The following is a 57,090-nucleotide window of genomic DNA, read 5'->3' on the forward strand; positions in this document are numbered from 1 at the left end:
CGTGGGGCTACAGGGCGAGGCCCGTGCGCGCTTCCAGGAGATCGAGCGCGAGCTGGCCGAGCTGTCCACCCGCTTCGCCAACAACGTCATCGACGCCACCAAGGCCTGGTCCATGACGCTCACCAGGCCCGAGGAGGTGGAGGGCCTGCCGCCCAGCGCGCTCGCCGCCGCCGCCCAGGCGGCGAAGCAGGGACTGGCCGAGGGAGCCCCCGAGCCCACCCCCGAGAAGGGGCCCTGGCGCATCACCCTGGAGGCACCCAGCTACGTGCCCTTCCTCGAGCACTCGCGCCGGCCGGAGCTGCGCGAGAAGCTCTACCGGGCCTTCGTCACCCGCGCCTCCTCGGGAGACACGGACAACGGCCCGCTCATCGAGCGCGTCCTCACCCTGCGCCGCGAGAAGGCCCGCCTGCTCGGCCACGGCTCGTTCGCCGAGGTGAGCCTGGCGGCGAAGATGGCGCCCGGCGTCCAGGCCGTCGAGCAGCTGCTCGGCGAGCTGCGCAAGGCCGCCCGTGTTCGCGCCCGCGACGAGAACGCCGAGCTCACCGAGTACGCGCGCCGCAAGACGGGCAACACCTCGCTCGAGCTGAAGCTGTGGGACGTGCCCTTCTGGGCCGAGCGTCTGCGCGAGGAGCGCTACGCCTATACCGACGAGGAGCTCCGGCCGTACTTCGCGATGCCGCGCGTGCTGGAGGGCCTGTTCGACACGGCCAGGCGCCTCTTCGGCGTCACGGTGCGTGCCGCCGACGGTGAAGTTCCCGTGTGGGACCCCAGCGTCCGCTTCTTCCGCGTGGCGGACGAGTCGGGCAAGGACATCGCCGCCTTCTACCTGGACCCCTACAGCCGCCCGGCCACCAAGCGCGGTGGAGCGTGGATGAACGGCGCCGTCGACCGCAAGCGCAAGCCCGACGGGAGCCTGCGCCTGCCGGTGGCCTACCTCGTCTGCAATGCCACGCCTCCAGTGGGCAACAAGCCCGCGCTCCTCACCTTCCGCGAAGTGGAGACGCTCTTCCACGAGTTCGGCCATGGCCTGCAGCACATGCTCACCCGGGTGGACTACCCCGAGGCCGCCGGCATCAACAACGTGGAGTGGGACGCGGTGGAGCTGCCCAGCCAGTTCATGGAGAACTGGTGCTTCCACGAGGAGACGCTCTCCCGGCTCGCGCGCCACGTGGACACGGGCGAGCCGTTGCCCAAGGCCCTCCAGGAGAAGCTCCGCGCCGGGCGCATCTACCGTGCCGCCTCGCAGACGCTGCGGCAGGTGTACTTCGCCACGCTGGACCTGGAGCTGCACCACCGATACCCCGCGGGGGACGATGACGCGCCGAGCGTCCTCGACATGCAGACGCGCATCGCCGCGGACAACACGGTCCTCAAGCCGCTCCCGGAGGACCGCTTCCTGTGCAGCTTCACCCACATCTTCGCGGGCGGGTACGCCGCCGGCTACTACAGCTACAAGTGGGCCGAGGTCCTCTCCGCGGATGCCTTCTCCGCCTTCGAGGAGGCGGGGCTGTCCGATGCCCAGGCCGTCGCCAACACCGGGCGGCGCTTCCGGGACACGGTGCTCGCGCTCGGCGGTAGCCGCCACCCGCTCGAGGTCTTCCAGTCCTTCCGGGGCCGCGCTCCCAGCACCCACCCGCTGCTCAAGCAGACGGGATTGTTGGAGACGCAGGAGCTCGAGACGACGGCGCCGATGATGTAGCGCGCGCCGCCGTCAGGGCCCCTGGCTGGCCTGGGTGAGCCCCGCCTCCTGGAGGCGCTCGGCCGCCCAGGCCTCCGCTTCCTCCGGCCGGGCGAAGATGGCGACGGGGTTGGGCAGGGGCTTGAAGTACGTGATGGCGCTGAGCGCCAGCCGGATGACGGGCGAGGTGATGACGAGGGCGGAGCCGAGCACCTGCTCGCGCAAGCGCTGGTCGTACTGCTCGAACCATTCGACCTGGCGCCAGCGCTGCTCGATCGGCACCATCCCGACCCGGCTCAGGTCGATGTAGAGGAGGAGCTTCTCGGAGCGCAGCAGGTAGTCGGCGAAGGTACCGAGGAAGCTCTCGTACTCCGTCGCGGAAAGCACCCTCGGGAACCGGATGCGCAGCAGGGGCCAGCGCGAGTCGTCGAAGATGGGCGGGGCCGCGTTCTTCATAAAGAGGGGAGGGGCGCATTCTGACAGCGCCGGGGAAACGTGCTATGCCGCGCGCGCCCCGGATGCCAGGAACATCCGTTCGTCGTGGAGCAGAAGCACATGGAGCAGCGTCGAGTCGAGGGATTCATCTACCTGTTGGGCTTCTGTGCCTCGATTCCACTCTCCAACTGGATGATCGGCCACGTGGGGGTGGTGTGCCCGGACAACGGCCCCTGCCTGCTCCCCGTGGGCCCTGGCATCCTGGCCCCCAGCGGCGTCCTCATCGTCGGCATCGCCCTGGTGCTGCGTGACCTGGTGCAGCGCCGGCTGGGCAAGAACTGGACCCTGCTGGCCATCGCGGTGGGCGCGCTGCTGTCGGCGGTGCTCGCTCCGCCTCCGCTCGTCGTCGCCTCCGGGTGCGCCTTCGCCATCTCCGAGCTGGCCGACTTCGCCGTCTACACGCCGCTGCAACGGCGCGGGCTGGTGCTCGCCGTGTTCGTCAGCAGCCTCGTGGGCCTCGTCGTCGACAGCGTCCTCTTCCTCCAGCTCGCCTTTGGCGGTCTCGAATTTCTGATGGGGCAGGTGCTGGGAAAAGTGTGGATGGTGCTGCTGTCGCTGCCGCTGGTCGCCTGGCTCCGACGGAGAGACGAGCGGCTCGGCATCCAGCCGGCCTGAATCCGGCGGTGCACGCGCCTTGCATCGTCCTCGTTCCACGACCCGTATTCACGGGCGGAGAACGAAGAGGAGGGGCGATATGCCTCGTTGGAACATGTTCCTTGGCAGTGTGGCGCTCGGGCTGATGGCCTGTGGCGCGCCCGTGGTGGGCGACGCGGTCCTGAAGACGGACCGGGGCTTGTACGTGACCGGCTCGGAGCTGTCGCTGCGGCTGAGCAACGAGTCGCTTCAGCCACTCGGCTACAATCTCTGCTTCTCCACGCTGCAGCGTCACGTGGGAGAGGCCTGGGAGACGGTGCCGCTCATCGACAACGAGGTCTGCGCGGCCATCCAGAAGCGGCTGGGTCCGGGTGAGGAGTCCTCCGAGCGCCGCGTCCTCCGGGAGTCCCTGGCGGAGGGCGAGTACCGCTACCTCACGGACGTGGAGTGGGATGGGGAGCGGCAGGAGGTGACGTCCGCCCCCTTCCGCGTGGTGCGCCCGGGCACGCCCTGAGCCGCCCTCAGGAGGCGCTCTCGTCCGGGTAGCTCCGGCGGAAGTCCTCCTTCACCGCCGCCAGGGCGATGGAGCTCGCGGCCTGGCGGGCCTCGTCGGAGGAGGGCGCGGATCCGCTCGTGAAGCCCACCAGGACCGTGTCCAGCGCCCGCTCCAGGCGCTGGGTCCGGCGGATGCCCTGGGACTCCAACAGCCAGCCGAGGGCCTGGTGGGTGTAGCGGGACCAGCCCTCCTCGCAGCGGGTCGCCTCGACGGTGAAGTCGATGACCCGCCGCACCGCGTCCGACAGCACCGCCGCGCGGTCCGCCTCGTCCAGGGGCAGGGCCAGGGAGCGGAAGTACGTGTCGAGCGTGCACAGCCACGCATGGGCGGCGCCGAGCGCGGAGAGGATGCGCTGGATGTTGCTCTCCACGCCGACGTCGGGGGGCTCGCCCTGGTTGAAGAAGCCGTGACACCGGCAGTAGTCACCCAGCACTTCATTGCCGAGCGGGACGTGGGCCTCCGTGTACCAGGCCCCGGCGTGCTCGGCGAGCAGCTCGCCGACACCCTCGAGCAGGGCCGAGCGCGTCCGCTCGTCGAGGTGCTTCGCTCCCTGGGGGATGCGGGGGACCAGGTACTCGCGCAGCCGCGCCGCGAGCTGCGCGGGGTGGAAGTCATCCAGACTCTCGCGGATGGAAGTCCAGGTGCCGTCGTCCCGTTGCTTCTTCTTCCTCATGGTTCCTCCCTTCCGGAGCGGGTGACGGTCACGAGCTCAGGGCAGCGGGGTGGTGTCATGGTGCTCACCAAACGGGCTCCATGCACGCCAGTCGTGTTGTGGCGTCACGCATCCACCATGTGTCTTCCCGTTCTCCCGGAGCACGCTGGAAAACCAATGCCTCTCCAAGCGCATCTTTCCAAGATTGCCGTGCTCTGACCGGCGCCGACGTTTGTCTCGCACGTGTCGCTCTATTCCGGGTCGCTCCCATGGGTACAATCCTGGAGTCATGCCCGCTCCATCCAATCCAGAACTCGAGGCGTTCACCCGGCCGCTGATGACGCGAGCGGCGGTGGGCAGCCTCAAGTTGCCGCCGGTGGCGACCTGGCTGGTGCGGGTGAGGCACCCCGAGCACGGTGATGAGCTCAACGGCAGGGCGCTCTGCGATGAGATCCGCCAGGCGTTGAAGCACCAGCCGGGCACCTTCTGCTTCTTCTACGACGGCATGGGGATGGTGAACGCGAGGATCGGCTACGCGAACGTGTTCAAGGAGCTGGATCGCGAGCTGTCGGACCGGGTGACGGAGGTGGTGTGCGCCATCCCCGGTCCCATCCCCCGGATGATGGCCTATACGGTCGCGACGTTGTCGAGGAGCTCCTGGACCATCTTCCGCACGCTCGCGGAAGCCGAGACGCACCTGCGGATGCGCGGCTATATCGGCCCCGACCTCACCCAGCCCCTCGAGGGCGGCGTGAATGTCCGGGTGTTGCGCCGCGCCTGAGCTATCGTGGGGCTCCGAAGTTCCTGGGGGGCCCATGGAATCACACGGAGTCGTCATCGTTGGCGGAGGTATTGGCGGGCTGTGCGCCGCCATCGCGCTCCGCCAGGCTGGATTGGATGTCGCGGTGTACGAGCGGGCCGGGGTCTGGCGGCACGCCGGGGCCGGGTTGTCGCTCTGGCCCAATGCGATGCGGGCGCTCGATGCGCTGGGACTGGCGCGAGAGGTGGGCGCCCTGGGCGCTCCCTGGCGGGAGACGGTGATCCACCGCTGGGATGGCAAGGTGCTCTCCCGCCTCCCCGTCGAGGTGCTGTGCCGCGAGCTGGGACAGCCGACCCTGGTGCTGCACCGCGCGGAGCTCATGCGGGTGCTGCTGAAGGCGCTCGGGCCGGAGGGGGTGCGCCTGGGCGCCGCCTGCACGGGCTTCCTCCGCGAGGACGACGGCGTGCGGATCGACTTCGCCGATGGCGGGCAGGTGCGTGGCCAGTGCCTCATCGGCGCGGATGGATTGCACTCGGCCGTGCGTCAGCAGCTGTTCCCGGACGTGCGAGTCCGGTACGGCGGCCGGACGTCCTGGCGCGGCATCGTGGACGTCACCTCCACCCCGGTGCCCGAAGGGGAGCAGTTCGAGATCTACGGTCCGGGAGCGCGCTTCGGCATCTGTCACATCGGCCCGGGGGCGTCGGGCTCGAAGCGGATGTATTGGTTCCTGCTGGCGGCCGCTCCCGAGGGAGGCAAGGACCCCGAGGGAGGGCACAAGGAGGCGGTGCTGAGCCGCGTCCGCGGATGGATGGCGCCCGTGGAGTCCCTGGTCCACGCCACGCCCGAGGCGGAGATCCTCCGCACGGACATCCACTACCTGGCGCCGCTGCCGAGCTGGGGTGAGGGGCCGGTCTCGCTGCTGGGAGACGCGGCGCACGCGATGGTCACCGACATGGCCCAGGGTGCGTGCCAGGCCATCGAGGACGCGCTGGTGCTGGCGAAGCGGCTGCGCAAGGACACCGACAAGGTCCGAGCGCTGCGGGCCTACGAGGCGAGACGTCAACCCCGCACGGCCTACGTGGCCGGGCTGAGCCTTCGCGTGGGGTCCACCCGGTACCTGCGCAACCCGCTGGGGCGTTGGGCGAGGGATCTGCTGATGCGGACCCTTCCGCCCGCTGTCGCACTGAACCAGCTCCGGCCCGTGGTGGCTCACGACTTCATGAGTTAGGAGCCATCCATGGCCACCTACCCCGCGTCGCCCCGGGAAGCGTTCCAGCAGCTGCGCACCCTGTCCGAGCAGCTCGCGGTGCCCGAGAGCCGCCCGCGTGCCCTCGCGGAGCTGCGGGAGCTGGCCGGGCTCGCCCGGGACAAGCCCGAGGGCGCGCCCCTGCGGCTCGGCTCGGTGGTGGTGGCGGTGGGCTCCTCCCAGGAGCGGCTGGAGTTGCTGCTGCTGCCCTCCATCTTCTCGCCCGAGGCCTGGGCCCACACCTTCCTGGAGGGACTGTTGAAGGTCCCCCTCGATGAGTACGCCGGCAAGCGGCTGGTGGAGGTGGGCGCGGGCTCGGGGTGGGTGTGCATCGCGCTGGCCCGCTTCACCCGGCTGGCGCACATCCTCGGGGTGGACCTCAATCCCCACTCGGCGCCCGTGGCGTGGTGCAACGCCTGGCTCAACGGGGACGAGGCGCTGGTGTCGCGGCTCTCCTTCGGGGAGAGCGACCTGCTGCGCCAGGTGGCCGGGCCGGAGCCGTGGGACTTCGTGGTGGGCTGCATTCCGCAGGTGCTGCGCGGCGAGGGGTTGCCGGCGGAGGTATCCCAGGCCGACGAGCAGGCCCTGTACGACCTGTCCAACTACTGCGCCATCCAGAACGTTTACGAGGACCACTTCGGGCTGGGGCTCATCGCGCGGCTGCTGGACGAGGTGCCCGAGCGCCTGGCGCCGGACGGGCGGCTGCTGCTCAACCTCGCGGGGCGGCCCGGGCGGGCCATCATCGAGCGCATGTTCACCCGGCGCGGCTTCACCACCCGGGTGCGCGTGGCGCGGCGGGTGATGCAGGCGGCGGACACGGACATCCGCCCCCTGGTGGCGCTGGAGCAGCGCACGCAGCGCGAGTTCGAATTCTTCATGGAGGCGCACAGCCCCGAGCCCCTGCGCGCCGCCACCGCGCTCGGGTGGCTGGCCGCGGGTCATCCCATCTGGCACGAGGTGGCGGTATGGGAGGCGAGGCTCGCCCTGCCGCGCGAGACGCTCGCGTTGCGCGCCGCCCTGCGCGCCCTGGGCCTGCCCCGGTTGCAGGAGGCGCTGGACCTGGCGGCCTCCCCGCCCGAGCAGCTCGGCTTCGTGGCCGGGCTGGCTGAGCGTCTGGCCCGCTCGCCCTTCCTTCCGTACGCGCACGAGTCCGGGGACCTCAGCCTGCGCCAGCTCGTGGCGCGCTACCTGGGACGCTTCTTCGAGCTGCGGCTCGCGGAGGAGGAACTCTTCGTGGCGCCCGAGCGCGAGCAGGCGGTGTACTCGCTGCTGCTGGCCACCTGCGACGAGGGCGACGGAGTGCTCGTGTCGCACAACCTGCACGGCGTGTACGCGCCGGTGCTGGCCAAGGCGGGCGTGCACGTCACCGTCACGCACAACACGCTGGGGGAGATCCGCCGGCTGTTGGGGGCGTTCGACGTGAAGGTGGTGCTGCTGTCGGTGGAGCCCGGGGAGCGCGCCAACATGGCGGAGCTGCGGGACATCCTCGCCGAGGCGGAGCGGCGGGGCATCCTGGTGGTGCTCGACGAGAGCCCCTTCTTCAACATCACCGCCGAGGTGGAGCCGCGCACGCTCTTCGAGTTCCTGGCCCGCGAGCCGCACACCTCGCACCTGGTGGTGCTGTACGGGCTCATCAAGAACGCCGTCTTCCCGGACTGGGAGCTGACGCTGCTGCTGCCGGTGCCGGAGCGCCTGCGAGAGGACCTGGAGGTGGCGGCGGAGGTGACGTACTCGCGCATCAGCACGCTGGTGCAGTGGTTCTACGAGCGCACCTTCGCGGAGCTGCTCACCTTCCGCATCGCCTTCGCGGAGCCGCGGCCCCCGCCCGCGCGCCCGGTGCCGGAGGTGCCCCTGCCGCGCTCCAAGCGCATCGCCCGGCTGGCGGGCTTCCCGGCCTTCGCGCCCAAGGTGTTCCGCGTCGACGACCCGGAGCTCATCCGCCTGGACTACGGGGAGAACGAGTACCCCCTGCCGCAACCGTTGATGGAGGGGCTGGTGGCGGCGTGCGCGGCGCCGCGCGACTCGGGGACGCAGCACGGGTTGGCGGAGTCGGTGGCGGCCTTCCTGCTGGAGACGCGGGGCGTGCGCTACACGCCCGAGGAGATATTGCTCGCGCCCGGGGTGTGGCCGCTGGTGCACCACCTGGGCGTGGCGCTGCGGCGGATGTTGGGACGTGCTCCGCGCGTGTTCGTGGCCACCCCCTGCTACGGCGTGTTGCCACCCGCGTGGGTGGCCGCCGGGGCCGAGGTGGACCTGGCGCCCCTGTCCGCCCTTCAGGCGCGGCGGGGGCCGGGCGCTCCGGACGTGGTGGTCATCTCGCAGCCCTCCAACCCCGCCGGGTACTACCTGTCCCACGAGGAGCTGGTGGGCCTGGCCGCGTACGTGGTGGAGCAGCGCTGCCTGCTCGTCTCGGATGAAATCTTCGGGTTGGTGAACCTCTCCAACCCGACGGCGGAGACGGTGCACGGCCCGGTGGGACTGGAGGCGACGGTGCCGGGCATCGGCGCGCGGACGGTGGTGCTCGGGGGCCTGTCCAAGGAGTTCGCGGCGGGTGGCCTGCGCGTGGGGTGGATGGCGACACGGGACCGGGCGCTGGCGGCGGCGGTGCGGGAGAGCGCGCCGGGCGTGTTGCACCTGGCCACGGCGCGGGCGGCTTCGCGTCTCTACGCGGCCTATGCGCGCAGCCCGGAGGGGAAGCTGCTCTACCCGGAGCGGCACCGGGCCCTGCGCGAGTTCCTCGCGCGCATGCGGAGGGATCTCGCGGAGAAGCGGGAGCTCATCGCCGAGGCTCTGCCCGAGGACGGAAGGGCCGAGACGGTGGAGGCCGGAGGCCTCTTCCTGGCGCCGAGGGTGACCTCCTGGCTGGGACGCGAGGTGGACGGGGAGCGGCTCACCGTGGAGAACCTGCCCGCGGTGGTGTACGCGCGCACGCACGTGGTGCTGAACGGAGGGGACTGGTGTGGAGACCCGGCGCGGATGCGCGTGGTCTTCTCCATTCCCCGCGAGACGTTGCTGAAGGCACGGGAGCGGTTGCTGGCCTTCGCGGCCGACCTGCGCTGAAAGCCTGTCGCGGCGCGTCAGTGTTCATCCCCGAAAACTCCCCGCGTCCGTGATGTGACGGCGGGGCCGCCCACCCTTCCCGGCTCCGTGCATTCCAGGTATCCCGGGGTTCCGGTCTGATAGGGACCGGGAATCCGGCGCCACGCGCCGTGGGGGGATGTCATGGCGAACCTGAGGAATCTGCCTCGTCAGGCTTTGGGGGATCTGCAATTCAAGCTGCGCCACCTGCCCCTGGTGGGGACGCTGCGAAACATGCTCGTGAGCGCGCCACCGGAGCTGTCGAGCCCGGTGCCCCGGGACTCGGGCCTGGTGGATGCGGAGCGGGTGGAGACGTACCGGCGCGCCATCGAGCGCTACGTGAAGCCGGGCCACGTGGTGGTGGACGTGGGCACGGGCAATGGCCTGCGGGCCTTCCTCGCGGCGAAGCACGGTCCCCGGAAGCTGTACGCGGTGGATGCCTCGCGCAATCTGGACACGGCCCGCTGGGTGGCCCGCCGCAACGGGCTCTCGGACATCGAGTTCGTGCGCGTGGACAGCTCGCGCTTCCAGCCCCCGGAGAAGGCGGACGTCCTGCTGCATGACCAGGTGGGGGACGCGCTCTTCGACACGGGGCTGGTGCCCCGGCTGTTGAACCTGCGCGACCGGGTGCTGGCGCGCGGCGGCCGCATCCTGCCCAACCGCTTCGAGGTCTTCTTCGAGCCGGTGCAGCTGCGCGAGGAGGCGCGCCTGCCCTTCATCTGGAACCAGCGTCTGCCCAGCGTGGACTTCAGCTGCCTGCAGGTGCTGCGGGACACGATGGACCCCGCGTACTTCACCCGCTTCATCCGGCCCCAGGACGTGGAGCGGTTGCTGTGCGACCCCGAGCCCGCCTTCGCCCTCGACCTGGAGACGCTGCGGGCCGGCGCGCTGCCGCAGCGCCTGCGCCTGTCCCGGCCGGTGGTGCGCGAGGGCCGCATGGACGGCCTGTGCCTCTTCTACCGGTCCCGCTTCGACTCGGAGCTGTCCTTCGACACCTTCCCCGAGCGCCAGCGGGCTTGTACTCCAGTGCTACTGCTGCGGACGGATCCGCGGGACTTTGCCCGCTACGAGACGGTTCACGTGGAACTGTCGTTGCCGGAGCTGCCGGACATCACCACATGGCGGTGGAGCTTCCAGTGAGGGTAACCACCTGCGTGTCTCCAGCTTCGTTCCGCTCCTCCTGTTGCTGAGCCTGCCCGCCGGGGCGCAGTCCCCCGCGGGCCAACCGGCCGCCAGCAAGCCGCGCACCCTGGCCGGCCGCTGCGGCTCGGCCAACTGGGTCTGCGTGTCCCGCTGCATCGACGTGACGTGCGTGGACCGCTGCCTGGCCAAGGGGTGCGAGGAGGCGCTGAAGTCGCTCGGGGACTGCGCCGCGAAGTCCGGCTGCGGTGCGGATGATTCGGCCTGCGTGGCCCGTACCTGCGGGCCGCAGTGCGGACGCACCTTCGAGCCCGCGCCGCCCAGCCCCGAGAAGGAGACCACGGACCCGTGCGCGGATGCCTCGATGGGCTCTGGAAAGGTGCCCGAGGAGGTGGTGGGCCGTTGGACCCTGGAGGCGGCGAGCCTGCGGCCCAACGAAAGGGCCCGCGTCGTCGGTGGCGAGGGCACGGAGGACGCGAAGCCACGGCCGGATTACGAGCGCTGGCTGGAGGTGACGCCCCAGGGCTGCTTCGTCCTGAGCACGAAGCTGGAGGACGCCACGCTGGGCAAGGGCAACGAGCTGCAGGTCCGCTCCTGGGGCGCCTTCCAGGTGGACGAGAAGAAGGACACGGTGGACCTGAAGACGAAGTCCGGACAGGCGGTGGGGACGGTGTGCGGCAAGCCGCGCGTCATCGGTCTGTCGAAAGAGCGCTTCGAGCCGGGCCGTCCCTACAAATACGATGTGGAGGGGGACACGCTCACGCTCACGGCGCAGACGCCCTCCAAGCAGACGTTCCAGTTCCGCCGGCAGAAGCCGGAAGAGACGAAGTAGGAAGAATGTCCGAGCGGATGACGCACGTGGACGCGGCGTGGCTCCAGATGGAGGAGCCCACGAGCCTGATGGTCATCACGGCGGTGCTCTGGTTCGATGAGCCCGTGGACCCGGAGCGGCTGGCGGAGGTGGTGCGCGAGCGGCTGGTGGAGCGCTACCCGCGCTTCCGGCAGCGCGTGGTGACGGGCGGGGTGCTGGGGGCGCCCCGCTGGGAGGAGGACCCGGGCTTCCGGTTGGAGGCGCACCTGCGGCACACGGAGCTGCCAGCGCCCGGAGACCGCGCCGGGCTGGAAGCGCTGGTGGGCGCGTCCATGAGCACGCCCCTGGATTTCTCGCGACCGCTCTGGGAGCTGCACCTCATCCAGGGATACGAGGCGGGGGGCGCGCTGCTGATGCGCGTGCACCACTGCATCTCGGACGGCATCTCGCTGGCGAGGGTGCTGCTGTCGCTGACGGATGATGGCGCGGGGGGTGGCCGGGCGTCCGTGGGCATCGAGGAGGAGGCGGAGACGCCAGGGGCGCTGGCGCGCCTGCTGCGGGGCGCGCGCACGGTGGTGGGCTCGACACGGTCGGCGTGGAAGCGGGGCTCGGAGCTGCTGGCCGAGCCCATCCAGCTCATGGACCTGGCGGTGGAGGGCGCGCGAGGGGCCTCGGCGCTGAGCAGACTGCTGACGCTGACACAGGACCCACCGTCTCCCCTCAAGGGCCAGCTCGGAACGGAGAAGCGGGTGGCCTGGTCGCGGCCGGTTCCGGTGGGGAGGATGAGGGAGATCGGCCACGGCACCGGGAGCACGGTGAACGACGTGGTGATGGCGGTGGTGGCGGGCACGCTGCGCCGCTACGTGGAGTCGCGCGGGCAATCGCCGGAGGACCTGCGGGCGGTGGTGCCGGTGAACCTGCGGCCGTTGAACGAGCCCATTCCTCGTGAGCTGGGCAACCGGTTCGGCGTGGTGTTCCTGCCCCTGCCGCTCGGGGTGGAGGATCCGGTGGAGCGGCTCTGGGAGCTGAAGCGGCGGATGGACGGGCTGAAGCGCTCGCCGGAAGCGGCGGTGATGTTCGGGATGCTGACGGCGGCGGGGATGGCGCCGGCGCCGGTGGAGCGGGCGGCGGTGGAGGTGATGCGGAAGAAGGCCTCGCTGGTGATGACGAACGTGCCGGGGCCCAGGCGGCCGGTGTACCTGGCGGGGGCGAGGCTGGCGGGCGTGATGTTCTGGGTGCCCATGGCCGCGCGGCTGGGCGTGGGCCTGAGCATCTTCAGCTACGCGGGCCATGTGACGCTGGGCGTGGCGGCGGACGCGGGCCTGGTGCCCGAGCCGCGGGAGCTCATCGCGGACTTCGAGGAGGAGCTCGACTCCCTGGCCGAGGCGGTGAGAGCGGTGGGACATTCCCGTTCCCTTCATTGAGCCCTCTTCTCCCGAGAGGGCGAGCGGAGGAAACACCTCGCTCACAAACGCCGGTCTTCGCGTCTTTCCTTATGGAAGACCCTCCTGATGAAGGCCGATGGTCATGCAATCCCAGCAAGACAGAGCTGATGCGGGTCGTCGCTACGGATGGATGTTCGACGACCTGTTCGGTGTCGTAGGCGGCGCGAGAGGGATGTTCCTCGCGCTCGCCTGCTCCGGCATCGCCCAGGCCCACCACCGTTGCCGTTGAGCTCACGGCCGGGTGGCTGGCAGCTCTCCCTCGTCTCCCATTCCCATTTCGGGGCAGTGCCCGGCTGATTTCAGCCCAGGGCTCACGTTCCTGATCTGCTCTCCCCTCGGGGTGGAGCATGGGCATCGGTACGTGTGCGTGGACCTGGGGCGGTGCGGAGACGCACCCACGACCTCCCCCCACTTCTTCTACGCACGGAGGGTGTCATGCCCTATGTCCATGCTCAGCTCATCAAGGCCCTCGCGTCCCGCTGGGTGAGAACCTCCGCGGTGGCACTGCTGGTCGCCGGCTCGCTCGTCGTCAACGCGGCGCCTCCCGAGCGCTTCCAGACGGCGGTCATCGGTGGCTCGACCGGTTTCTCACTCCTGTTCGCCTGGCTGTTCTTCCACAGGGGGATTCCCCAGCTTCCGTGCAAGCAGCGGGGTCCGTTCATCCTCGTGGTGCTGGTGATGCTCTCCCTGCTGCTGGTCGTCCAGGCGCGGGCCGTCCTGTCCCTGGCGACCGAGGCGTTCCGGAGTCAGACGCTGTACGCCCGGAGCGAGCCATGACAGGACACTGTCGGAAGGTGAGCGCCTCCATCACGAGGCGGCGTTCACCTTCCACGCTTCTTCTGGGCTTCAGTGGAAGAGCGCGGGGGGCGCTTCGTCTGCGCGTCACGCTGGCGCTCCTGGCGGCTCACCTCCTGGGAGAGCTTGTGGAAGCTCTCCAGGCGCTCCGGGGCGAGCCTTCCGTCACGCACGGCCTCCCGGACGGCGCAGCCGGGCTCCTTCTCGTGGCGGCAGTCGCTGAAGCGGCACCCGGCCGCCAGCTCCTCGATGTCCACGAAGGTGGTGCGCACGCCCTCCTCGCTCTCCATCAGCCCGAGCTCGCGCATGCCCGGCGTGTCGATGACGAGGCCTCCCTGGGGCAGCAGGAACAGCTCGCGGTGGGTGGTGGTGTGCCGGCCCTTGTCGTCCTCGCGCACCTCGGCCACCACCTGGCGTGTGGAGCCCAGCAGACGGTTGATGAGCGTGGACTTGCCCACGCCGGACGAGCCGATGAGCGCCACCGTCCGGTTGCCGCCGATGTACCGCCAGAGCACGTCCAACCCCTCACCGGTGACGCTGCTGACGACGTGCAGGGGCACGTCCGGGGCCAGGGTGGCGATGTTCTCGCGCGCCGCGGCCACGTCCTCGCAGAGGTCCGCCTTGGTGAGGACCAGCACGGGCGCGGCCCCGCTGTCCCCGGCGAGCGCCAGGTAGCGCTCGAGCCGCCGCGGATTGAGGTCGCGCGTCAGCGCCGAGACGATGAAGACCACGTCCACGTTGGCCGCCACCACCTGCTCCTCGTCGGTCCGGCCAGCGGCCTTGCGAGCGAGCTGGGTGCGCCGGGGAAGCACGGCCTGGATGATGGAGGTGCCCTCCTGGAGGCGGGGCTCGAAGGCCACCCAGTCCCCGACGACCGGGCGCACGGACTCCCCCTTGCGGATGGCCATGCGGAGCCGGCCGGGCACGGTGGCGCGCAGGTCCCCCCGCGCCGAGAACAGCACGTACTCCACCCCATAGTCGGCGCCGATGCGCGCCGGCTCCTCGCCCTCGATCGCCCGGGAGCGCCAGGCCTCCTGGTAGGAGGGTCCCCAGCCGAGCTTCTCCAAGACCTGCTCATCCATGCTCATTCGGTGCCCAGACTATGCCCATCCCGGTGGGGTTGGGGTAGGGCGCGCTCATGTCAGGTGCGATTGGACGCGGCGTCCGTCGCCCGGGCATCCTCCTTGACGACCCATGAACCTCTCCGACCTCCGCAGTGAGCTCTCCGCCTCCCACCACGATGGCCGCGTGAAGCGCATGGTCGAGCTGGGCCGGCGCGCGCGGGATGACGCCCGCGTGCGCGCCCAGCTCGACGAGATGGCCCGAGGCGACACCTTCGAGCGGCGGCTGGCCCTGGTGGCCCAGTACTCCTGGCGGGAGGGAGGTCGGGTCCTGCACGCGACCTCCGACGAGTCCCGCCTCGTTCGCTCCCTGGCGTTCCGGCTGGTGGCCCTGGCCTGTGATGACGTGCAGGCCCTCGAAGCCCTGCGGATGGCCTACGCCATGCGCCGTGACGATGTGCTGCTGCGCTCCCTGGTCCAGGAGGGGCGCCACGCCGTCATCGACTCGTACCTCGACTGGCTGGCCACCCGCCCCGGCGTCCACTCCTTCGCGGACGTGGTCCCCCTGGCCTCTCCGGAGGGACTCCGCCGCTACCTCGCCCGCGCGCTGGAGAAGCCGAGTGTGCGCTTCTGGTCGCGTCTGGCCCGCTACGCCCCCGATACGCTCGGGGCGGTGCTCGCCGAGCGCCTGCGCGCCGTGCCCGGCGAGGCGGACCCGGTGACGCGGCAACTGGTGGACTGGAGCCTCGATCGCATCGCGGAGTTCGTACCCGACCGGGCCCTGGAGCTCTTCGAACTGCTCCTGTCGCGGCGCATCCACCCCGACCCGGGCGCCTGGCGGTACCTGGTGAAGCAGCGGCCGTCGGAGGTGATGGCGCTGCTCCAGCGCCATGGCCTCGATGTTCCTCCGGAGCTGTTCTCCCGCGTCGCGCACCGGCTCGATGCGGAGTCGCTCGGGTGGCTCGTCCGGCGCAAGCCCCTCGCGTTGGGGGATGCCGGCAAGCTGCTCGAGAAGCTGTCCGAGTCCCAACGTCAGGCCGTCACCGAGGCCTGGTGCGCGGCCGTGGATGCCGGGCCCGCCTGGGGCACCGCGCTGCTCGAGCGCATCTCCGAGCCCGCCACGCGTGACCGCGTCTTCACCCGGTGGAGCATCGCCCAGCGCAACGCGAACGGCGTCATCGAGATTCACGTACTGGCGAAGCTGCCGGCGGAGCTCCAGGAGCGCGAGGCGCGGCGGCACCTGCACGAGGTGGTGGCGCTGGGCACCCGCCCGGCGGAGCGCATGCCCTACGCGCGCTTCCTGCCCTGGGACGAGGCGCTCTCCGCGTTGCAGGGCTACATCGGCCACCCCGAGGGCGGGATGCGGGGCGCGGCGCTCGCCACGGTGCTGGCCATCCCGGGCTTCCGGCCCGCGGAGACGGCGCTGGTGGACAAGGCCCTCGCCCTGGTGCTCGCGCGCAAGAACGAGCAGGACCCCGTGCGCATGGCGATGTTGCAGGCGCTCACCCGGTGGCCCCGCCGCGTCTGGCGCCGCGAGCACACCGAGGCCATCGGCCGGATGCTGCGCGATGCGCTCGACGCCGCCGACCTGTCGTACGCCACCGCGGCTGCGGCCGAGACCCTGCTGCTGCGCACCTTCCGCCTCGACCCGGAGTGGGGGGCGAAGTGGCTCGGGACGCTGCTCAAGGAGCGCGGCTCCATCCAAAACGCCCGGCTTGGCGTCCACCTGTCGGATGACGACGTCCGCGCGGCGGCGCCCCACCTGCTCGCGGTGGCTCGCATCTGGGCGGAGCGCGAGCGCGGGCGGCCCCTGCTGGAGCTCGCGCAGAGCCTGGGCGAGCGGGCGAAGCTGGTGCCGGGGATGTGCGAGCTGTTCGCGGCCGTGCGTGACGAGACTCCGTGGTCGGGCTTGTCCCTGGCCCTCACCCAGTGGGCCTCCCTCAACGACCGGGAGCGGTTCGAGTCCTCGCTCGGCGGGGTGCTCCGGCGCTGGTACGACCGCGGGTGGTTCAACGAGATCCTCGCGCTGGTCGCCTCGGAGAAGGCGGACGTCCCTCTTCACCCGGAGCTCCTCGCCGCGTTGGAGCGGGTGGTGGTGCGGTGCCTGCAACTCAACAACAACCTTCTGCGCTGGGCCCTGGAGCTGCTCCAGCACCGGTCCATCCGGGACTTCGACCGGCTGCTGCCCGAGCTGCTGGCTCGGGACGAGAGCATCGTGTGCCTGCCGGTGGTGCACCTCCACCTGCACCGGCGGCGGCAGGACCTGCTCGGGCCCTTCCTGGGAAACCGGGTCATCACCGGGCACTACGCGACGGGCCGGACGCGCTGGCTGCTGCCCTTCCATGACGGCTTCTTCCGGTGGACGCCCGAGCAGAACACGACGTACTCGCGCTCGCTCGCGTCCCTGTGCGCGGACACCGACCGGGATACCCCCACCGTGCTCTGGGCGGTGGCCCTGCTCGCGGCGCTCGACTACGCGCCCATGGACTACCTGTGCTCGCTGGCGGAGGACCCGCGTGCCGCCGTGCAGGAGAAGGCCCTGCGCGTGATGGCCCGCTGCGACCAGGGCCAGGGCGTCCCGACGTTGTTGGGCTGCCTGGGGGATGCCCGCGCGCGCATCGCCATCTACGGCCTGCGCCGCGCGTTCGCCGGCATGCCTCCGGCGCGGGTGGCCGCCCTGCTCGCGGAAGCGCCGATGACGAAGGTCACCGTGGCCAAGGAGATCGTCCGGCTGCTGGGAGAGCTGCGCTCGGACGCCGCCTACGAGCGGTTGATCGCCCTGGATGCCACGCCGCTGCACCGGGACGTGCGCATCGCCATGCTGCGCGCGCTGTGGGACCACCTGGACCGCGAGCCGACGTGGGGTGTCTTCGAGCGCGCCGTGAGTGGCACGGACCATGTCATGGCCTCGCGGGTGGGCGACATCCCCGCGGACCGGCTCACCGACGCGACGGACCGGAAGCTGTCGGCGCTGCTGGGCCGGGTGCTCCAGCGGCCGGAGCCCGAGGCCCGCATCGACCTGCTCAAGCGCGCGGCGTGGCTGTCCGTGCAGGATGTGGAGCGGACGTTCCTGTCGGCCTGTGGCGCGCGGCTGGGCTCCCGGTACGACGACGAGGTGCGCGCGGCGATGGCGGCCCTGCTGCACCGCTCGGACGAGCACGACATGGATCGGCTGGAGGGGATGCTCGCGGCCGTGGTGGGGGACCGCCGCGCGCTGAGCGTGGCGCTGGAGGTGTTGCTGGCGCTGCCGGTGAAGCAGCGCGCGGTGTACGTCCAGGCGGCGTACGCGGCGGAGCGGGCGCTGGCCCAAGAGCCCCGGCTCGCCTCGCTGCGCGTGCGTTGCGCGGCCGCCGCCATGGCGCCCGCGGAGTTCGCGGAGTGGCTGGTGGCACTGGGCGAGGCGGGCCTGCTGAACGCGGACGCGCTGGAGACGTGCCGGAGCCTGGTGGAGGCATTGCCCGAGGAGGCGCTCGAACCCGTGGAGACCCGGCTGCGGGCGAGCCGGAGCGAGGAGGCGCGGCGCGTCGCCGTGTGGTGCCTGGTGCGCGACGCGAGAACGGGACGCGGGTGGACGCCGGAGCGGCTGACACGGCTCGCCATGTCCCAGGAGGACGCTTCACCGCTGGTGTCGGGGGCCGCACAGCTCGTGTTCCCGCCCCGGGAGATGGTCGAGCAAGGCCGCTGACGGTCCGGGTGTGTCCGTTTGACACCGGTCGCGGCCGCGCGCCAGCGTGGACGGTCAATCGTCAACGCTGGAGGGGCATCATGGGCAGGCTCGATGGCAAGGTCGCGATCATCACCGGGGCCACGATGGACGAGGCAGGCGGGGTCGGCATCGGAGGGGCGACGGCCCAGTTGATGGCGCGCGAGGGGGCGCGTGTCGTCGTCGCGGACATCCAGGGTGAGGGGGCCCGGCGGCTGGCCGGGTCCATCACCCGGAGCGGAGGCCAGTCCCTGGGGGTGGAGGCCGACGTCTCGAAGGAGAGCGACATCCTGAGGATGGTGGCCGCGGCCGTCGACACGTACGGCGGCCTGGACATCCTCCACAACAACGCCGTGGCGTCGGGTCCGGACGCGCTGGGCAAGGATGGAGACCTGCTGTCGCTGGAGCTGTCCGCGTGGGAGCGCTCGCTCCAGGTGAACCTGACGGGCGTCATGCTGGGCTGCAAGCACGCCATTCCGCACATGCTGAAGCGCGGGCGCGGGGCCATCGTGAACACGTCCTCCGCCGCGAGCCTGCACGGTGACGTGGTGCGCGCCGCCTATGGCACCACCAAGGCGGGCCTCAACTCGCTCACCCAGTACGTGGCGACCATGTACGGGAAGCAGGGCATCCGCTGCAACGCCGTGGCGCTGGGGCTGGTGCTGACGGCGGCGGTGCGCGCGGCCATCACCCCTGAAATCCTGGAGTCGCTCAAGCGCCACCACCTCACGCCCTACGTGGGCGAGCCCGAGCACGCCGCCGAGGCCGTCGTCTTCCTCGCGTCGGACGCGGCGGCCTTCATCACCGGGGAGACCCTGGTCGTGGACGGTGGGTTCTCCTGCCATGTGCCCGCCTTCGCGGACTACATGGCCATGGCCAAGGCCCCCATCGTCGCGACGAAGGACTGAGGCTCACACCAGCCCGTGCTCCTCGAGCTTGTTGTAGAGGGTGCGCCGGCTGATGCCGAGCAGGCGCGCGGCGAGGGTGCGGTTGTCTCCCGCGCGCGCCAGGGCGTCCACCAGCGCCTGCCGCTCCATCTCCTTGCGCTGGGATTCCAGCGTACGCCCTTCGCTCCCAGCGGGGGCTCCCATCGGGGGGAACGCCGGAGCGGTGGGCGCGGGGCTCGCCGCCGTGGGGGCCAGGGCCACGGGGACGATGCCCGGCTGCCGGGTGACCTCGCGGTTCACGTCGTCGCCGGTGATGATGGGTCCGTCGGAGAGCACCACCAGCCGCTCGATGAAGTTCTGGAGCTGGCGCACGTTGCCGGGCCACGGCTGGGCCTGGAGGGCGGCGAGCCCCTCCGGCGTCAGGGTGAAGGGCGGCTTGCCGTTGGCCTTGGCGTGCACGTCGAGGAAGTGCAGCACGAGCGGCTGGATGTCCTCGGGCCGCGCGCGCAGCGGGGGCAACCACACCGGCACCACGTTGAGCCGGTAGAAGAGGTCCTCGCGGAACTCGCCCTTGCGCACCATCTCCTCGAGGTTGCGGTGCGTGGCCGCCACGAAGCGCACGTCCACCTTCAGCGTCTGCGTGCCGCCGAGCCGCTCGAACTCGCGCTCCTGCAGCAGCCGCAGCAGCTTCACCTGCACCTGGAGGGTGATGTCGCCAATCTCGTCGAGGAAGAGGGTGCCCCCGTGGGCCAGCTCCACCCGGCCCGGCTTGCGGGTGGCCGCGCCGGTGAAGGCGCCCTTCTCGTAGCCGAACAGCTCGCTCTCCAGCAGCGTGTCCGGCAGCGCGGCGCAGTGCAGCTTCACGAAGGGGCCACTCCGCCGGGGGCTGGCGTCGTGCACCGCCTTGGCGGCCAGCTCCTTTCCCGTGCCGGACTCGCCGCGCAGCAGCACCGTGGCCGTGCCCGTGGCCGCCCGCGACAGCAGGGCCTGCACCTCGGACATGGCGGAGCTGCGGCCCACGAAGGTGCTGGCCTCCTTCGCGATCGGACGCACCCCCTCCTGCTGCTGCGCACGCAGGAGCGCCTTGCGGATGCTGAAGAGGATCTCCTCCCGGTCGAAGGGCTTGAGGGCGAAGTCCGCGGCACCGGCCTTCATGGCCTCCACCGCCAGCGGCACGGTGCCGTGCGCGGTGAGGAGGATGACGGGCACGTCCGGCCAGGAGCGCCCCACCTCGGTGAGCAGCTCCATGCCACCCATGCCGGGCATGCGCACGTCGCTCACCACCACGTCGATGGGCTTGCGGCCCAGCAGGGCCAGTGCCTCCTGTCCATTGGAGGCCGCGTGCACGGTGAGTCCCGCCTGGCCCAGCAGCGCGCCGAGCACCTTGGCCACGGCGGGGTCGTCATCCACCAGCAACACGCTTCCCTTCAGCAGCTCGGCCACGGTGCTCCTCATCCAGAAGTCATTCCCAGCCTACCCGTTGTCCCTTGCCCCGGCCACCTGGGGCTTCCCTCGGGACTCGCGGTGCGGCTAGCGCCCGCGCGCCTTGTGCACGATGGCGTCCGCCAGGCGCTCCACCGCGTGCGGTCCTCCCTGACGAAGGAAGAGGTTGGGCTCGGTTACCTCCAGCTCCATCAGCAGCAGTCCGCCCCGCTCGTCCCTCGCCACGTCCACCCGGGCGTAGAGCAGCTCGAAGCCCGTGGCTGCGAGCACCTGACGGGCGAAGCCGCGCTCGTCCTCGGCCGAGGGCGCGGGCTCGGCGGCCGTGGCGTCATACGCAGGAGCTCCCGACAGGGCTGGTGGCCGCTTGATGGCGTGGGTGTGCTCGCCACCGAGGAAGAGGATGGAGCGCTCCCCATAGCTCTCCACCGAGGCCAGATACGGCTGCACCATCATGTCCTTGTGCGGCAGGACGCGCTCCACCAGGGCCCGTGCGGCGGGGATGTCTCCGGGTCCTCGGACCCGCAGTGTGTCTCGTGCACCCGCGGACACCGCGGGCTTCACCACCGCGTCGGTCCAGCCGCGCTCCGCGAGCAGTGCGCCCACGTCCGGCTTCGTGCCGCGCTCCATCCAGGCGGTGGGCACGATGGTCACGCCGCGTGCCTCGAGCTCCCGCAGGTAGCCCTTGTGCGTGTTCCAGCGGAGCACCTCGGGTGGATTCCACAGCGGGCAGCGGGCACCGGCGCGGTCGGCCCAGGCCACGAACTCGTCACGGCGCGCGTCCGAGTCCCAGGCCGTACGGATGAGCGCGAGCCGGAAGCGGCTCCAGTCCACCGCCGGATCATCCCAGATGACCGGCCCGGCCTTTACTCCCCGTGCGGCGAGCGCGTCGGTGAGGAGCTTCTCGTCGGGAAGACAGTCGGGAAAGCCAGAAGATGTGACGAGGGCGATATCGAAGGAGTTCCAGTTCGCGGACATGGCGGCCCTAGATAGCGGTTCGGGCACGGGGGTGCATCCGCGAACATGCCCGGGCCAGAGCGCGGGGCCCTGCCGGACTGGAACCGGTCGCCTCTCCTACCGTGGCCACCCGAGCGCTCCGGCACTATGTTGCCGCCGGACGGGGAGGGGTAGGGGATGGGGACGATGTGGAAGTGGGGGATGGGGGCGGCCCTGCTCGGCGCGCTCGTGGGTTGTGGCACGACGCATTCCGAGCCACCCAGGGAGCAGACGGTCGAGGAACCAGACGAGCAGGCGGGACCCGGCGAGGTGGTCCCGCCAGAGCCGGTGGAAGACAAGGGGGCCACCCGTTCCCGGCTGTGTGGCCCGAGCACGTCTCCCTGCGCTGTGACGCTCCGGGAGAAGATACCGCTCGCTCCCTCGGAGCACGTCTCCTCCCTGTCCCTGCCGGCGCTCGTGCTCGACAAGGACGAGCGCCCGCATGTCTTCGCCGCGGGCCAGTTCGCCCCGGACTTTGGAGCCATCCTCGCGGTGCGTTCCGGACCGGGACAGTGGGACCTCCAGAGGTTCCCCTCGGGCTGGGCCGGCGCGAGCTTCACGCTCTCCCCCGAGGGACGGCCGCTCGTCGTGGGTGCCGGGCCCTTCGAGCAGGGCGAGCCCACGTGGCTGTGGGAGCTGGAATCCGGAACCTGGCGGAAGAAGTCCGATATTGGATGGGGCCTGCGCTCGTGGGCCCATCTCCCCGTGCTCCTGGGAGACGCGAACGGGGGGCTCCACGCGTTCCTCTGGACGAACGATGGCACGCCCGACCTCGTCCATGCGTCGAACCGGGGGACCTGGAAGACCGAGATGCTGGGGAGCGGCGGGCGCTTCCTGCTCCAGCCCGGCTTCACCCTCTCCGCGCGGGGCCAGGCACAGTTCGCCTACTGGGAGACGCATGAGGGCCGGTGGACGCTCACGTGGCAGCAGGAATCCTCCGCTCCCGAGCGCATCTTCTCGCTGCCGTGCTGTGGCGACAGTGGGGGCTGGCCCGGTGGCTCCACGGCATACACGCCCCTCCTGGTGGCGATGACGGGGGGTGGGAGTGAGGGGAGTCCCGAGGTGCCTCACCTCTTCTTCTCGCGGACGGTGTCCGCGGACGAGCCCCTCTCGGAGCTCGCCTACGCCACACGGGGGCCTGGTGGGGGTTGGGAGGTACGTTCCCTCCTCCAGGATGAGCGGCTGTCGCCGCCTTCCTGTGGTGACATTCCGCCCACGCACCCTGGCGAGACGTGCGAGCTGGAGTCCATCACCCATACGCCGCTGTCCATCGTGGCCGACTCCCAGGAGGTGCGTGCCCTGGTGGGCCGGAACCACACGCGCATCCAGCTCGGGACCAATTGCCGGCGCAACGTCTGTCAGTGGGAGAGCAGCGGCTACGCGTCGGATTTCCGCGTGGAATTGGTGTGGCTGGAAGCGGGTGAGGTCCGGCGCTCGGAGATCTGGCGGGGCGAGGAGCCCCTCCGCGCGGTAACGGCACAGGCGGACTCGCGGGGGAAGATCCACCTCGTTGCCGCCACGGATATCGACTGGGTGTACCTGATCATCGCCAATCCCTGACGCGCGACTTGTCGAGGGCCCCGCCGCTACGTCCGGTGATTCAAATGGATGGCGGCCACGACCGCCCCCGTGTCGCTCCGCAGGGCCAGCGCCTCGGGCGCGGCCATCCAGAGCGTCTCTTCCGTGGTCAGCGGTGTTCCCTCCACGGACGCCTGTCCTTCCAGGGCGTGGAGGAACACGGTGCTGGCGCTTGAAAGAGTCCGTGTCTCGCCCGGACCCAGGTGCACCACCGCGAGCGTGGCCTCGGCCGAGGCCCGGTCGACCATGAGGTTGAAGTCCCTCACCGGACCTCCGAGCAACCGGCACTGGACCTCCGCCTCGCCCGGAAACGCGAGCGGTCTCCAGCGCCGGTCGAGCACCACCTCCGGCCCACTCCCGAAGGACAGCGCCACGCCCGCACCTTCCAGGATCATCAGGACGCGGTCGACACCCGGAAACACGGAGAAGGGTCCGGGTGCCGCGACCGAGGCGATCGACAGGCGCGCCAGGAAGCGGGCCGGGTCGGACGGATGCGGCAGCTTCAGCAACTCGCGGGTGACTCCGCCTCCGTTCTTCCAGGGCATGTCGCGGTAGTCGGCGGGTCCGAGTCGTCTCATCATCCGCCGCATCATAAGTCCTGGCTCTCGGAGCGAGATGCCCGACTCTGGCGCCAGCGAGGAGTCTCGGAGCATCTCGGAGCAGGCACGGGCTATGTCACGGCCATGTCGACCTGGTATCCCCCTGGCCTGAGTGGCCTGCTGCAAGAGCTCGAAACCTTCGGGGAGCACAACGACGCGACCGTCCAGGACCGGGCGTCGAAGATGCTCAACATCACGCCGGACACGGGCGTCTTCCTCTCCGTCCTCGTGCGCTCGATGGCCGCCCGGCGCGTGTTGGAGATCGGCACCTCGAATGGCTACTCCACGGTGTGGCTCGCGTCGGCGGCCGCGGCGGTGGGCGGTCGCGTCACGACTCTCGACGTGGAGGCCCGGAAGACGCAGCTCGCCGCGCACAACCTCGAGCGGGCCGGTCTGAGCGGCGTGGTGGAGCTGCGCACCGGGGATGCCGGTGCCCTGCTGGCTCAAGGGCCCGCCGAGCACTGGGATTTCATCTTCCTCGATGCCGACCGCAAGCCGTACGCGTCGTGGTGGCCCGACCTGTGGCGCGGGCTCCGGCCCAACGGCCTGCTCGTCGTGGACAACGCCCTCAGTCACGCGGCCGAGATGGAGCCCCTGGTCGAGCGGATCCGCCAGGAGCCTCGCGCGACGCACGTGCTCGCCCCCGTGGGCAAGGGCGAGCTCATGGTCCTCAAGTCGAATCCCTGAGCCGGGCCACGCCGTGGGCGCTCACATCAGGTACGAGGACTCGGGGCTCAGGTCCTGCAACCGCCCGTTGCCCTTGCTCGACGCGCCCTTGCTGGCTCGCGTCTTGCGGGTGCGCTTGTTCGTGGCGGGGAGGGGCGACAGATCCTCGGCCTTGCGGCGTACGGCCCTCATCGCGTCCTTTCCCATGTCGAGCACCGAGGACACCGCGCCCGCCACCAGGTTGCCCGGCGGCGTGTCCGGCGCGCGCGGGTGCGGCCTCGTCGGCGAGGCCCTCTTCGCCAGCATCAGCGCCTCCGCCATGTCCTTGAGCTCGCTCGGGCTGAAGGCCTTGCGCACCTGCGGGAACAGATGTTTCTCCTCCTCGGAGACGTGCGTGCGGATGTTCTCCATCAGCACCTTCACCTTGGCGTCGAAGCGCTCGGCCTCCGGCGGCAGGTCCTCCAGCTCCTTCAGCAGCCACTTGGCCACGTGGTGTTCCTCGAGCGCCTCGAGCACCTCGTCCTCCAGCGCCTCGGCCTTGTTCCGCACCGCCGGGTAGAAGACCTGCTCCTCGATGACCGCGTGCACGGCGAGCTCGCGGACGATCTGGTCCACCAGCTTGCGCTTGAGCTTCCTCGCGTTGCGGCCGGCCTGCTCGAACTTGCGGAAGAGCGTCTCCACCGTCTTGTGGTCCGCCTTCAGGAGCGCGATGGCATCCATTGAACGTCTCCCTTCCCCAAAGGGGGCCAGAATTCTCTGGCCTGTGTCGCTTGGAAGGGTGGCGACTGTGCTCGTCCCGTGCCGCGATGTGTCGAAGACAGGCTCTCGTCGGGCTGGAGGGCAGGCGAGCAGGACAGCCGTGCGGGGCGCTCACACCGCCCCGGCTTCGAGCGTCATCCCGTCCTCCTCTTCGGGGGCGAGGCGCCGGTACGTCCGCAGCGCTTCCGCCGCCGCCGCGGTGTGGCCCAGCAGGGTCAGGACGAGGGCTCGGTTGCGGTGGAGGTCCGCCACCTCGGGCGCCAGCGCGAGCGCCGCGTTCAGGTCGGCCAGGGCCGCATCGGGCCGGCCCTCCTCGTAGTGCAGGGTGGCCCGGTTGGCGAGCACCAGGGGTTGGGCCGGTTCGAGCTCCAGCGCCGCGGTGTAGTCCGCCAGGGCCTCGTCCGTTCGTCCGAGCTCCTCGGCCGTCTGTGCGCGGCCGATGCGTGCCAGCAGCCAATCCGGGTTCAGGTCGAGCGCCTTGCCGTACGCCTCGAAGGCCTCCTCCATGCGCCCCAGCAGGCGCAGGCTCTGCCCCAGGTTGATGCGCACCTCGGGGTAGGGCGGGCTCAGCTCCTCCGCGAGCTGGAAGTCCGCGAGCGCCTCCTCCAGCCGGCCCATCCGCATCAGCAATCTGCCGCGCTCGTTGTGGTACTCGGAGTAGTGGGGGTCCATCTCGATGGCGGCCGTGTACTGCGCGACCGCGCGCTCGGGCTCGCCGAGGGCGGCGTAGACCTGCGCCACGTTGTACTGGAGCACCGAGCGGTGCAGCCGGTGCTGGTCGGGCGCCAGGTGCGCTTCGAGCCGGGCGGCGCCTTGCAGGCACAGCTCGATGGCCTCCCAGGGCCGCCCTTGCCGGTGGCGGATGAGCGCCAGCCCGTTGCGGTTGAACACGTGGTGGAAGTGGTACTGCTCGGCGGGCAGGTGCGCCGCCTCCAGCTCGGTCAACGACTGCTCCAGGTAGGCCTCGGCCCTGCCCAGGTCCGTCTTCGGCAGGAAGCGCCCGTACAGCATGGCCAGGACGTAGTGGATGCGGAACAGCTTCGCGGGGTCGCGGAGGTGGGCCTCCATCTTCGACGCCAGCTCGAGCGCCTGGGACGGCTTCCCGGAGGCCAGATAGCAGTTCATGAGATTGCCCACGGCCATCCAGAAGGTCTCGGGGTCCTCCCGCTCGAGCACGTCGAGCTCGTCGAGCAGCTTCTGGCCGTAACGCAGGGCATCCGTGTACAGGCCGTAGTGGTTGGCCAGCCCGAAGGCGATCGCGCGGCACCGGCGCAGGCTGTCCTTCTGTCCCGCCTGTTCCCAGAGGCGGATCAGCGCCGGCAGGTGGAGCTCCTGCTCGATGAGATCGTCCCCCATCCGTTGTGCCAGCTCCTCGGCACGGCGGCGGGCCTCTTCTGGCTGCAACCGGGGTGGCTGCTCGTCCGGAAGCGGGAGGCGCACGATGTGAGGGGGCGTGCCTCCGGCCGCGAGCACATCCGCCAGCGCCTCGCTGGCTCCGGGCTCCACGGTGAGCAGCAGGGTGAGTTGGAGCTGTTGGCCTCGGCGGCGGATGAGCTCGAGGAAGAAGCGCTGCACCAGCGTGCTGGCCCGGTCGAAGGCCTCACAGGCGATGACCCAGGGGGCGGCACCCGAGCGCTCGTTCCAGTCCGCCAACATCTCCACGAGCCCGTGGATGACGTGGAAGGCGCGATCCATGGGGTAGTTGCGCACCCGCTCGTCTCCCATGGAGGAGTCCGTCAGGGAGGCATGCCGCACCTCCATCTCGCGCCGCAGGGCCGGGAGCACGGTGAGCAACTCGTAGTCGTGCCGGGTGACGAGCTCGGGAGCGTCTCGCCGCAGCCTGGGGAGCAGCTCGCCGAGCAGCTGCCGCAGTCCCGCCCAGGGGCCGTCCTCGTCGAAGTCGCAGGCGAGGTGCCAGGTCCGGGCTCCCCGCCGCCGTGCCTGCTCCAGCCAGGTGTCCACGTGCTCGCGGCGGCCCTGGCCGGACTTCGCCTCGAGAACGAGGAGGGTAGGAGGGTGGGAAGCCTCGAAGGGGAGGGGGAGGACGGCCGGGTTCATCATGACTCCAGGTTGGGGGGGAGGGAGCCTCGTGCGGCCCGGTGGCGGAGGAAGCCTTGGAGGAGGCTCTTCAGCCAGAGACCCAGGCCGATCACGAGGCCGAGGATGGTGAGGCCACTGACGAGCAGTGCATCCGTCACCGAGTAGCGGGTGCTGTCGGCGGACGTCAGCGCCTGATGCAGGCCGGAGACGAAGCCGATGAGGAAGGGGAGCTGGAGGGTGAGCAGCACGGTGAGTGCCGCCAGCCGTCCCAGCAGCCAGACCATCGCGTACAGCCGGACGAAGCGCGCCTCGCGGGCGGGAAGGTCCGCCAACGGCGAAGGTTGCTCCCGGCGTCCGAGGAGCCGCCCCAGGCGATGGCGCAGCAGCGCCTCCGAATCCTGCATCAGGCTCTTGCAGCCGAGCAGGTTGGCGAGCGCGTAATAGAAGTCCGTGCGGACGAAGAGGTAGCACTGCCAGAGCAGGCGGAAGAGGTACATGAAGAACGCGCCCTGGCAGAGGTAGTGCATCCACGGAGAGAGCAGCACCCAGCCCCGCGCCTCGGCGAACAGCACCAGCACCAGGCCGGCGGCGGACGTCAGGTCGACGAGGGGCCCCGCCAGCAGGGGCAGGTAGCGGGCCCGGCGCTCCACCAGCCAGAGGCCCGACAGGTCCGCCTCCGCGACGACCATCCACAGCCGGTGTCCGATTCCCAGCCGCGAGCCCACTCCCACGGCACGCGCCGCGACCAGGTGGGCCATCTCGTGGATGAAGGTGGTGAGCAGGCCGAGCCCCATCAGCACGAGCAGCGTCAGGGAGAAGTGCTGGGAGGGGGCCAGTTCCCGGGTCGTGCCCACGAGCGATGGGGTGGAGATCAGCGCGAGCACTCCCAGGGTGATGAGGAGCCCATGGAGCCAGAGCGCCACCCTGCCGAACAGCAGCCGCGCCAGGCGCTCGGGAAAACGCGCGAAGTGGTGGCGGACCGGGACGGCCGTGCTCCGCTCGGAAGCAACGGGGCCTGGCGCGGCGGCCTGTCCCTCGGCGGGGTGGACGAAGCCTCGCGCCTCGAGCGCCACGAGCAGCTCCTCCGTGGAGGGCTTCTCGCCGTGCTTCTCCTCGTACAGCACCTCCGCCTCCCGCACCCTCTTCCCCGAGGCGAGCAGATCCAACAGCTCCAGGGCCTCGGGAGGGAGCGCGATGAAGGCGCCCACCTCGGGGCGGCCGATGATGACCTCGTCACCCTCCGTGATTCGCTGGAAGCGCTCGACGTGGACCCGGCTCTCGGAGGAATAGCGGCTCATCATGATGGGAGGGAGTTTGCTGAAGAAAGGACCGGAACCTGTGGGCGGGAGACTCAGGTTCCGGCCCCGAGCCTTCGCTCCTCGACCGAAGCGCTAGAACGGCAGGACCCTGCCGATGCACGCGAAGATCGGATAGAGGAGGATGGCGGTCGTCTTCACCGTCTCCACGTCGCGGATGGCGAACTTCTTCATCTGCTGTGGCTTCTCGTTCTTCTCCAGCTCCATGGGGTTGCTTCCTTGGCCGGGCGCGCGGCCGTGCGGGATTGCCGGCAGTGCGCCTTCCGCTGGAAGGAGTTCCACGGTGCTTTTTGTGAGCAGAGGAGACTGGACCCGCCGCGAGTCTTCTTCAGCAACTCGGCCAGGGAGCGCCCTGTCCCGGCACGGCAGCACTGGCGGGTGCCTCGGAGGCCGGCAGGCGCAGCGTCACGGTGGTGCCTCGCCCCTCGTGGCTCGTCAGCGAGACCTGTCCCCCGTGGGCCTCCACCACCCGGCGTACGAAGGCGAGCCCCAGCCCGCTCCCCATGGCCTTGGTGGTGTAGAAGTCGTCGAAGGCCCGCTCGCGCGTGCGCACGTTCATGCCCTCGCCCGTGTCCTCCACGCTCAGCTCCAGGCCCGTGCCCACCACCTGCGTCCGCACCGTGAGGGTGCCTCCGCACGGCATGGCCTCGAAGGCGTTGCGCACCAGGTTCTCCAGTGCGTTGGCCAGCAGGTCCCAATCCCCCGAGCAGCGCGGAGGGTCCACCGCCAGCTCGCGCCGCAGTTGCACCTCCGGGCGTCCGGTGAAGGCCTGCAGCGACAGCACGCTCGCCACCAGCTCGTTCAGGTCCAGCGGCGCCCGCAGCGGCTCCACCCTCCCCAGGCGCTGGTAGGTGCTCACCACCCGGTCCAGCCGCTCCACCTGCTCCAGCAGCAGGTCCAGGAACTCGCCCTTGTCGTCCCAGGGACGGCCCTGGGCGTGCTCCACCTTGAGGTACTGCGCGGCGCCCTTGAGCGCGGCGATGGGGTTCTTCAGGTCGTGCGCCATCTGCGCGGAGAAGCGGCCCAGGGTGGCCATCTGCTCCAGCCGCTCGCGCTGCGCCACGTAGGCGATGACGCCCCGGCGCATGGTGGCCAGCAGGACCAGGGTGATGGCGGCCGTCCCCACCACCAGCGCGCCGTACTGCGCGGCGAACAGCTGGAAGACGGCCAGGTAGGACAGCACTCCCACCAGCGCCAGCAGCAGCGCGTACATGGCGTGGACGTTGGACAGGTCCCTCCCGAAGAGGCGCAGGCGCAGCGCCACCACGGCGATCGCCGGCAGGCCCAGCAGTGTGCCCAGGTTGCCCAGGCGCGGCACGTCCTGGCCCATCACCGCCACCAGGTCCGTGCCCAGCAGCGTCACCAGCAGCGCCAGTCCGGTGAGGAGCAGCCCCGTCCGGGTGCGCTCGGTGGAGCGCACCTCGCGGCGCAGGTGCTGGGTGAGCAGGCCGAAGCCCCCGAGCAGCAGCGGCCCGCTGAACGCCAGCACCAGCAGCGCGAAGGCACGCGAGCCCACCAGCCCGGCCATGCGCTCCGAGCCCAGCCCCGCCAGCGACGCGGCCGTCAGCGCCCCGAAGACGCCGTAGCTGGAGAACATCACCACCGCCAGCCGGCGCCGCTCTCCCACGAAGGCGAGGATGAAGTGCAGCGCGGACGGCGCGCTCATCAGCGCCGCGGCCAGGGCCATGATGCGCCAGCCAGGCTCCCCCGAGTGCGCCAGCGCGAAGTCGGCGAAGTTCCACGTGGACAGCGTGATGCACAACACCGAGAGCGGCAGTGCCATCGGGCTGCGTCCCACGCGCACCAGCGCCAGGCCCGCCAGCGCCAGCAGCCCCGCGCAGGCCCCGAGGCTGATCCACGCCTGGCTCGTCATGCCGCCCTCGTCCTCACCGCGTCAGAGCAGGGCCAGCCGGCGCGCCCGGGCGGGGTCCGCCACCGCGGCCTCCCACCGGCGCACGGCGGCCTCACGCTCGGGCTCGGGTGCGTCCGCGTAGTAGCCGAGCGTGTCGTTGATGCCGCGGCTGAGCTCCTCGATGGCGGCCAGGCGGATGTCCAGCTCCGGGTGGCGCAGCGCGGAGACCAGCCAGTCCGCGCGGCGGCGCTGCCGGTTCTCCGCCCACCACGCCGTCCACGCGCGCGCGTCCAGGCCGAACGTGGCGCGCGTCACCTCGCGCAGCGCCTCGGAGGCGGCCTGGGCGCACATCTCGTCGTCGCCGCGGGTGAGGTTGATGAGGCCCTCGATGGCCTCCCGGTCATGCAGCGTGCCCAGGGCCCGCGCGGCCAGCGAGCGGCGCAGCGCGTCCCGGCTGATGAGCTCCTGGCGCAGCTCCTTCTTCGCGGCGTCCAGGCGGGGCAGGTGCTTGAGGGCGGCGGCGGCCACGCGCGCGGCGCTGGAGATGTCCGGCTCGTAGTCGAAGAGGCCGCGCAGCACGCCGTCCACCAGCTCCGCGTACGGGAGGCTGCCGGCGGTGAGGAGCGCGAAGTAGCGCGTGTCCGCGTCACTCGAGTCCAGCAGGGGCGCCAGCGCCTGGGCCGCGGGCCGGCCGAGCCGCGACAGGGCTCCGGGGATGGGGCCCAGCTCGTCGGCCTCGGGCAGGTCCACCACCGGCAGGCGGCTCCACGCCGTGGGGCCGGGGAAGTGGGTGGCGAGCACCTTGGCGCTGGCCTCGGGCGAGCGCGCCAGCTCGGCCATGGCGCTCGAGCGCTGGTTGGCGTCCGGGCCGGTGAGGCGCTTGAGGATGGGGCCGAAGTCTGGGGGCGGCCGTTCCTCCTGGGACATGACCAGCGGCGCCATGGCGGCGGCGCGGCCCAGCGCGTTGGCGGAGCGCGTGACGAAGGGGCTCCACCCCAGGCCCGCGGCCATCGCGGGGGGCGGGGCGCTCGGGGCCATGCCGGTGCCGGCGGCGGGCTGCTCGTCCACGTCCACGTCGAAGTCCAGCGAGTTGCGCAGCTCCCCCAGCCGCTGCTTGCGGAAGAGGATGAGCTCCTGGAAGGCGGCGGGCAGGTCCTGGCAGAACAGGATGTAGTCGGAGAGGCGGCGCTGGCTGATGGGCTTCTGCCCGCAGTCGCCGTAGAGCACCGCCACGAGCCGGCCGCGCACCTCCACCGGGTAGAGGAAGAGGGTCCGCGGCGGCTGGCGGCCGAACAGCTCCAGGTAGTGCTTCGTCAGGCTGTCCGGCGGCATGGGGCCCGCGTAGCTGCCGCGGGTGATGGCCACGGTGCGGAAGACGCTGGAGGCGTCGAGCGGGACGGAGACCAGCGACAGCTTGTCGCTCGCCAGGCCCTCGCCGCGCGAGTCCCAGCCCACGGCCGCGCCACGCAGCACGGCGAAGGCGGCCACGTAGTCGAAGGTGCGGCGCCCGAAGCGCAGGGCGGTGTCGATGAGCCGGTCGCGGTCCCTCGTGGACTCCTTGAGGGCGGCGCGGGCCTGCGCGAGCGTCCACTCGGGCACATCGTCCCGGGGGGACTGCGGCGCGGCGGCCTCCGGAGCACGCGGCTCGAGCAGCGGGCGCGGCTGGGCACCGCCTTGAGCGGCGACACGCTGCGGAGCGGGAGCGGCGGGCTGGGCCTGCGGCTGCACCGGCGGACGCGTGATGGCGGGAGCGGCGGGCTGGGCCTGCGGAGGCGGAGCCGCGGGGCGCATCACGGCGGTGGGCTGGGCCTGGGGATGCTGGGCCGGGGCCGCGGGACGCGCGGGCTCGGTCATGTTCAGGCGCAGCGGCTCACGGGTGGCGGCTGGAGGCGGCGCGGCGACCGGAGGCGCGGTGTGAGCGGCCGGACGCGCGGGCTGGGCGGGGGCGGCGTGAGGGGCCTGCGCCGGGGGCGCGACCCGTTGCGGCTGCGGCTGCGCGGGCGGCGCGACGAGCCTCGGCTCCTCGAGCGCGATGGGCTCGGCGGCCACCGAGCGCGCCAGCCGCTCCACCATCTCCATGGTGAGCGCAGACTCGTCGGGAGCGGCGGGTTTCGGCGCTGGGGCCGGAGCGGCGGTGGCGGCGGGCTTCGGAGCCGGAGCCGCCGCGGGCTGGGCCTGGACCTGGGGCGGTGGCGCCGGGGGAGGGGCCGCCGAGGGGTCGAGCGAGGCGAGGAGCGTGGCGTAGCGCGGGGCGAGTGGCTGCCGGTAGATGACGGAGATCCACTCGCGGATGCGGACCTCGGTGGCCACCCAGAGCTCCAGGGCCTTGCCGAGGAGGAAGCCCACCTCGTCCAGCTCCTTCTGGGGCACCGGGTAGCCGCAGGCCACGTGCAGGGTGCTGCCGTCGAGCGACAGCGGCACCACGCACAGGCGCTCGGCGATCTTCGGGGGGATGAAGGAGGCGACGTCCGCGTTGGGCTCGAAGTCGGCGAGGTTGACGGGGCGCTGCCCCGAGGCATCTCCGAGCGCTTGCAGGACCTGGGCTTCCGGCAGCAGCCGGCGCTCCAGCAACGCGGTGTCGATGGTGCCACCCTGCGCCACCTGATGACGCAAGGCTTCTTCGGCCTTGTCCCTGGAGAGGAGGCCTTGCGCGATCAGGGTCTGGGCAAGATGAGAAGGCATGGGGGACGCGGCATCTTAGAGCCGCGGCCGGCAGGCACAACGAATCCTTCAAAAACCGGGAAGTCCCTGCCGTTTCTCCTCTGGAGAAGGGTTGGAAATGTCCGAAAGGGACTTCTATCCGACTCGACGAGGGGTGTGTAGGGCGAAGGGAGCCGCCTGCCTGCCCTCCAGACTCAGCGCACCGGGGACGATGGGTCCCCGCCTGGGCGCGGGAGGCGACTAGCTCGGCTGGACCACGTACGTGGACGTGAGCTTGTCGTGCAGCGTCTGGCCCCGGCGGTCGAAGAGGGCCATCCAGAAGCCGGCGAGGAAGAGTCCGAAGGACAGGCTGGCGAGCATGGCGCGAACGATGGCCCGTCCCGGCGCCGGAGCCAGCCCGTGGGTGTCCACGAGCCTCAATCCGAGCAGCCGGCGTCCCAGGGTGCGGCCATTCCAGAGGAAGGCGGACACCGCGCAGTAGACGAGCGACAGCACCAGCAGGAGGACGGCGCCGGGCACCAGCACGGACTGGAGCGCGCGGACCTGGATGACGAAGGCATCCAGCCCCGAGAGGCCCGTCTGAGGTGCCTGCACGCCGGCCACGCTGGAGGCGAGCATCAGATACAGCGCCGCCACTCCGCCGATGGCGCCGGTGTCGATGGTGAAGGCCAGCAGCCGGCGCCAGAGCGAGGCCGGGCGCGCGTGGACCTCGGTCACGCCGGTCTCCGAGATGACGGGCGCCTTGACGGCGGGAGCGGCGCGGACCGGGGCCGGGTTGTCGGGGGCACCCATGGGCAGGGTGACCGGCTCGCCATCATCGATGGTCTCGTCGAGATCGACGGAGAAGGAGGCCTCCTCGTCGGCCGCGGACATCCGCTGCGGCGCGTGCGCCACCGCCTGCTGTGCCGGGGCGGCGGCCTGCGGGCGCGGCGGCATCACGGGCAGGCCCGGAGCGGACGCCTGTCGCGGAGCGGGGGCGGGGGCCGGAGCCGGCTCGCTCGCGACCACCGGCTGCGGGGCGGACGGGCGCGGAGCCGGAGCCGCGACGCCGGGCAGGTTGAAGGAGGGAGTCGCCTGGGGCGGCGCCGAAGGACGAGGCGCGGCGGCCTGCGCGGGAGCCGGGGCTCGCGGCGCGGCCGGAGCGGCGGCCTGGGGCTGGGGACGGGGCGCGGGAGCCGGGGCCATCTGGGCGGCCGGTGCCTGCTGCGGGCGCGGCGGCATCACGGGCAGACCCGGAGCGCGAGGCGCGGCCGGAGCCGGGGCCTGGGGACGCGGGCCCTGGGCATTCGCCGGATTCATCCCGGGAGGAACCGGAGCGCGGGCCACCATTCCCGGAGGCGCGGAGGGGGCGGGAGCCGGCGCGTCGCGATCCGGACGGCGGCGGTCGATCATGATCTCCTTGTCCAGGAGACTCGGGATGGCCCGGGCCGCGGGCTGGGTCGCGGCGGCGCAGGTGGGGCAATCCCCTACGGGCGGCAGCGGAGCTCCGCACTTCATGCACTTGGACAACGGTTCCTCCGGGCTGGAGAGGGCTGTAGCACCATGAAACGCCCTCTCCGCGCCGGGGGCAAGAAAACCACCGGAAACCCAGGGCTCCCCGCCTGGTCACCGTCGGGGAGGCATCATCCGAAGCGCCGGCGGCGCGTGGCCAGGGTCACTCCGACCGTGATGAGTGTCGAGACGATGACGGCCAGTGTGATGCCCAGCGGGTGGATGGTGGAGAGCGCCTGATTCGGGGCGAGCGCCGAACTGAAGAGCCCGCCGACGATGCCTCCCACCATGCCGAGCAGGACGCTCCCCAGGAAGCCCACCTGGGGCGCCGGAGGCAGGGCGATTCGCACGATGACGCCCACGATGAGTCCGATGATGATGTAGGCGATGATGGCGTTCATGAATCCCTCTCTGCGGACCTCGGGAAGAAGTCACTGTCGCGGAGGAAACATAGGGATGGGGGGAGGGGCTGGGCAGACAGCGAGCGGCGGGGGCTCGTCCTCCCGGCTCCCGGGCATGCGCCCCGCCTAACCGAGCTCCCCATCCAGGTGCATCATCACCGCCAGGGCGGCGAGCGCGGCCGTCTCGGTGCGGAGGATGAGCCGGCCCAGGGTGACGGGGCGTCCACCGAGCGCGCGGAGTGCCTGGACCTCCTCGCGGGCCAGTCCGCCCTCGGGGCCCACCACGAGGGCGACGGGAGAGCCGGGGGCGCTGCCGCGGAAGGCCTCGCCCAGCGGGACGGCGGACTCCTCCTCGTCGAGCACCAGCAGGGTGGTGTCCGGGGCGAGCGCACGTACCGCCTCCACCAGGGGGCGGGGCGGGTGGACGACGGGCACGTCATCGCGCCGGCACTGGCGGGAGGCCTCCTCGACGATCTTCGCCCACCGGGCGGTGCGCTCCTCGGCGCGCTTGGGCTCGAGCTTCACCACGCTGCGCGCGGCGGCCACGGGGTGGAACGCGGTGGCGCCCAGCTCGGTGCCCTTCTGCAGCACCCACTCCAGCTTGTCGCCCTTGGGGAGCCCCTGGAGGATGTGCACCTGGCGCCGGGGAGGCGAGCGCCGGGCCTCACCGAGCTCCAGGCGCACCGCGTCCGCGTCCACCGAGGCCACGCGTGCCGTGCAGGAGCGGCCCGCGCCGTCGAAGACCTCGAGCGAGGCGCCCTCGCCGAGCCGCAGCACGTGGACGAGGTAGTGACGCCGCTCGCCGGTGAGGGTCACCTCGGAGGGGGTGGGCTCCGGGAGCGGGACGAAGAGTCGGACCACGGCGGGATTCTCCTCCTGAAGGGGAAGGGCGACTTCAGCAGGAAGCCGCCGTCCCCACCAGGGCGGACTCAGTGGCGGGTGTCGCGCAACTGGAAGTCGGCGAAGGAGGGCAGGTGGTCGGACGCCTCGGTGGAGTGGTCCACCTCCAGCAGCAGGGGCTCGAGCTGGCGGGAGGCGAAGAAGGTGTCGAAGCGCTTGCCGGTGGCGGGGGGCACGCCAGTGCCGTCGGGCAGGGCATTGAGGGTGGACAGGTCCGCCACGTCCTGGAGCCGCAGCCACTGCGGGGAGCCCTTGGGCACCTTGCCGGCCACGAGCATCTCGCGGGCCTGCTCCGGGCTCATCAAGGTGCCGTCCGGCAGCCGCACGCGCCGCTCGCGGGCGCGGTGGAGCGGATCCGGCAGCTCGTGCTCGAGCGCGTGGAGGGCGCGGCGCACGCGCACGTCGGCGATGTTGCCCACGCCCCAGTCACCCACGCTCGGGTGCACGTCACCGTAGCGGGACTCGTAGTCCTTCACCGTCTCGGTGGGCTCGTGCTTGCGCAGGGGGTTGGGCAGCAGCGAGTAGTGGTGTTTGACGTTGATGTTGGCGTTGAAGTCGCCCAGGGCGATGGAGGGCACGCCGTCGCGGGAGTGGAGGACGGCCTGGAGCTGCCAGAGCTGGCCGGCGTTGATGCCGCTGTCGCCCAGGGTGTGGTGCACGCAGTAGAGGGCCACCGTCTGGCCGAACACCTGGAGCAGCGTGAAGAGGGCGCCGCGGTCCTCGTCCAGCTCGCCCACGAAGCCCTGGCGGGCGATGGCCGCCGCGCGCGCGTCCTCGGGGAAGGCATAGGTGTAGTGCGCGGCCTCGAGGATGGGGTGGCGGCTGAGGATGGCCTTGCCGTTCACCACGGGTCCGCCGATGTCGCGGCCGTGGTAGGCGAGGTGGAAGCCATAATCGCGCGCGAGCTCCACGGCGGTGGGCTGGCTGGCCTCCTGGAGCGCGATGACGTCCGGCATCCGGCCGCTCGACTCCAGCTCGACGAAGTAGCGCTCCAGCAACTGCCGGTGCGTTCCACCCAGGAGGATGTTGTACGTCATCACCCGGAGCATGTGGTCGCGGGTCGGGCGCGGCTGGGGGTGGTGCACCAGCAGCGTGTCGCCCGTTCCGAGCTGGCGCGGACCGTCCGCTGGCGGCAGCGAGTCGAACCCATGGAAGACATGGGTGCGCTCGAGGCGCGGCAGGTGCTGGGGTGGGGCGACGGGGACTCCGTCGATGACGTTCCTCCCGAAGGGGAGGCGCTCCAATAGTCGAGAGAGGGCCTGTCCTGGCATGGGTCCTCTACTGTCTGCGCATCAATCGCCCTGCACGCGACCGCTGGCCGCTTCGCCGCTCCCGCTACTGGCGCCCAGCGATTCGCCCGCTCCCTCGGCCGCCGGGCCGGGAGGGGTGTTGGTGGGATCGGCCCCGGACGCCGTCTTGTGGCCGGTCACGGTGTCGTCGTCCGCGTTGCCCGGGAAATGGCCCTCGCGCTGCTCGGAGAAGGTGCGCCGCTCGTCGGGCACACCGCGCCCGGCCTTCTCGGTGATGCCACGTGACTGGGTGACGGCTTCCGTGTAGCCCTGGGCGGGGGGCGTGGGACCGCTGAACTTGCCTGCCATGGTGGACTCCTGCGCTGTGAAGGTCTGCTACCCGTCAATCTCTGGCGGCGGGGAGGTGCCGCCAACCCATCGAGCCTCTTGTGCGGGAGGGAGGGCGGGGGGACGAGCCATCGGGAGCGAGGCAAAGTGGCGGCACACCTGCTATGCGCAGCCCGACATGTCCTCTCGCCATCGAATCGACCCACGAGGGCCTCGTGGAGTCCCTGCACCCCGTGCCCGGGGTCCGTCCCGCATGAGCCGGAAGAGGGACCGGATGGCGCGTTGGGCGGATGAGAGCACCGTCGCCCGCTTCGAGGTGGCCCAGGCCAACCAGGAGCAGGTGCTGGCGGAGAGCGCGCTGCGGGGTGAGCGCCTGGTGGCAGCGACGCGGCTCGTGCTGATGGCGCTGCTCTTCGTGAGTCAGTCCTTCATCGCCCGGATGGAGGGGGAGGTGCTGCCAGCGGATCCGCTGCTGCGGGGGGCGGTGTTCCTCTACATCCTCGGCGCCGTGGTGATGCTGGTGACGGTGTGGCGCGAGAAGGCGAATCCGCGCCGGGCCATCTGGCGGCCGGTGCTGGCGACGCTCTTCGACTGTGGCTTCTTCGGCTTCATGGCGTGGCGGATCATCCAGGACAGTGGGCACCTCAACGCGCCGATGCTGGCGGCGAGCTGCGCGGTGGTGATTGCCTTCTCGGTGGCCCGCTACAGCTGGCTGCACGTGGTGCTGTCCACGGTGCTGGCCTCGGCGACGTACGTGCTGGCGAGCTGGATGGCGGGTGCGTTCTCCTTGTCCCTGGTGAGCTTCGTGCTCGGCTGCTACCTCTCGCTCGGGCTGCTCATCGGGCTGGTGAACGGGGAGGCGCGCCGCATGTTCCTGACGCTGCGGCGGCTCGACAACCTGTCGCGTTTCCTGCCCAGGCAGGTGGTGGATCGGGTGATGGGAACGGGGGATGGAACGCTGGAGCCGATGCAGCGCGAGGTGACGATCCTCTTCAGCGACATCCGGGACTTCACCTCGCTGAGCGAGACGCTGCCCCCCAGGGCGGTGCTGGAGCTGCTGGACGACTACTTCGGGCACATGTCGCAGATCGTCATGGGGCACGGGGGCATCGTGAACAAGTTCCTGGGAGACGGGATGCTGGCGTGCTGGGGCGTGCCGGACGGGGACCCGCGGCACGCCGTGCACGCGATGCAGGCGGCGCTCGACATGAGGACGAAGCTGGTGGAGCTCAACGCGTGGCGGGAGCAGCGGGGCGAGGCACCGCTGCGCATCGGCATCGGGCTGCACACGGGGGTGGTGGCGGCGGGGATGCTGGGGGGCGCGGAGCAACACGAGTACACGGTCATCGGCGACGCGGTGAACGTGGCCTCACGGGTGGAGGGGCTCACCAAGACACTGGGTGTGGACATCCTGGTGAGTGAGAGCACCTGGCGGGCGGGCGAGGGGCGCTTCCAGGGAGAGCGCATCTCCGAGGAGCGGGTGAAGGGGCGCCGGGAGGGCGTGGTGGTGTACTCGCTGAATGGCTTCGCCCGGAGGGAGGAGCGGGAGCTTTCGACAGCCCTGAGCGCGTAGCGGATACTGGCGGCGTCCATGCGTCTTCTCGCTCGCGCCGGCACCTTCGGTCTCTTCGTCCTCTTCGCCCTCGGCCTCACGTGGCTCGTGTCCGCCGTCGTCCTCACCGGCGTGGGTCCTCAGGGGCCCGCCTGGTGGCGGTATGGGCTGGCCCTGCTCTTCGTCGTGGCGGTGGTCCTCGTCTGGCGCCGGGGCTCCAGGCGGAAGGCATTGGGCGTGCTCGCCGTGCTCTGCGTCTGCGTGTTCGCCTGGACCCAGACCGTGCGGCCCTCGCTCACCCGCGAATGGGCGCCGGATCTCGCCCGCTCCGCGCGAGCCGACATCCAGGGCTCCCGCGTCACCTTCCACGACCTGCGCGACTTCCGCTACCGCGGCACCACGGACTGGGACGAGGCCTGGTACTCCGCCACCTACGACACCCAGGAGCTCGTCCGCGCGTGGTTCATCGTCGAGCCCTTCTCCGGCTTCGAGGGCGCCGCCCACACCATGGTCAGCTTCGAGTTCTCCGGAGACCGCTTCCTCGTCTTCTCCGTGGAGATCCGCCGCGAGCGCGGTGAGACGTTCTCCGCGGTGGGTGGCCTGTTCCGCCAGTTCGAGCTCACCTACGTCGTCGGTGACGAGCGCGACCTCATCCAGCTGCGCAGCAACCACCGCCGAGACGACGTCTACCTGCATCCCATCCGCGCGTCGAAGGAGCGCACCACCGCCTTCTTCCTCGACATGGTGCGGCGGATGAACGCCCTCCAGCAGCGGCCCGAGTTCTACGACTCGCTCACCAACAACTGCACCACCAACCTGGTGCGCCACCTCGAGAAGGTCAGCGCCACCAACGTCCCCTACGACCACCGCACCCTTCTTCCCGCCTACTCGGATGAGCTGGCCTTCGAGCTGGGCCTCATCGACACCGACGTGGATCTCGCCCGGACGCGCGCGCGCCACCACATCAACACGTTGGCCCTCGCCGCCCAGGGCCGCGATGACTTCTCGCTTCGCATCCGCGGGCGGGGCAAGTAACGGGCGAGTGCCCTCTACCTGGCTGACTGGGGCGCGGCTTGCGCCTGCGCCCCGAGCTTGTAGTCCCCGGTGAGCAGGGCGACGAAGAACAGGGGGCCGACGAGGGCGTGGACCAGGTTGGTGAAGAAGGAAGGCGACTTCTTCTCCCAGACGGCGTGGCCGGCGAGCTGGACGAGCCACCCGCCGATGGCGATGGCGACGACGAACCCGCCGGGCAGGGCGCGGCCGAGCGGGATGCAGAAGGCCATGGCGACGGAGACGATGCCACCGAGCTTCGCATCCGCGCGCAGGTACCAGATGGAGGCGAGCACCCAGGCCACGTGGGCGAGGGTCAGCTCGCCACCGGGCATGAGGGGGAAGGACACCAACCGCACCCAGTCCAGCATGGCGACGATGTGCAGGACGATGAGGGGAATGGCGATTTTGTGCGTGAGGCGGTTGGTGGGGTGCTGATGGGACGAGGTGTATTCGTCGAACAGCGCCTGGGTGTGGGGCTTCAGCATGGGGGCGACTCTAGGCCGCGCCCCGGGGACCGGGCTACTTCGCGCGGTGGAAGTCCAGGCGCACCCACTCGCCCTGCTGGGCTCCGGGCTCCGGCACCAGCCCGAGGTTCACGTACGCCGCCTCCACGTCCGCCTTCTGGTGCGCGAGCACGCCCGCCATCACCAGCCTGTCCTTCACCTTGGGGACGATGAGCGGGGCCAGCTCGATGAGCGTGTTGGCCAGGATGTTGGCCACCACCAGCTCGAAGGTGCCCTCCACCTCTGTCAGCTCCTTGCCGGACAGCTCCACGTCCGGCGTGCCGTTGTCCTGCGCGTTCTCCCGCGCCAGCTCCACCGACACCGGATCGTTGTCCGTGCCCACCACCCGGCCCGCTCCCAGCTTCTTCGCCGCGATGGCCAGCACACCCGTACCCGTCCCCACATCCAGCACACTCGCACCCGGATGGGTGGCCATGTAGTCGTCCACCGCACCCAGACACAGCGAGGTGGTGGGGTGGTCGCCGGTGCCGAACGCCATCTTCGGCTCGATGACGAGTCGCACCTTGTCGGATGGGGCGCTCTGCGCCTCCCAGGGGGGACCGACCCACAGCCGGCCCACCTGCACGGACTTGATGTGCGCCTTCCAGGCGTTGCTCCAGTCCTGTTGCTGCTCCTGGGACAGCTGCATCCGCGCCGAGGGGAAGGCCTCGGCCAGCTCCGCCCGGGCCGCCTCCGCCGTCTGGGTGTCCTCGAAGTAGGCGACCAGGATGGACTCGCCCGCCGCGGGCGCTCGCACTCCCGGCATGATGAGGCTCTCCCGATCCCTCACTTCCAGTCCCATCGCCCCCGCCTCGTGCAGCAGATCCTGCGCCGCCTCCGACTCCGTCTCCGGCAGATCCACCGTGAGTGTCTGGTACGTCCCCGTCATTGCGTCCTTCCCGCGTCTATCGTTGCTGGCCGGAAGATGCCGGGATGGCTCCAGCGGGGAAAGAAATTTCCGAAGGCGAGTGCTCGCTCCGTCGCCTCTCCCGCTGGGGTCCCCAGGATGCGATGATCCGCCGTCGGAATTTGCGGTAAGCTGCCCCGCAGCGGACCCGTAGAAGGTCAATTGGATTCAGACCCGTTTCTGGGCGCCCGGTCGAGGATGGTGATGGCTCACGGGGGGCGCCTGCTGATGGACTCCCTATGAAGCGTACCCGTCGCAATGCCGGTTTCTCCCTGGTGGAAATGGCGACCGCCCTGGGCATTGTGGGCATCCTCGCCGCTCTTTCCTATGCCGCGCTGGAGGTGCTGCCCCAGCGGACGCGACTGACGGGAGGCGCGCTGGAGTTCGCCGCGGTGCTCTCGAGCGCGCGCTCTCACGCCTATGGCCGCAACCAGCGTGTGGCGGTGATCGTCAACGCGGACAAATACGGAGCGGGCAGCCCCATCCAGTACTGGGTGGTGGTGGACGCCTATTCGAATCTTCAGAAGACGCTGAGCGACACGCCCTGGAAGACCCTGGACGATCTGAAGCCCGGCTCGCCCCCCGCGCCCGCGGGCAAGGACTACTTCCCGCTGCTCGACTCGGGGCACTTCAACCCGTCGGTGCGGGTGCTGCAGAATGGCTTCAAGTCCGCCGTCGGCTCGGTGGCGCATGCGGGCTGCACCTCGCTGATGTCCGACAAGATCGGCCTCGCCAAGGGCCCCACCACGGGCTCCGACACCTTCCCTCCGCCCTTCTGCTTCGTCCCCAACGACACGGCGTGCACCTTCTGCACGGGGGACGGCGCCGCCGAGCCATTGCGCGGCGTCGTCTTCTTCGAGCCGGATGGCACCGTGGTGCTCGCCGATGCCGCGGGCAACCGGCAGCCGGCCGGCTCGGGCTCCATCACCTTCATGCCGACGGGCGGTGGCGGGGTCGAGAACGCCCAGGCCGTCGTCATCACCAATACCGGCCTCGTGCGAACCTTCTCGGCCAACGCGCACACGGCGAAGCCGCACTAGAGGTGACTCCCATGCTGCGACGCGTTCCTTCTCACGCACGTAACGGTTTCACGACGATCGAGGCACTGATCGCCGCGGTGGTGTTCCTCGTGGGCCTGGTCGGTCTGCTCGGCGCGCTCGTCCAGGCGCGCAGTGCCACCGGTCAGGCACGCCGGCTCATGCAGGCCACCGACATCGCCAATGACCTGGCCGAGCAGATCCAACTCTGGCCCTTCAACGACCCGCGGCTCAGCGCGTCCGATCCGCTGTGCGCGGAGGATCCGCTGGACAAGGACCACAAGCTGCTCGACCCCTCGTCCGGAGACCACGCCTCCTATCTGGAGTGCATGCATGGCGAGGAGAGCATCATGATGCTGGGCCCCGACAAGTTCGCCGGCCTGGCCACGGCCAGCTTCACCGACGAGAGTGGTGTGACGACCGAGTTCAAGCGCTACTACATCGTCCGCCTGCAGGACGTGAGCGACAAAGTGCGGCGCATGCAGATCTGGGTGAAGGTCATGTACACGGACGCGGGCGTGCCGCGTGTCGTCACCACGCAGGCGATGCGCATCCAGATGGGAGGCGTGTGATGCGGCGGCAACGCGGTTTCACGATCATCGAGTTGCTGGTGGGCACCGCCGTGACGTTCGTCACGGTGCTCGCGGTCTCCGCCGCCTTCCTCGGCTACACCCAGTCCTTCTACACGCAGGCGGGCATCCGCGGAGGCCAGGCCTCGTTGCGGCAGACCCACCAGATGGTGGTGCGCAACCTGCGCATGGCCGGCTACGGCATCGAGCCGTACCTGGCCTTCGACTTCCCGGCCGACTGGTACGACAACGCGGCCACCAACCGCTCGGACCGGCTCGTCTTCCGTATGCGCGACCCGGCTTTCAACGCGGTTGCCTCCAACATCATCAAGGGCACGACCACCATCAACCTGGCCAAGGGGCTGCCCGCGTCGCTGCGCAGGGGGCAGATCATCCAGTTGGTATGCCCGGGCGCGCTAGAATGGACGTATGCGCGGCTCAGCGCTCCCGCGGCCAAGGGAGACCTGATGTTGCAGATCGGGTCGGGGACCGACATCTTCCCCAACGTCAAGGACTTCACCAACGTCAATAACTTCGAACCGAGCTGCTTCAACACGGCTTCGGGTGGGCTGTCCATCCACGTCTTCAAGATCGACGTCTACGACTACTCCATCCAGCTCATCGATGATGATGGCATTCCGGGCACGCCGGGCCGGCCCTACCTGTTCCGCCGGCATGGGCTGGAGGAGAAGGACGCGAACGCGTTCGGTGAGCCGGTGGCCGAGGACATCGAGGCGATGCGCGTCACCTTCGTGCGCGCCGACGGCACGACCTTGACGCCGATCCCCACCCTCCCGGCGCCCGATCCCCCCTACAGCATTCCGCTGGACGCGAACAACCCGGCCAACATCCGCGCCGTGCGTGTGGCCCTGGTGGCGCGCACCAGCACCCGCGACTCGGGCATCAGCCCTGGTTTCATGAACAGGATTCCCGCCTTCGCGGGCCGGCCCGAGATTCTGAACGCGCCCTATGGTTTCCGGCGCATCCTCTCCGAGATGACGGTCCAGGTGCGGAACATGCGCTCCTCGGAGATGCCCATCCCCGTTTATTCCTTGGACTCGACCACGGTGAACGCCTGTAAGGGCGTTCTTCCCAGCGATGATTTCAATTGTGCTGGAGGCTAGGAGATTTGCCATGAAGAGACGCCTCGACAGACGCGGCTCCGTTCTGCTGCTGGTGGTGGTGCTGTTGGCGGTCATCAGCCTGCTGGCGGCCGCGGCGGTGACGTTCTCCCACAGCGAGCTGGGCGCGGCCCGCAACGAGCGCACCGGCGACGAGCTGCTCGCGTGCGCGGACGCGGGCCGCCAGTACATGCTCTCCCGCTTCGATATGTTCACCGGCAAGCCCGCGGAGCTCACGGCGGTCAACGTGGACATCAACGCGGCGGGAGCCGCTGACTGCCCCCCCGGTCAGATCAAGGAAGGCACACGTTGTGCGCGCAGTGGCCACATCGGACAACAGGTGTCAGTGAGCGGTATCACCGTCGTCGAGTCGAAGGCGGGTGGTGACCGGCGCGCGCTGAGGGATTTGACGAATAGCGTCGGGAAAACCACGTTTGACGGTGTTCCGCATAAAATTACCGTACACTGCTTGGACGAAAACGGTCGTGGGACCGAAGTGGAGTTCGTGGTGCGGTTCGGTCTCTAGGAGCCATTCATGATGCGCATCGACTTCGACACCATACGACGCACCCTGCAGCGGCCGTGGAGCCGCAGGCTGGGACTTGCCGCAGGAGTGGTGGTGGCGGGGGGCGTGGGATTCCTGGCCCTGGAGAGCCGCTCGGGCACCGTGGCCATGCCGGAGCTGGCCGCCTGCTGCACGGGCGGCGTCACCATGGGCGATTCCATGATGAGCCCCGCGGTGGGGGCCGACAAGGACTTCTTCGAGATCCCCTCCAGCCCGCCCAGCGCCATCTTCCTGCTCGGCAACAACGACTCGATGCAGGACTTCCCGGACTTCCTGCCCGAGGTGAACGGAAACGCGGGTGCCGTCCCGACCCCTCCCGGCGTGGACAGGTCCGATGAGATCGGCGCCGATGGTCACGCGGGTCTCAACGTCGGCCTGGGCTGCACGGATCCGGCGCTGGTCACGGCGATGAGCTGGTTCAACAAGGACAGCTCCGATCCGAAGCTCAATGGCTCCGTCCCCTACGACGCGGATGCCGACTTCAGCACCACCTCGCCCCAGTTCTTCAACCCGAACCTGTTCTACCAGTCCCGTGGCCGCCGCGTGTCGATGGTGGTGAACGAGGCCCCCGCCTCGCTCTCCTTCGACAACCGCACGACCAGCGGCTCCACGGACGCGGCGTCGGCCTGCTGGAACGCGCTGAACTGGAAGGACATCTATTACCTCAAGCCCGCCATCATGAACGAGTGCATCTCGTGTCTGACGACGAAGGGCTGGTGGCGTGGTCCGATCGTCACGCACCCGTTGGATCCCTACACCTACGGCATGAACGGCCCCGAGCGCGCGTTCGACGAGCCGCCGCTTCCGGTCGAGGCGTACCGCAAGTGGGTCCTCAGTGGCCGCGTGCTCAACGTGCGTCCGCCCAAGTTCGTGGTGGCGCGCAAGGTGCTGAAGCAGGTCATCGCCGGCGCGCCCAACGTGCGCATGGGCGTGGCCACCTTCGGTCCGAACAATGGTTGGTACGACCCGCCCCAGATGCTCGAGCCGCTGCGGCCCAGCTGCGATCAGTCCTTCCCCGTCATCAACGAGGACCAGCTCGACCGGCCCAAGCTGATGAAGGCCGTCAACCAGACGATCTTCCGCAACAACGAGCGCTCCATCGGCGAGGCCCTCTTCGGCCTGGGCGCCTACTTCTCCTCGCAGCGCCAGGACGACAAGTGGCTCAACTGGTTCAAGCAGCCGCTCAACCCGGGCTGGGGCTGGCCGGGCTGCTGCAACGGCGGCACGTACGATGACACCGTCTACACGGGTATGACGGAGGGTAAGTTCTGGGCCACCCAGAGCGACGAGTGGGTCAAGGGCGTGCAGACGTGGGAGACGCCGTGGGACGGCCGCAAGTCCGTGTGCTTCAGCTGCCAGGTCAACTCCGTCATCGTCCTGGCGGACGGCGCCCCGCTCTACGACAACTCGGTGCCCATCACCAAGATGATGGAGCTGCTGATCGCCAAGGGCGCCAAGCATCCGGATGGCACCCCCCTCACGTTCAATCCGGTCGACCCGGAGAACAACGGGAACGTGGGCGGAGTGAACTACTGCGACCAGTTCTTCCACGCGGATGGCACCAAGGCCACGAAGCCGGACTGCGACTACAACGCGTACAACTGGCCGACGGGTCTGGGGGTGGGCAACAAGAACTTCATGGATGACGTCGCCTTCTTCATGGCCAACATGGACCTGCGCGACGACCTGCCGGGCACGCAGTCGATGCGCACGTACACCATCGGCTACGGCGACTCGAGCCCCATGCTCCAGAGCATCGCGCTGGCCGGCAAGGGCAAGTTCTACACCGCCAAGAATCCCGATGATCTGCGCACGCACATCACTGACGCGCTCGGTGACCTGAAGCAGCTGTCCACCGCGTTCGCCTCGGCCAACATCTCCGGCGTGCAGACGGGCGGCATGCAGTCGTCCGTGTACGTGCCCCGCTTCATCCCGCGCCGCGGTCAGCCGTACGAGGGCCACCTCTACCGCTTCTTCTACTTCAGCGAGTTCGCCCAGGGTTGCAGTGACGTCAATGCCAAGAGCACGGCGGGCGATCCGTTCGACCTCAACAACGACAAGGACTGCGACGACACCTTCTTCCTGGACAAGCCGGCGGGCTTCTCCGGTGGCGCCCCGACCATCTCCAGCTTCACGGTCGACAACATCGTCCAGGAGAACGTGGAGGGCACCTGGGTCAAGGTCAACACGGCCATGGTGAACTCGGACGGCAAGCTGGAGGGTGGCACCCCGGCGCAGCCCTTCTGGGACTTCGGTGAGACGGTCGGCAACCGCAGCGCGAACGAGGATTGCAACCGCGACGATCCGCTCAATCCGACGAGTGGTCGCTGCATCTTCACGCTCATCGACAAGAACAACGACGGCAAGTACACCGACGCGGACAACCCGCCCGTCGAGTTCGCGGTCAAGAACGTCGACCAGCTCAAGAAGACCCTGCTGTCGGGCGGTGACTCCTTCTGCGTCACGCTCTACGCCAAGCAGAACAAGGGCGAGTGGAAGGGGACCGAGGCGGACCAGAAGTACTGCGCCACCCAGCTCATCCGCTACGTGCGCGGTATGAACGTCTTCGATCTGAAGGCCGGCAATGATCTCCCGAAGATCACCCTCATGGAGACGTGCCTGGATGGTTCCGGCGAGAACTGCCCGGTCGCCAGGACGGAGCGCCCGTGCGCGGACAACCCGAACAAGTCCTGCAAGCTGGCGGACATCTTCCACTCCACGCCCGTGACGGTGGAGCCGCCCGCCGAGCCCTTCCTGTGCACCCTGGGCTTGAGCGGCCAGTGCGTGTCCACGCTCTACGAGGACTTCTCCACCTCCATCAGCAACGAGCCGCGGTGCGCGACGGGCAGTCCCAAGCCCTGCTACATGCCCACGCCCATGTCTCCGGATCGCAGCTCGACGCTGAAGTACGGCGCGTATGACGAGTACCGGAAGAACAACGAGAAGCGCGACCGCATCGCGCTGGTGGGCTCCAACGGCGGCATGCTCCACGCCATCCACGTGGGCACGGTCCTCCCCAACAAGGAAAAGAACGGCGCCCTGGACGACATCTACGACATCGGCACCGGCCAGGAGATGTGGGCCTTCATCCCGCCGGACCTGATGCCCAAGCTGGGCCTGCTGGTGAACGGCCACGACTACTTCGTGGACGGCACGCCCATGGTGCGTGACATCTGGGCGGACGGCCTGGTGGGTGCCAAGGACGGCATCAAGCAGACGGCGGAGTTCCGCACCCTCGCCGTCATCACCGAGCGCGGTGGTGGTCAGCGCTACGTGGGCCTGGACGTGACGGATCCGCGCGAGATGCTGAAGGTGGACGGCAAGCCCTTCCGCTGGATGTTCCCCAACGCGTGCGACCCCGTGTCGTCCTCCATGGGTCAGTCCTGGTCCAACTTCGCGCCCAAGCCGCCGCCCATCGGGCCGGTGCGCCTCGAGGCCCTCACCGGTCCCACGCCCAACACCACCCGTGGCTGGGAGGAGCGGTGGATCACCGTGCTCAACGGTGGCTACAGCCCGGACCTCTCGCGCGGCCGCGGCGTGTACATGGTGGACGCCTGGACGGGTGAGACGCTGTGGTCCGCCGAGGCCCACCCCACCAACAACGGCTCCACCACGCCCTACCAGGCCGTGCTCAACCACATGCAGCCCGTGGTGGCCTCGGCGTCCCTGGTGGACATCGGCAAGGCGGAGAACGTGCAGTACGACCTGGACGGCTTCTTCGACACGATGGTCGTCGGCGACATGGGCGGCCAGGTGTGGACGTTCCGCTTCTGGGAGCCGGGCAAGCTGGACGGCACCGGCCGGGTGACGAACTGGTTCGGCTCGCGCTCGCTGGAGATGGCGCGTGACGACGGCTCGTCCAACGGACCGCGCAACGCCTTCCAGAAGGCGCCCATCTTCCACGTGGCCTCCAACATCCTGCAGCCGGAGACGGGCTGGCTGCGCAGCTTCGTGGGTACGGGCGACCGCCAGCACATGCGCACCACGCCGGGCGCGGACTGCGGTCCGGACGACCTGCTGGCCTGCATCCGGCTCAAGTGCGACGTGAGGGCCGAGTTCTCCGGCGACGTCAACGGCAGGCGGCGCACCAACATCCTGCAGTACTCCGGTGGCCAGCTGGTGACCAACGATGAGAAGTGGAACGGCGCCGTGGAGGCGACGTGCGGCTCCTCGAAGATGGAGCTGACGAACCTCGACATCAGCTGCCCCGCCTCGTCGATCGGCAGCAGCACGTACGCGGCGACGACGAAGACCGAGTCCTCGTGCACCAAGTCCAGTGGCATGTGGACGTGCACCAAGGCCAACCTCAACACCAGCACGCACGGTGACCTGAAGCTGACCGATAGCGACAAGGCCCTGGTGGTGGGCAACCGCTACTTCGGCTTCCACTCGTACGGCGGCGCGGTGCGCAAGTTCAACAGCGAGGCCACCGCGGTCGCGTTCGACGGCCTGCGCGTGACGGACACGCCTGGCTTCGACTGCGGCACGGGCAAGGTCTGCTCCCTGATGGACGTCACCATTCCGGACAGCGCCTACCAGGAGTTCACTGACTCCTCGGGCAACATCCTGCGCTACCTGCCCGTGGGCGAGCTGCTCAAGTCCACGACGAAGCGCGGTCTGACGGAGGGACCGGGCTGGTTCGTCAGGTACAACGGTCTGCAGGAGCGCACGGCGGCCGGTTCCACCGTGCTCGCGGGCGTCGTCTTCTGGCCCAGCTTCGCGCCGTCCGCGGGTGTCGGTGCCGCGGCCTGCTCGCTGTCTGGCATCGGTGACATGTCCTACTCGTGGCAGGCGGACGTCATCACCGGTCTGCCGGATCAGTCCGAGGGCTTCCGGGTGATGGATGACACGGGCAAGCTGCTCGGGTACCTGCCCAACAAGGCGCGTCCGACGTCGGCGCCCCCGACCGAGGCTCCGCCCATCATCTCGCTGTCGAAGACGGGCGGCATCCGCTACGAGGTGGCGGTGACGAACCCGGGTGATGCGCCCAGGACCGAGAAGCTGCGCGACAAGAGCAACGTGACGCCGGACGTGTACTGGCTCGAGGTGCCGCGCAACCTGCACGAGTGCCGTCACGAGAACGCCGAGAACTGCGACTGAGTCCGGCGTGGTGGTGAGCCGGGCCTCCGACGAGGCCCGGTGAGCCCATCCCCTCTCCCCCCTGTGTGGGAGAGGGGATTTTCTTTTGCGGGAAGGGGGGAGGCCCCGAGGGCCTCCGGGGCTCAGGGTCCGACGATGGCGAGCGCGCCGCGCTCGAAGTCGATGAGCTGGCGGGCCACCGTGCGCACGTCCTCGGCCGTCACCGCCGCCACGCGGTCCGCGTAGTGGAGGAAGTTCTCCAGGCCCAGGTCGTAGCACGCGTCCAGCGCGAGCATCGCCGCGCGCGCGCCGTTGCGCTGCAGGCCGATCTCATGGGTGCCGATGAGGTGCTGTTTGGCGCGGGCGAGCTCTGCCTCGGGGATGGGCTCGTCGCGCACGCGGGCCAGCTCCTCGCGGATGCCGGCGAGCGCGGCCTCCACCTTCTCGGGGCTGGTGCCCATGTAGACGGCGAAGTAGCCGGGGTCCACGCCCTCCATGGAGAAGCTGCTGACGCTGTAGGCCATGGAGCGCTTGTCGCGCAGCTCCACGAAGAGGCGCCCGCCCTGGCCGCTCAACAGCGTGGAGAGCACCTCCAGCGCGTGCCGCCGGCCGTCGCCCACCCGCAGGCCCTGGAAGCCCAGTACGAGGTGCGTCTGCGCGCGCGCCAGCACCCGCTTGTCCGAGCGCGAGGACTCGGGGGGCGGCTCGAGCTGGATTCGTGGCGGAGGCACCGCACGGCCGCGGGACGTGCCAAAGGCCTCGTGCGCGAGGGCGAGCACCTCGTCCACCCTCACGTCGCCCACCACGCTCAGGATGAGCTGCGAGGGATCCATGTGCGCTGCGTGGTAGGCGCGCAGCGCGTCCGGCCCCAGCCTCTCCACCGAGGACTGCTCGCCGAGCGGAGACAGCCGGTACGGGTGCGAGCGGAAGAGGGTCCGGCCGAAGAGGTCGAACACCAGGCCACTGGGTTTGTCCTCGCGGGTGAGGATGTCCTGCAGCAGCAGGGCACGCTCACGCGTCACCTCGGCCTCGGGGAAGCTGGGGTTCAGGAGGCAGTCCGCGAAGAGACGGAAGGCCGCCTGGAAGTGGCGGGAGAGGAACTCGCCGCGCAGGCCCACCGAGTTGCGTCCGCCCTGGCCCGAGAGCGAGCCGGCGAAGCTGTCGATGAGGTGGGAGATCTCCTCCGCGTCGTGCGAGGGCGTGCCCCGGGTGATGCTGCGGCCGAGCAGCGTGGTGAGGCCGTTGGTCTCCGGCGTCTCGTAGCGCAGGCCGCCAGGGAAGGCGGCGCGCATGGCGAAGAGGGGGACGGCCCGCTCCTCGCGCACGAGGATGCGCGCTCCCGAGGGCAGCCGCTCCTGCACCACCTTGCCCGGAGAGGCCGGCGAGGTGCGGCCCATGCGCGGCGCGGGCTCGGTGGCGGAGGCCCTGGGGGCCCGGCGCTCGGGCGGGGCGGCGGGCGTCTCGCGCGACACCCGGTCCAATATCTCCTCGGCCTGCTCCGCGCCGAAGGAAGCGCCCTGGGGCATCAGTCCGGTGACGATGGTCTGGTCGAAGCGCAGGTAGCGCTCGGCCACCTCGCGGATGCGCTCGGGGGTGAGCCGGGCGATGGCCTCGTAGTAGCGCGCCTCCGCCTCCAGGTCCCCCATGGAGGACTGGTAGTGGCCCATCTTGCGCGCCAGGCCCTGCACCGTCTCGCGCTGGTAGACGGACTCGGCCTCGATGAGGGCCTTCACGGTGGCCAGCTCGTCCGCGGGCACCAGGCCCGTGCGCATGGCGGCCAGCACCCGCACCGTCTCCTCGAGCGCCTGCGGCAGCTTCGCGGGTGGCAGCGTGAGGCTGGTGGCGAAGAGGCCCGGATCCCTCGGCGTGTAGGCGTACGCGTGGACGTCGTTGACGAGGCTGCGCTTGCGCTTCACCTCCAGCACCAGCCGCGAGGCGTCCCCCTGGCCGGCGAGCATGGCCAGTGCGTCCAGCGCGGGCACGTCCGGGTGGTCCGCCTGGGGAATGAGGAAGGCGAGGTTGAGGTAGGCCTCCTTCACCTCGTCCGGACGCAGCATCACGCGGCGGCGGGCCACCTCGGGCTCGCGCGCACGGACCACGCCGCCCTCGTAGGGCCGGCCCCAGTCTCCGCCGAAGATGTCCTCCACCCACCGGCGCAGCTCCGCCTCGGTGAAGTCACCCGCGGCGGACAGCACCAGGTTCCGCGGGGTGTAGTGCCGCCGGTAGAACTCGAGCACCTTGTTCCGGTCGAAGCTGCGCACGCTCTCCGCGGTGCCGATGACGGGGAGGCGGTAGGGGTGCATCTGGTAGGCGGTGGAGAAGAGATCCCTCGAGGCGCGCCGGGCCGGGGTGTCCTGGCTGCGTTTGATCTCCTCGCACACCACCTCGATTTCGCGCGCCAGCTCGTCGGCGTCGAAGGCGGAGGAGCGGATGGCGTCGCCGAGGATGTCCAGCCCCATGCGGGCGAACTGGCTGGCGATGACGATGTGGTAGACCGTCTGGTCGAAGGACGTCCAGGCGTTGATCTCCCCGCCGTGGGCCTCCACGTCGCGGGCGATCTCCCCGGGGCCCCGGCGGGCGGTGCCCTTGAAGAGCATGTGCTCGTGCAGGTGCGCGAGCCCGGCCTGGTCGGGGCGCTCGTCGGCGCTGCCGGCCTTGACCCACACCTGGAAGGCGGCCACCCGGGCCGCGTGCTGCTCCTCGAAGACGACGGTGAGTCCGTTGGGAAGTGTGTAGCGCTGAGCCATGGAACGTCTGAACCTGTCACCGGCAGTGGGGGTAGGCAAGACGAGCCGGAGCCCTTTCCGACCAGTCCCTAACGCCCGGGGTGTTTCACCGCGACCCTGTTGTGAGCCTGGAAACCAGCCGGGAGGGCGGGATGCGCGGGAGCCGCGGAGGCCGCTGGAGAAGAGGGCTCGCGGACGTTAACCTCGGCGGGATGGGGTCGTCAGAGGAGATGGATCCGCTCGCGGAGCTGCGTGAAAGCCTGGTGGAGGAGGTGGCCGGGTCCTCGGACTCCACGGCCGCGCGTCCTCAGGCCCCGTCCGTGCCTCCTCCATTGCCGCCGCGCAAGGCCTCGCCCGCCACCCCGGCCGCCTTCAGACCCGCCATGTCCCTGCCGTCCGTGCAGGGGACCTCTCGGAGCGCCGAGCCCCCGGCCGCCACGGCGCGTCCGGTGGGGACGGCGGACCCCTTCTCCGAGCCGCCCGAGCCGCGCATGCCCCTGGGCAGCGCGCCGGAGGAGAAGCTCGAGCACTTCCGCGCGGTGGTGAAGCAGAAGACGGAGACGCTGACCCGCGCCCGGGCCCTGTACGAGGAGCGCGAGGCCGAGCTCCAGGCCCTGCGCGTCTCCGAGGCCACGCTGCGCAGGCAGCTGATGGAGGCGCGGGAGCAGCTCGCGGGGGTGAAGGAGCTGCCCGCGAAGCTGGAGCAGGCCTCGGCGGCGCTGGCTCGCGAGTCGGCGCGCACGGCGGCGGCCGAGGCGAAGGTGGCGGAGCTCGAGGGCGAGCTGCAGTTGGTGGAGGAGGACCGCAAGGACCTGTCGCGCTCGCTGGCCGAGGTGGAGGCGGAGCTGTCGCGCGTCACCAGCGAGCTGCAACACGAGCGGAGCTCGCGCGGCTCCATCGCCGAGGAGCTGGTGGGGGCGAAGGAGGCCCTGTCGCTGGCGCAGGACCGGGTGGCGGAGCTGGCCGCCGAGCGCGCCGAGATGCAGGGGGCGCTGGAGGCCGTCCGCGAGCAGTACCAGGCGAACCTGGCCGAGCTGGAGCGCACCGGCGAGGAGCTGCGGGAGCGGGAGCTCGCCGACGAGGAGCGGGCGGGCGGGGCGGAGCGGGTGGCCGAGCTGGAGGCGGAGGTCGCGTCGCTGAGGGAGGCCCTGGCGGCGAGCGAGGCCGAGGTGGTGCAGCTGCGCGACCGGATGGAGGCGGACGCGTCCGCGCTGGGCGAGGCGGCGGAGCAGGCCGAGACACAGGTGGCGGCGCTGCGGGCCGAGTTCGAGGCGGCGGAGGCGGATCGCAAGGATCTCTCCCGGTCGCTGGCGGACGTGGAGGCGGAGCTGGCGCGCGTGCAGGCCCAGGCGAAGGAGGAGGCGGAGTACACGGCGGCGGCCCAGTCCCGGGTGGTCGAGCTGGAGGCCGAGCTGAAGACGCTGGAATCGGACCGGCAGGATCTCTCCCGGGCGCTGGCGGACGTGGAGGCGGAGCTGGGCCGGGCGCGGGAGCAGGCGGAGCAGCGGGACGCGAGCGAGGCGGAGGAGGAGCTGGAGGTGGAGGAGCTGGACGCCGAGCGCCGGGCCCAGGAGGCCGAGGAGCAGGTGCTGCGGTTGCGGCAGCGGGTGACGATGCTGGAGGGCGCGCTGGAGGCCTCGCGAGGCAAGAACCCGGCGCCGGAGGCGGAGGCCCTGGTACGCGAGTCGTCCGAGGCGACCGCCGGGCTGGTGGCCGAGCGCGATCAGCTCAAGGAGGACGTGGCGGCGATGAAGCGCAAGCTGATGGCGGCGGAGACGGCCCTGGAGACGGCGGCCAGCTACAAGATGAAGCTGGCGCGGTTGGAGGCGCAGCTCGCGCAACTGCGCGGGGCGAAGTAGCGCGGAATGGACTTCGCGGGCCCCATCGATCCTCTCACCGGGACACCGGCGGCGCGCTTCGGGCTGTACGTGCACTTCCCGTACTGTCTGGCGAAGTGCCCGTACTGCGACTTCGCGGTGGCGGTGGTGCGGCAGGTCCCGGAGGAGCGCTACGCGCGCGCGGTGCTGGCGGAGCTGGACGCGCGGCTGGAGGCGGAGCCCTCGCTGCGCGGACGGACGTTGGAGTCCATCTTCCTCGGAGGCGGCACGCCATCCATCTGGCACCCTCGCTGGGTGGCGCACGTGCTGGAGGGCGTGGCGGCGCGGCTGACGGTGGCGCCGGGCGCGGAGATCTCCCTGGAGGCCAACCCGAGTGTCGCGGACGCCGAGCGCTTCGCGGGCTACCGGTCGGCCGGAGTCAACCGGCTCTCGCTGGGCGTGCAGTCCTTCCAGGACGAGACGCTGAAGGCGCTGGGGCGCGAGCACACCGGCACGCAGGCGGTGGCGGCATACGAGACGGCACGGCGGGCGGGCTTCGACGTGGTGTCCATGGACTTCATCTATGGCGTGCATGGACAGACGCGGGCGCAGGCGCAGGCGGACGCGCGTCAGGCCGCGGCACTGGAGCCCGAGCACCTGTCCACCTACGCGCTGACGGTGGAGCGCGAGTCGCTGGCGGTGGCCACGCCCCTGTCGAGGCAGCTCGACAAGGGGGAGCTGGCGCTGCCTCCGGACGAGGAGGTGGTGGAGATGACGAAGGCCATCCACGACGCCTACGCCGCGCACGGGCTGCGTCGCTATGAGATCTCCAACCACGCGCGTCCGGGGTTCCACTCACGGCACAACGCGCTCTACTGGACGGGGGGCGAGTACCTCGCGCTGGGCGTGGGAGCCACGGGGATGCTGCTCACGTCCAGGCCGGGTGAGCGGCCCGCGGGTTACCGCTACGTGGACCTGCGTGGCTCGGATGCGTACATGCGGGCGGCGGAGGAGGGGAAGCTTCCGGAGTCCAGTCGCGAGGAGCTGAGCCCCCAGGAGCTCTTCGAGGAGCGGCTGGCCATGGGGCTGCGGCTGCGCTCCGGGGTGGACTGGGAGGCGGTGTGCGCGCTCTACGGTCAGGACCCGGCGCCGCGCCGGGCGGAGGTGGCGCGGCTGGTCCAGCACGGGCTGGCGAGGCTCGAGGGCCGGCGCCTCGTGCTCACCGACGCGGGCGCGGACGTGCACAGCGCCATCAGCGCGCGGCTCTTGTAACTGGCGCTTGCCCATAGGAGCAACCGACATGGACAACCTGTTCGCGCTTCCGAATCCGTTGCCAGAGGAGGAGACGTTCGAGCCGCTCCTGCCGGACAGGGGCGTCCTCATCGAGCGCATCGTCTCCACGGGACAGGCTTCACCTCCCGGCCACTGGTACGACCAGGCGCGGGACGAGTGGGTCGTCCTCCTTCAGGGGCGCGCGAAGCTCGCCTGGGAGGACGGCCGGACCCGCGAGCTCGGTCCGGGCGATTACGCCTTCCTCCCCGCCCATGAACGGCACCGCGTGGAGTGGACCTCCCGCGAGCCTCCGTGCATCTGGCTCGCCGTGCACGGAGACTTGCGCGGCGTCAGGGGCTGACCTGCCCGCGTGGGGGAGGGGCGGTCTGCTTGGGAGCGCGCGGGAGTGGGGGCGGAACGGGCGTCACCAGCTCCACGCGTCCCTCACGGTAGAGGGCGGTGACCTTGCCTCCGCGAATCTCCAGCGCGGAGACGTGGCGGCCGTAGCCGGTGCTCAGGCCGGTGTCGATGAACACCGCCTTGCCTCCGAAGCGGGTACGGACCTTCCCATCGCGGTCGGTGGTGTGCCCCATCACCATCCGCTTCGCGCCGAACCGCTTCAGCACCTCGTCGAGCGCGAGCCCCGCGCCCTGCTCCTCGCCCAGCGCGTAGCCGCGGAACCACAGCGGCCCCTGCGGATTCGCCGCGCCGCCAGGCGGATTGCCGGGGAACAGATCTTGCCGCACCCAGCGGTTGAGCTCGGCCAGGGTCTTCGCGGGGACCTGCGGCGAGACTCCACCGTGCACGAAGAGCGTGTCGTCGATGCGCACCACCGCCGGGTGCCGGCGCAGCCACTGGCCGTAGCGTCCGGTCGGCCCGTACGCCGCGCGATGCCCGTCGAACCCGCGCGGCGAGCCGGACGTCTCCGGCCCGGTGGCCTGGTCCGCGAACGAGGCCAGCTCGCCCGGGGAGACGTAGCGCAGGTCCCCGAGCATGTTCATCACCTCGTGGTTGCCCAGCAGCGCGTGCACCCGGCCGCCCGCCGCGAGCGCCTCGCCCTCCAGCCGCATCAGCAGCTCGAAGGCCTCGCGGGTCTTCTCCCCGCGATCCGGGATGTCCCCCGTCTGCACCAGGTGCGTCTTGCCGCCACTCCAGCGCCCCTTGTCATCGAGCAGGCCCGCCAGCCGCAGCGCTTCCTTCAGCGCGTCCACGTCGCCGTGCACGTCCCCCACCGCCACCACACGCTCCACGCCGGAGAAGGTGTCGGGGACCGCGTCCTCCAGATGGGGTGGAGCCGGAGTGGCCGGCGCGGAGGGCGCCGCCGCCAGCAGCAGCGGGACGAGCAAGGGAACCAGGAGTCGACGGGGAGCGGGAGGGGGACAGGACACGATGCTTGCCTCGGGTGGAGACCCTCACCCTAACCCTCTCCCAGAGGGAGAGGGGATTTGAAACGGAAGCGGGGGGGGGGGGGGGGGGGGGGGGGGGGGGGGGGGGCCCCGCCCCCCCCCGCTTCTACCCGGCCGTGTGCCGGGGACCGTAGGAGACGGGGTTACCTGGCCTGCCCGCCCTCGTCGCCGGTCACCTTCAGGATGTTGAACTCCACGCGGCGGTTGTTCTCACGGCCGGCCGACGTCTTGTTGGTGTCCACGGGCTTCGTCTCCCCGAAGCCCACCGCCTCGAGGCGCTCCGCGGCGATGCCCTCACGGATGAGG

Annotated in this window: 46 protein-coding genes (2 of these 46 only partly in view); 24 read left to right on the forward strand and 22 right to left on the reverse strand. The window is 70.5% G+C overall.

Features of this window, described 5'->3' with window-relative positions:
• Positions 1-1,699, forward strand: partial view of a M3 family metallopeptidase gene (locus NR810_RS13390; RefSeq protein WP_257452411.1) — the 3' portion only. It extends 434 nt beyond the left edge of the window; only the last 1,699 of its 2,133 coding nucleotides appear in the window; its start codon lies off the left edge, out of view; its stop codon occupies positions 1,697-1,699.
• 12 nt (positions 1,700-1,711) lie between these two features.
• Here NR810_RS13390 and NR810_RS13395 read toward each other — a convergent pair whose 3' ends face one another.
• Complete coding sequence (locus tag NR810_RS13395) at positions 1,712-2,134, reverse strand: STAS/SEC14 domain-containing protein (RefSeq protein WP_257452414.1); 423 nt, start codon at positions 2,132-2,134, stop codon at positions 1,712-1,714.
• A 99-nt stretch (positions 2,135-2,233) separates the two neighbouring features.
• On the opposite strand from NR810_RS13395, the gene NR810_RS13400 reads away from it, so the two are divergent.
• Together NR810_RS13400 and NR810_RS13405 are read left to right on the forward strand one after the other, a co-directional pair.
• The gene (locus NR810_RS13400) at positions 2,234-2,788 is read left to right on the forward strand and encodes a VUT family protein (protein ID WP_257452417.1); all 555 of its coding nucleotides are present in this window, start codon (positions 2,234-2,236) and stop codon (positions 2,786-2,788) included.
• Between the two features lie 79 nt (positions 2,789-2,867).
• Complete coding sequence (locus NR810_RS13405; RefSeq protein WP_257452420.1) at positions 2,868-3,281, forward strand: hypothetical protein; 414 nt, start codon at positions 2,868-2,870, stop codon at positions 3,279-3,281.
• A gap of 7 nt (positions 3,282-3,288) precedes the next feature.
• Here the strand turns inward: NR810_RS13405 and NR810_RS13410 are convergent, their stop codons facing one another.
• A complete protein-coding gene (locus NR810_RS13410; protein ID WP_257452423.1) occupies positions 3,289-3,996 on the reverse strand; it encodes a hypothetical protein in 708 nt (235 codons plus the stop codon).
• Positions 3,997-4,264: 268 nt separating this feature from the next.
• Between NR810_RS13410 and NR810_RS13415 the strand changes: the two genes are divergently transcribed.
• From NR810_RS13415 to NR810_RS13445, 7 genes are all read left to right on the forward strand, one after another.
• Positions 4,265-4,756 (forward strand): hypothetical protein, encoded by a 492-nt coding sequence (locus NR810_RS13415; RefSeq protein WP_257452426.1) that lies wholly within the window; start codon positions 4,265-4,267, stop codon positions 4,754-4,756.
• A 34-nt stretch (positions 4,757-4,790) separates the two neighbouring features.
• Positions 4,791-5,963, forward strand: a complete 1,173-nt coding sequence (locus NR810_RS13420; protein WP_257452428.1) for an FAD-dependent monooxygenase — start codon at positions 4,791-4,793, stop codon at positions 5,961-5,963.
• Positions 5,964-5,972: 9 nt separating this feature from the next.
• Positions 5,973-9,041, forward strand: coding sequence for an aminotransferase class I/II-fold pyridoxal phosphate-dependent enzyme (locus NR810_RS13425; RefSeq protein WP_306818148.1), 3,069 nt, complete (start codon positions 5,973-5,975; stop codon positions 9,039-9,041).
• 162 nt (positions 9,042-9,203) lie between these two features.
• The gene (locus tag NR810_RS13430; protein WP_257452432.1) at positions 9,204-10,199 is read left to right on the forward strand and encodes a class I SAM-dependent methyltransferase; all 996 of its coding nucleotides are present in this window, start codon (positions 9,204-9,206) and stop codon (positions 10,197-10,199) included.
• A 43-nt stretch (positions 10,200-10,242) separates the two neighbouring features.
• On the forward strand, positions 10,243-11,031 hold the full coding sequence (locus NR810_RS13435) for a hypothetical protein (RefSeq protein WP_257452435.1): 789 nt from the start codon (positions 10,243-10,245) through the stop codon (positions 11,029-11,031).
• 5 nt (positions 11,032-11,036) lie between these two features.
• Entirely contained in the window at positions 11,037-12,434 is a 1,398-nt protein-coding gene (locus tag NR810_RS13440; protein ID WP_257452438.1) for a WS/DGAT/MGAT family O-acyltransferase, read from the forward strand.
• A gap of 456 nt (positions 12,435-12,890) precedes the next feature.
• Positions 12,891-13,232 carry a hypothetical protein gene (locus NR810_RS13445; protein ID WP_257452440.1) on the forward strand — a complete coding sequence of 114 codons (342 nt, stop codon included), beginning with the start codon at positions 12,891-12,893 and terminating at the stop codon, positions 13,230-13,232.
• A gap of 44 nt (positions 13,233-13,276) precedes the next feature.
• Here NR810_RS13445 and rsgA read toward each other — a convergent pair whose 3' ends face one another.
• On the reverse strand, positions 13,277-14,332 hold the full coding sequence (gene rsgA, locus NR810_RS13450) for a ribosome small subunit-dependent GTPase A (RefSeq protein ID WP_257452458.1): 1,056 nt from the start codon (positions 14,330-14,332) through the stop codon (positions 13,277-13,279).
• A gap of 112 nt (positions 14,333-14,444) precedes the next feature.
• Between rsgA and NR810_RS13455 the strand changes: the two genes are divergently transcribed.
• Both NR810_RS13455 and NR810_RS13460 read left to right on the forward strand, forming a co-directional pair.
• Entirely contained in the window at positions 14,445-17,996 is a 3,552-nt protein-coding gene (locus NR810_RS13455) for a hypothetical protein (RefSeq protein ID WP_257452460.1), read from the forward strand.
• An 80-nt stretch (positions 17,997-18,076) separates the two neighbouring features.
• A complete protein-coding gene (locus NR810_RS13460; protein ID WP_257452462.1) occupies positions 18,077-18,922 on the forward strand; it encodes an SDR family NAD(P)-dependent oxidoreductase in 846 nt (281 codons plus the stop codon).
• A gap of 3 nt (positions 18,923-18,925) precedes the next feature.
• Here NR810_RS13460 and NR810_RS13465 read toward each other — a convergent pair whose 3' ends face one another.
• Together NR810_RS13465 and NR810_RS13470 are read right to left on the reverse strand one after the other, a co-directional pair.
• Positions 18,926-20,344 (reverse strand): sigma-54-dependent transcriptional regulator, encoded by a 1,419-nt coding sequence (locus tag NR810_RS13465; RefSeq protein WP_257453244.1) that lies wholly within the window; start codon positions 20,342-20,344, stop codon positions 18,926-18,928.
• Between the two features lie 87 nt (positions 20,345-20,431).
• Positions 20,432-21,319, reverse strand: coding sequence for an ATP-grasp domain-containing protein (locus NR810_RS13470; protein WP_257452464.1), 888 nt, complete (start codon positions 21,317-21,319; stop codon positions 20,432-20,434).
• 156 nt (positions 21,320-21,475) lie between these two features.
• Between NR810_RS13470 and NR810_RS13475 the strand changes: the two genes are divergently transcribed.
• A complete protein-coding gene (locus NR810_RS13475; protein WP_257452466.1) occupies positions 21,476-22,897 on the forward strand; it encodes a hypothetical protein in 1,422 nt (473 codons plus the stop codon).
• Between the two features lie 26 nt (positions 22,898-22,923).
• On the opposite strand, the gene NR810_RS13480 is transcribed toward NR810_RS13475, so the two are convergent.
• Positions 22,924-23,496: a HutD/Ves family protein gene (locus NR810_RS13480; RefSeq protein WP_257452469.1), complete on the reverse strand. Its 573-nt coding sequence runs from the start codon at positions 23,494-23,496 to the stop codon at positions 22,924-22,926.
• A gap of 102 nt (positions 23,497-23,598) precedes the next feature.
• On the opposite strand from NR810_RS13480, the gene NR810_RS13485 reads away from it, so the two are divergent.
• The gene (locus NR810_RS13485; protein ID WP_257452470.1) at positions 23,599-24,201 is read left to right on the forward strand and encodes an O-methyltransferase; all 603 of its coding nucleotides are present in this window, start codon (positions 23,599-23,601) and stop codon (positions 24,199-24,201) included.
• 21 nt (positions 24,202-24,222) lie between these two features.
• On the opposite strand, the gene NR810_RS13490 is transcribed toward NR810_RS13485, so the two are convergent.
• The 11 genes from NR810_RS13490 to NR810_RS13540 form a co-directional block, all read right to left on the reverse strand.
• On the reverse strand, positions 24,223-24,900 hold the full coding sequence (locus NR810_RS13490; RefSeq protein ID WP_257452472.1) for a hemerythrin domain-containing protein: 678 nt from the start codon (positions 24,898-24,900) through the stop codon (positions 24,223-24,225).
• A gap of 150 nt (positions 24,901-25,050) precedes the next feature.
• Positions 25,051-26,997: a tetratricopeptide repeat protein gene (locus NR810_RS13495; protein WP_257452474.1), complete on the reverse strand. Its 1,947-nt coding sequence runs from the start codon at positions 26,995-26,997 to the stop codon at positions 25,051-25,053.
• The gene (locus NR810_RS13500) at positions 26,997-28,280 is read right to left on the reverse strand and encodes a hypothetical protein (protein WP_257452477.1); all 1,284 of its coding nucleotides are present in this window, start codon (positions 28,278-28,280) and stop codon (positions 26,997-26,999) included. Before NR810_RS13500 ends, NR810_RS13495 begins: the two co-directional genes overlap by 1 nt.
• 90 nt (positions 28,281-28,370) lie before the next feature.
• A complete protein-coding gene (locus NR810_RS13505; RefSeq protein WP_257452479.1) occupies positions 28,371-28,502 on the reverse strand; it encodes a hypothetical protein in 132 nt (43 codons plus the stop codon).
• A 121-nt stretch (positions 28,503-28,623) separates the two neighbouring features.
• Complete coding sequence (locus NR810_RS13510; protein ID WP_257452481.1) at positions 28,624-30,168, reverse strand: sensor histidine kinase; 1,545 nt, start codon at positions 30,166-30,168, stop codon at positions 28,624-28,626.
• Between the two features lie 21 nt (positions 30,169-30,189).
• A complete protein-coding gene (locus NR810_RS13515) occupies positions 30,190-32,829 on the reverse strand; it encodes a GspE/PulE/PilB domain-containing protein (RefSeq protein WP_257452484.1) in 2,640 nt (879 codons plus the stop codon).
• Between the two features lie 219 nt (positions 32,830-33,048).
• Positions 33,049-34,305, reverse strand: a complete 1,257-nt coding sequence (locus NR810_RS13520; protein ID WP_257452486.1) for an RDD family protein — start codon at positions 34,303-34,305, stop codon at positions 33,049-33,051.
• Positions 34,306-34,430: 125 nt separating this feature from the next.
• Positions 34,431-34,700 carry a GlsB/YeaQ/YmgE family stress response membrane protein gene (locus NR810_RS13525; protein ID WP_257452488.1) on the reverse strand — a complete coding sequence of 90 codons (270 nt, stop codon included), beginning with the start codon at positions 34,698-34,700 and terminating at the stop codon, positions 34,431-34,433.
• 126 nt (positions 34,701-34,826) lie between these two features.
• Positions 34,827-35,561 carry a 16S rRNA (uracil(1498)-N(3))-methyltransferase gene (locus tag NR810_RS13530; RefSeq protein WP_257452490.1) on the reverse strand — a complete coding sequence of 245 codons (735 nt, stop codon included), beginning with the start codon at positions 35,559-35,561 and terminating at the stop codon, positions 34,827-34,829.
• A gap of 68 nt (positions 35,562-35,629) precedes the next feature.
• Positions 35,630-36,871, reverse strand: a complete 1,242-nt coding sequence (locus NR810_RS13535; RefSeq protein WP_257452497.1) for an endonuclease/exonuclease/phosphatase family protein — start codon at positions 36,869-36,871, stop codon at positions 35,630-35,632.
• A 21-nt stretch (positions 36,872-36,892) separates the two neighbouring features.
• Positions 36,893-37,198: a hypothetical protein gene (locus NR810_RS13540; RefSeq protein ID WP_257452498.1), complete on the reverse strand. Its 306-nt coding sequence runs from the start codon at positions 37,196-37,198 to the stop codon at positions 36,893-36,895.
• A gap of 232 nt (positions 37,199-37,430) precedes the next feature.
• Here NR810_RS13540 and NR810_RS13545 point away from each other — a divergent pair, with 232 nt between their 5' ends.
• Positions 37,431-38,750 carry an adenylate/guanylate cyclase domain-containing protein gene (locus NR810_RS13545; RefSeq protein WP_257452499.1) on the forward strand — a complete coding sequence of 440 codons (1,320 nt, stop codon included), beginning with the start codon at positions 37,431-37,433 and terminating at the stop codon, positions 38,748-38,750.
• A gap of 18 nt (positions 38,751-38,768) precedes the next feature.
• The gene (locus NR810_RS13550; protein ID WP_257452501.1) at positions 38,769-39,764 is read left to right on the forward strand and encodes an Lnb N-terminal periplasmic domain-containing protein; all 996 of its coding nucleotides are present in this window, start codon (positions 38,769-38,771) and stop codon (positions 39,762-39,764) included.
• Between the two features lie 14 nt (positions 39,765-39,778).
• Here the strand turns inward: NR810_RS13550 and NR810_RS13555 are convergent, their stop codons facing one another.
• Together NR810_RS13555 and prmA are read right to left on the reverse strand one after the other, a co-directional pair.
• A complete protein-coding gene (locus NR810_RS13555) occupies positions 39,779-40,267 on the reverse strand; it encodes an Mpo1 family 2-hydroxy fatty acid dioxygenase (RefSeq protein WP_257452503.1) in 489 nt (162 codons plus the stop codon).
• Between the two features lie 34 nt (positions 40,268-40,301).
• The gene (gene prmA, locus NR810_RS13560) at positions 40,302-41,174 is read right to left on the reverse strand and encodes a 50S ribosomal protein L11 methyltransferase (protein ID WP_257452516.1); all 873 of its coding nucleotides are present in this window, start codon (positions 41,172-41,174) and stop codon (positions 40,302-40,304) included.
• A 257-nt stretch (positions 41,175-41,431) separates the two neighbouring features.
• Here prmA and NR810_RS13565 point away from each other — a divergent pair, with 257 nt between their 5' ends.
• The 5 genes from NR810_RS13565 to NR810_RS13585 are packed head-to-tail and all read left to right on the forward strand — an operon-like array spanning position 41,432 to position 49,584.
• On the forward strand, positions 41,432-42,232 hold the full coding sequence (locus tag NR810_RS13565; protein WP_257452519.1) for a pilus assembly FimT family protein: 801 nt from the start codon (positions 41,432-41,434) through the stop codon (positions 42,230-42,232).
• A gap of 11 nt (positions 42,233-42,243) precedes the next feature.
• Positions 42,244-42,801, forward strand: a complete 558-nt coding sequence (locus NR810_RS13570; RefSeq protein ID WP_257452522.1) for a type IV pilus modification PilV family protein — start codon at positions 42,244-42,246, stop codon at positions 42,799-42,801.
• Positions 42,801-43,922, forward strand: coding sequence for a prepilin-type N-terminal cleavage/methylation domain-containing protein (locus NR810_RS13575; protein ID WP_257452523.1), 1,122 nt, complete (start codon positions 42,801-42,803; stop codon positions 43,920-43,922). Before NR810_RS13570 ends, NR810_RS13575 begins: the two co-directional genes overlap by 1 nt.
• A 10-nt stretch (positions 43,923-43,932) precedes the next feature.
• Complete coding sequence (locus tag NR810_RS13580) at positions 43,933-44,445, forward strand: PilX N-terminal domain-containing pilus assembly protein (RefSeq protein WP_257452525.1); 513 nt, start codon at positions 43,933-43,935, stop codon at positions 44,443-44,445.
• 9 nt (positions 44,446-44,454) lie between these two features.
• On the forward strand, positions 44,455-49,584 hold the full coding sequence (locus tag NR810_RS13585; protein WP_257452528.1) for a pilus assembly protein: 5,130 nt from the start codon (positions 44,455-44,457) through the stop codon (positions 49,582-49,584).
• A 122-nt stretch (positions 49,585-49,706) separates the two neighbouring features.
• Here the strand turns inward: NR810_RS13585 and NR810_RS13590 are convergent, their stop codons facing one another.
• On the reverse strand, positions 49,707-52,310 hold the full coding sequence (locus tag NR810_RS13590; RefSeq protein ID WP_257452530.1) for a M16 family metallopeptidase: 2,604 nt from the start codon (positions 52,308-52,310) through the stop codon (positions 49,707-49,709).
• A 209-nt stretch (positions 52,311-52,519) separates the two neighbouring features.
• Between NR810_RS13590 and NR810_RS13595 the strand changes: the two genes are divergently transcribed.
• The 3 genes from NR810_RS13595 to NR810_RS13605 are packed head-to-tail and all read left to right on the forward strand — an operon-like array spanning position 52,520 to position 55,739.
• Positions 52,520-54,148 carry a coiled-coil domain-containing protein gene (locus tag NR810_RS13595; protein ID WP_257452532.1) on the forward strand — a complete coding sequence of 543 codons (1,629 nt, stop codon included), beginning with the start codon at positions 52,520-52,522 and terminating at the stop codon, positions 54,146-54,148.
• A gap of 6 nt (positions 54,149-54,154) precedes the next feature.
• A complete protein-coding gene (gene hemW / locus NR810_RS13600; RefSeq protein ID WP_257452543.1) occupies positions 54,155-55,378 on the forward strand; it encodes a radical SAM family heme chaperone HemW in 1,224 nt (407 codons plus the stop codon).
• Positions 55,379-55,406: 28 nt separating this feature from the next.
• A complete protein-coding gene (locus NR810_RS13605) occupies positions 55,407-55,739 on the forward strand; it encodes a cupin domain-containing protein (protein WP_257452546.1) in 333 nt (110 codons plus the stop codon).
• Here NR810_RS13605 and NR810_RS13610 read toward each other — a convergent pair.
• Positions 55,729-56,766: a metallophosphoesterase gene (locus tag NR810_RS13610; protein ID WP_407653773.1), complete on the reverse strand. Its 1,038-nt coding sequence runs from the start codon at positions 56,764-56,766 to the stop codon at positions 55,729-55,731. The genes NR810_RS13605 and NR810_RS13610 overlap by 11 nt on opposite strands.
• 161 nt (positions 56,767-56,927) lie before the next feature.
• On the reverse strand, positions 56,928-57,090 hold the final stretch of the coding sequence (locus NR810_RS52115; RefSeq protein WP_326522500.1) for an OmpA family protein. Its footprint extends 5,231 nt past the window's final position; only the last 163 of its 5,394 coding nucleotides appear in the window; its start codon lies beyond the right edge, outside the window; the stop codon is at positions 56,928-56,930.

Origin of the sequence: Archangium lipolyticum (genome assembly GCF_024623785.1) — a bacterium.
GTDB classification, from domain to species: domain Bacteria; phylum Myxococcota; class Myxococcia; order Myxococcales; family Myxococcaceae; genus Archangium; species Archangium lipolyticum.

Excerpts from the sequence above, each read along its gene's own strand:
- NR810_RS13395 (WP_257452414.1), bottom strand. The coding sequence starts at position 2,134 with ATGAAGAACGCGGCCCCGCCCATCTTCGACGACTCGCGCTGGCCCCTG.
- NR810_RS13595 (WP_257452532.1), top strand. The coding sequence starts at position 52,520 with ATGGATCCGCTCGCGGAGCTGCGTGAAAGCCTGGTGGAGGAGGTGGCC.
- NR810_RS13515 (WP_257452484.1), bottom strand. The coding sequence starts at position 32,829 with ATGCCTTCTCATCTTGCCCAGACCCTGATCGCGCAAGGCCTCCTCTCC.
- NR810_RS13445 (WP_257452440.1), top strand. The coding sequence starts at position 12,891 with ATGCCCTATGTCCATGCTCAGCTCATCAAGGCCCTCGCGTCCCGCTGG.
- NR810_RS13490 (WP_257452472.1), bottom strand. The coding sequence starts at position 24,900 with ATGGATGCCATCGCGCTCCTGAAGGCGGACCACAAGACGGTGGAGACG.
- NR810_RS13460 (WP_257452462.1), top strand. The coding sequence starts at position 18,077 with ATGGGCAGGCTCGATGGCAAGGTCGCGATCATCACCGGGGCCACGATG.
- NR810_RS13485 (WP_257452470.1), top strand. The coding sequence starts at position 23,599 with ATGTCGACCTGGTATCCCCCTGGCCTGAGTGGCCTGCTGCAAGAGCTC.
- NR810_RS13505 (WP_257452479.1), bottom strand. The coding sequence starts at position 28,502 with ATGGAGCTGGAGAAGAACGAGAAGCCACAGCAGATGAAGAAGTTCGCC.
- NR810_RS13585 (WP_257452528.1), top strand. The coding sequence starts at position 44,455 with ATGATGCGCATCGACTTCGACACCATACGACGCACCCTGCAGCGGCCG.
- rsgA (WP_257452458.1), bottom strand. The coding sequence starts at position 14,332 with ATGGATGAGCAGGTCTTGGAGAAGCTCGGCTGGGGACCCTCCTACCAG.
- NR810_RS13470 (WP_257452464.1), bottom strand. The coding sequence starts at position 21,319 with ATGTCCGCGAACTGGAACTCCTTCGATATCGCCCTCGTCACATCTTCT.
- NR810_RS13400 (WP_257452417.1), top strand. The coding sequence starts at position 2,234 with ATGGAGCAGCGTCGAGTCGAGGGATTCATCTACCTGTTGGGCTTCTGT.
- prmA (WP_257452516.1), bottom strand. The coding sequence starts at position 41,174 with ATGACGGGGACGTACCAGACACTCACGGTGGATCTGCCGGAGACGGAG.
- NR810_RS13425 (WP_306818148.1), top strand. The coding sequence starts at position 5,973 with ATGGCCACCTACCCCGCGTCGCCCCGGGAAGCGTTCCAGCAGCTGCGC.
- NR810_RS13430 (WP_257452432.1), top strand. The coding sequence starts at position 9,204 with ATGGCGAACCTGAGGAATCTGCCTCGTCAGGCTTTGGGGGATCTGCAA.
- NR810_RS13540 (WP_257452498.1), bottom strand. The coding sequence starts at position 37,198 with ATGGCAGGCAAGTTCAGCGGTCCCACGCCCCCCGCCCAGGGCTACACG.
- NR810_RS13510 (WP_257452481.1), bottom strand. The coding sequence starts at position 30,168 with ATGACGAGCCAGGCGTGGATCAGCCTCGGGGCCTGCGCGGGGCTGCTG.
- NR810_RS13575 (WP_257452523.1), top strand. The coding sequence starts at position 42,801 with ATGCGGCGGCAACGCGGTTTCACGATCATCGAGTTGCTGGTGGGCACC.
- NR810_RS13415 (WP_257452426.1), top strand. The coding sequence starts at position 4,265 with ATGCCCGCTCCATCCAATCCAGAACTCGAGGCGTTCACCCGGCCGCTG.
- NR810_RS13550 (WP_257452501.1), top strand. The coding sequence starts at position 38,769 with ATGCGTCTTCTCGCTCGCGCCGGCACCTTCGGTCTCTTCGTCCTCTTC.
- NR810_RS13605 (WP_257452546.1), top strand. The coding sequence starts at position 55,407 with ATGGACAACCTGTTCGCGCTTCCGAATCCGTTGCCAGAGGAGGAGACG.
- NR810_RS13410 (WP_257452423.1), bottom strand. The coding sequence starts at position 3,996 with ATGAGGAAGAAGAAGCAACGGGACGACGGCACCTGGACTTCCATCCGC.
- NR810_RS13480 (WP_257452469.1), bottom strand. The coding sequence starts at position 23,496 with ATGATGAGACGACTCGGACCCGCCGACTACCGCGACATGCCCTGGAAG.
- NR810_RS13440 (WP_257452438.1), top strand. The coding sequence starts at position 11,037 with ATGTCCGAGCGGATGACGCACGTGGACGCGGCGTGGCTCCAGATGGAG.
- NR810_RS13570 (WP_257452522.1), top strand. The coding sequence starts at position 42,244 with ATGCTGCGACGCGTTCCTTCTCACGCACGTAACGGTTTCACGACGATC.
- NR810_RS13495 (WP_257452474.1), bottom strand. The coding sequence starts at position 26,997 with ATGAACCCGGCCGTCCTCCCCCTCCCCTTCGAGGCTTCCCACCCTCCT.
- NR810_RS13535 (WP_257452497.1), bottom strand. The coding sequence starts at position 36,871 with ATGCCAGGACAGGCCCTCTCTCGACTATTGGAGCGCCTCCCCTTCGGG.
- NR810_RS13555 (WP_257452503.1), bottom strand. The coding sequence starts at position 40,267 with ATGCTGAAGCCCCACACCCAGGCGCTGTTCGACGAATACACCTCGTCC.
- NR810_RS13580 (WP_257452525.1), top strand. The coding sequence starts at position 43,933 with ATGAAGAGACGCCTCGACAGACGCGGCTCCGTTCTGCTGCTGGTGGTG.
- NR810_RS13405 (WP_257452420.1), top strand. The coding sequence starts at position 2,868 with ATGCCTCGTTGGAACATGTTCCTTGGCAGTGTGGCGCTCGGGCTGATG.
- NR810_RS13590 (WP_257452530.1), bottom strand. The coding sequence starts at position 52,310 with ATGGCTCAGCGCTACACACTTCCCAACGGACTCACCGTCGTCTTCGAG.
- NR810_RS13565 (WP_257452519.1), top strand. The coding sequence starts at position 41,432 with ATGAAGCGTACCCGTCGCAATGCCGGTTTCTCCCTGGTGGAAATGGCG.
- NR810_RS13475 (WP_257452466.1), top strand. The coding sequence starts at position 21,476 with ATGGGGACGATGTGGAAGTGGGGGATGGGGGCGGCCCTGCTCGGCGCG.
- NR810_RS13545 (WP_257452499.1), top strand. The coding sequence starts at position 37,431 with ATGAGCCGGAAGAGGGACCGGATGGCGCGTTGGGCGGATGAGAGCACC.
- NR810_RS13525 (WP_257452488.1), bottom strand. The coding sequence starts at position 34,700 with ATGAACGCCATCATCGCCTACATCATCATCGGACTCATCGTGGGCGTC.
- hemW (WP_257452543.1), top strand. The coding sequence starts at position 54,155 with ATGGACTTCGCGGGCCCCATCGATCCTCTCACCGGGACACCGGCGGCG.
- NR810_RS13420 (WP_257452428.1), top strand. The coding sequence starts at position 4,791 with ATGGAATCACACGGAGTCGTCATCGTTGGCGGAGGTATTGGCGGGCTG.
- NR810_RS13455 (WP_257452460.1), top strand. The coding sequence starts at position 14,445 with ATGAACCTCTCCGACCTCCGCAGTGAGCTCTCCGCCTCCCACCACGAT.
- NR810_RS13520 (WP_257452486.1), bottom strand. The coding sequence starts at position 34,305 with ATGAAGTGCGGAGCTCCGCTGCCGCCCGTAGGGGATTGCCCCACCTGC.
- NR810_RS13500 (WP_257452477.1), bottom strand. The coding sequence starts at position 28,280 with ATGATGAGCCGCTATTCCTCCGAGAGCCGGGTCCACGTCGAGCGCTTC.